Genomic DNA, 57,671 nt, shown 5'->3' with positions numbered 1-57,671 from the left:
TCCGTCAATGCAGTTTTGGAGTTTATAGAAATGGTCAAGAAGGCAGCACTCTGCTTCTTCATCGTGGCTGCTTGCAGCCCGCACGCTAACGCTGTGACGCATGCAGATGCGGCGAAGCAGATCGGGAAGACGCTGGGCATTTCGCTTACAGACGATCGTGAGCACCTATATGGACTTTTCCCTTCTATCTTTCCCGGTGGCTATGAAGGTGTCGAGGATGTCGCCTATCCTGACAAGCAAGCGACGCTTGAGGAAATCGTCGTCACGCTGGTCCGATGGACTGGATGGGATACTGTTCGATACAGCCTTCGGATGGCGGAAAAGGTAAAGCCATATGTCACTCGTAAGGGCTTCCCGTACTATGCCCCGGACCCAACACCGCGATCGATCCCCAGCGTCGTTGTGGCCCTAGAGAGGGGGCTAATTAAGGAGGCCGATTTGCCGCGCCTTCAGAAGAAGGTTTCTGCAAGCGAAATTTCCTTGTTGTGTTCATTAGCCAAACGACTGAGGACTAATGCGCCACGAATCGGTACAGTTTCGTCAGACTATCAAACAGTACCGTTTCTCACCATGCCAACCGGCGATCCGTCACTCTTGTTGCTGCAGCCAGGGTTCACCGATTACAGATCACTCAAGGGCCGACAAGCAACGGTTGTCGATCTTGCCGCACCAAATATCCGGATTTTTAATCCCGGGTCCAAACTCTCGGGAGGCAAGCAGGATTATTTCCCTCTTGGAACGCTGCATTCCACACTTTCCGTGGGGGTATACACAGACAAAAACAGTTACAGTCACCAGTCTGAAGCGATCTACGGTGTAGCCGAAAATTCGTCCCCTACGGTCAATGCTGTGGGTATTTGGGGTTCCGCAAGTTCGCTAGCGGCGAAATCCCGCGTATGGGCTGGCTTCTTCTCGGCAGAAACGTCTAAAGGAGAGGACAAAGATGCTCAGATAGTCGGCCTCGAAGTTGACGCGTTGAACTATGCGAAACCAGGCGATGCGCCTAACGCTAGCAAGTCCGGAATTCAAGTCGTTGGAATTGGGACAGCATCTCTCACCAACGCGATAGAGATCATTGGGGCAGGCGCAGGGAAATGGGTGAACGGCATCAATTTCGCACCCGACGCAATAACGCCCCAAGGCGCCTATCTTGGCGCCTCTCCAAGTAATAGTCCGATTGCCAGAGGGATCGATCTCCAGAACGTCACCTTCACAGATGGAGCTCTACTGATTGGACAAAAATCTGCCATCACTTTTGCAAATAAGACTGGTGAGAAAAGCGCTATTCTCACAGATGATTCAAACCACTTACTTCTTCGCGCAGGAGAAAATGGCATTCGTTTCATCAATTCCACAAGCGACAAGGATCTACTGACTATCAAGTCAGACGGCGATCTGGTTAGCGGTTATGGATCCATGCGCGAGATGCGCGATGATACTGCTAGGCTGAAAATTGAAGTTGCAGCCTTAAACGTGGCCGTTAGTCGTCCGGGACTGCGCCGCTACCTCATGCCCGGCGCGTTGGTATTGTCAATGCTGATAAACCTAGCTTCAGTCGTCCTTCTATGGAGAGTCTGGAGAGGAAGAAATCCGCCTAGCACTCCGAAAGCTGCCTAGCCTTCGAGGCAGCTTTTGACCCAAGAATTCCGACTGAGTCTCGTCGATGAAGCCTGCAACTGAGCGCCATGGAAGCGGTAAAAGACAATTGGCAGCCGTCTGCATGACCTTTTATCAATGAAGGCGGCAGAGCCTCGCCCGGGGCGTTGGCAAGTTTCATTGGCGAGGACTTAAAGTACCGATGCACACATCGCCTTGCGCGAGCTCAGCCCCCCATTACCCGATTACCCGATTACCCGATTACCCGATTCCCGATTCCCCATTCCCCATTCCCCATTCCCCATTCCCCATTCCCCATTCCCCATTCCCCATTCCCCGATTCCCGATTCCCCGATTCCCCGATTCCCCGATTCCCCGATTCCCCGATTCCCCGATTCCCCATTCCCCGATTCCCCATTCCCCGATTCCCCGATTCCCCGATTCCCCGATTCCCCGATTCCCCGATTCCCCGATTCGCAACCAACTATAGACTCTACAGCCCTGAAAACCATCGCCTTCCTCGCCTCAGGAATCTTGCTGCATTGTGCATAATACACAGGTGCACTACGGTGAGAGCGAGAAAACCCAGAAATAGCATATTTTCGGGAACGCCTACGCGCCAACCGAGCACTCCAATCAGGCCCAACATCGCGTTGCTCCCGACTATAAATACTACCGTCAGTCCAGGCCGCGAATTCATGCGTAGCAGGATGTGGTGCACGTGAGTCCGATCAGCCGAAAGTGGATTCCTGCCAGAGATGACCCGCCGTCCAACCACCGCTAGTAGATCGATCAACAGAAATCCGACAACCCATAGCATCACCACCGGCGGAGCCGCTTTACCGAAATTGTATTGTGGTTGTGAAAGCTGTACGGAGAACCAGACGATGGCGTAGCCCAGTGCAAGACTGCCAGCATCCCCTAGAAATACGCGAAGCCTAGAAAAAAATACCTTGTTATGGAAATTGAAAAGCAGGAAACCAAAAATGGTGCCACACAAAATCAAGCATATCCGCTGCGCCATGAGGTTACCTAAGTCACCCGCGATTACCGCAAACCACGCGAACATTGCGAAGGCCAAGCCCCCAGCCAAACCATCCAATCCATCGCTCATGTTCATGGCATTAACAATGGCGAGCACCGCAAGCAAGGTTAGCGGAATCGACCAGTCGGCCAACATGATTTCCTTGTGCCCGAGCAAGTCGCCGAGAGACGACAGGTGGACTCCGCCCCACGAAGTCATCAAAATGGCGGAAAAGAACTGCACCGCCAGTCGAATCATTGGGGAAACTCCACGCAAATCGTCCATCATACCGACCAGCACCAGTGGCAAAATGCCGCCAAGCAACGCAGCATAAATGCCAAGCGGGCGTACAAGGGCCGCCATCATCAGTGCCAGAGCAAGGGTAATACCGATTCCGCCGACTAGTGGCACTACACCTGAATGGCGTTTACGCCCCCCTGGCCTGTCCACCAGATCAGCTGCGATTGCTATGGGCCGGACCAGTAAGATTGCGATCACACTGACAGCGAAGGCAAAGGCCGGAACCCAGAAATATTCGAACATGTTCCCGAAATCAAGGAGCAGAAGCTGTACCGTGCCGCGAAAGCCCACAGAACCTGCGGTAGGATGAAGAGCAGAAAAGCTTGGCAAGACTGTGCAGATGCCACCATAAATAACGCGCGTTGCGCCGGCTGTCGCGCCGGGCTTCATGCTCCACTACGGCGTCGACAGTCCAACTCACCTGCCACCCTTTCAAATGGGCACGCAAGCAAATGTCGACATCCTCGCAATAGAGATGGAAGCGCTCGTCAAAACCACCCAGATCGCGATAGGCAGCAACATCAAACATCAGACACATACCTGCCATCCAGTCAACGCGCTGGATGCGGTCGGCCCGGTAGTCCGCAACACACGTCCCACCCAGATGCCGGCCGAGCAGACGTCGAACCGTAGGCATACGACGCGCACTATCTTCCAGACCGCCAGCTGGATTAACAACTTTCGGGCCTGCAACACCGGGGGCAATATGCAACTGCCTGAGTAGCGCAGAAAAAGGATTACCCTCCAATCGGACGTCTGGATTCATCACACAAAAAAATCGGCCCCGAGCCAGTGCGAAGGCGGCGTTGTGGTTTGCACCAAAGCCCTTTGGCTCAACATTAACGACGTAATCGATTGATAAACCACTTCCGTCAAAACGGCTGGCATGCGGTGCGCCACAGTTTTCTGTGAGCACGACATGGATAGGCAACTCCCGGGAAACGGCGGCCAATTGCTCCATTAAGGGCTGCAAAAGCGCAGCCTGACCATGACTAACGATTGAAACAGTCAGCTGCGGATCGAAATCGCGGTGCATTCAATAGGCCCCCATGCGACCGAGCAGGCCGTGCCAGATACCCCGGAGCATCATGCCGCAGCGCCGCGCCCGCGGCGGAACTGTTAGGCCAAAGAACACCAAAAACTGCAAAAGCCTGCCAAATTGCGCAAGCCTCCAGTTCCAGGTCATTGGGGATTGCCGCAGCATATATACCGTATTCCTCAGCATGTAGTAATCACGCTGTGGCGAATGCACCGACACCTCGCGCCACCGACCGAACCAGACTTTAATAACACGGTCCCCCAGGACATGATGCAAATGTGCACCGCATATACCGAAAATCTGCCACCCCGCCATGCGAGCCCGCAGACACCATTCCGTGTCGACATGGTCGATGAAGAGACCTTCGTTCATTCCGCCGAGTGCGTCTATGACCGCCAAAGGTATCAAGCAACCGGAGGCAATCAAGAAATCCACCTCCATCATCTCGTCATTGCCGGAGCATCCCACCTGGCGAACTCGCCCCCAACGCACCCGTATGAACCTCCCAAAAGTGCCGGTCCGTCGGTCCACCGAAACTGGCCCTACCGCCGCAACGCGCGCGCCGCCTGCCGCTAGTTCGCACTGAGCATCGACTAGCCGATCCACCATATCCGGGGCGGGCAGACTATCCTGGTCGAACAGCACCACATATTCAAAACCGCTTGACCCAGCACGCACGATACCAATATTCTGGGCTGCAGCAATGCCCAGATTGGCCGCAAGCGGAACCAGTTGAATGCTCCTATCCCGAGTGAGTTCCTTGAGGCATTCAGCGAATTCCGGTCCGGATCCATTGTCAACCAGGAAGACCTTTCCGACCTGAGGCAAAAGCGCAAGCAGCAACTGCTGCAATGCGTTTTTCTCAGGCCGAAAGGTCACTACCACAGCGCCGACGCGCTCAGCATGGCGGAGCCTTTCCGGCATAGTGTCTGACACGCCAGAAACCCTCTGACTGCGTTGCCCCGCGCTTTCCATAATCGAGCAGCGCGCATTCATCCCCTTACAGATAGCCGCACAGACGCTGCATCACCATGTGACCAAAGATGGCATGAACATCTTCCGCGATTTGCATGTCGTCCACGTCCGCCCACAGCACATGGTGTGCAATTTCTTTCAGCTTGCCGCCCCGATATCCGCACAGGCCGAGTGTCACAGCGTCGTTGTCATTCGCGTACTGCACCGCGCGAATCACGTTCTCCGAATTGCCGCTGCCGGAGATGGCGATCACCAAATCACCTGGTGCCATGATGTTCTTCAGCTGTTCGACGAATACGTCCTGAAAGGAAATATCATTTGCATAGGCCATAACCAAGCCCATGTTATCGACCAGCGAGCGGCCGCGGAACGGCTTGCCGCCGTGCATGAACACACTCTTGTTCCAGTCGGTGATGAAGTGCAACGCGGTCATCGAGCTACCGCCGTTACCGAGCGTAATAATCTGTTTTCCAGCCTGCCACGCGTCAGCCACAACCTGAACCGCATGATCGATCTCATCGCGATCGATCACCGAGAGCTGTTTGATGAGCTTTCCTAGATAGGACTCAGCAATGCCTTTAGATGTAGTCATAATCAACCCTTTGCTATATATCGCTGTAATCTCAATGATAGAAAATGATGCGGCTGCCGAGCGGTTCAAAGCCAATCGGGATGGATCGCAAGTCGGGCAGCGCAGCCTTGATCCGTTCGTGTTTTTCCTTTGGCGCGTACAACATCAGGAAGCCCCCTGCACCGGCGCCAAGAATCTTTCCTCCGGTCGCACCGGCCCTGCAGGCGGCATCGTACCAGTCGTCGATAAATGAGGTGCTAATGCCACTGGTGATGCTCTTCTTGAGCATCCAGTTTTCATGGAGTATCTCGCCAAAAGCATCAACGTTGTTGTTCTGTAGTTCGTCTCGCATGTCGTATGCAAGCTGCACCATGCGCACCAGCGTTCGATGCTTGGCCTCATCGTTGGCAATGTCTTCCGACTGCTGCTTCAGCAGGGCCGACGCACTGCGAGTAATGCCGGTGTAGAACAGCAAAACATTGCTCTCCAATTCCTTCACAGTGCGCGGATCACAGATAAGCGGCGACACTACGACCGAATCGTCCGGACAGAACTCGATCAAATTGAAGCCACCAAACGCGGCGGCGTATTGGTCCTGCTTACCGATCGGTTCACCGCACATCTCGATCTCAATCTTGCAACTGTCTTCACCTAGCCGTTCGCTGGAAACATAGCGCCCTTTGAAGGCATTCAGGGCGTTCAATAACCCGACAGTGAACGAACTGGATGAACCCAGCCCGGTTCCCTTAGACGGGATGTCCGCGATGGTCGTAATTTCTACACCGCCCTGCAGTTCCAGCAAGTGCATACTCGCGCGCACCAGTCGATGCTCGATCTGGTCGACGGAACCGACTTCCTCATTCTTCGAGTAGGCGATTCGGATGCCATTGTCGAACTTCTTGTTGACGTTGACATAGACGTACTTGTCAATCGCCGTACTCAACACTGCACCTTTCTGTCTGCGATAGAAGGCTGGGAGGTCGCTACCACCTCCGACGAAGCTCATGCGAAGTGGGGTTCTGCTGATAATCATGCTATTAGGCTCCGTTCAGAGAGAATGCGTCCATATCGACAAGCCTGGCAGCGGTTGCCGATTCAGCTACAAATGGTACCTCCTCGACATTGCGGGCCTGGTATATAGCCTCCGCGGTCGATTCATCCAAGCCCCGCAGCCGGTACTCCCTCACGACTCTGGCACGCCGACGGTTCTCATCCAGATCCACAAAAAGACGGTGCTGCGCTGGCTGCCGAAGTGCCAGGGCCACGACGCCCTCAATGACAACAATGTCGTCAACTAGCAACTCGATTTGCTCCACATCCTGGACCTGCCGCCGTTGACGCTTGTGATAGCCAGGTAGCGACAGCGTGACCGCCCCACTCCGTTCGCGAAGTGCCTGCACGAAGGCCTCCAAGGCGGGTAAGTCATGCCTGCCTTCGACTCCTTCGCTGCGCTGCCCGTCGCTGCGCAGCCATCTGTCCGTTGATATCACGTGACAGCGCTTTCCTGCCATTTGCAGGCCTTCTCGCAACGCACTGGCAAAGGAGCTCTTGCCACTTCGCGATTGCCCACCGACGACGACCAGCTCACCGCAATTGATTGCGTGCGCCAAGGGCGTTACCAAGGCCATCAGCTTCGGGTGAGTTTCGAGAATGAAATCGACTGCCGCAGGCAAGTCCGGAACGATGTAATCGGGCGTCACCCAGTACTTCTGATCCATACCAGCATAGCCAGTCTCGACCAAGATGGAACGCACCCCAGCGCGTCGCGCGGCAAGCAGATCGGATGTTGTATCGCCGATCATCCACGACCGTTCGCGGGAGACATTAAGTTCGCGCACAGCCGCCTCGATCATGCCGGTCTTCGGCTTGCGGCATTCGCAGTCAATCTTCAATTCTGCCACTTCTCCCGCGAAGCCCATATCGGGATGATGTGGACAGTAGTAGATTCTATCTACGAAGGCGCCTTCGCGGCCCAGCAACGTCTCAAGCTTGTTGTGGATCTGCCGCAGTGTGTCAGATGAGCATTCCCCTCTCGCCACCACAGGCTGATTGGTCACCACGCACACTCGGTGCTCGGAGCGATTGAGCCGGCGAATGGCCTGCTCAACACCCGGCAGCAACTCTAGCTGCTCGGGTGAATTCAGATGATCGACCTCGCGATTCAAGGTGCCATCGCGATCGAGGAACACCGCCATCTGCTTGGTGTCCAACGCAGCGCGGTGGATGCGTCCTGAACTGAAATCGGAACACACCTTGTCGATGCGCGTCGGCGTACCGCAGTCTTTGATGTACTCGGGGCTGTTATAGCCACGCAGTGTCAGTCCGCGCTGAATCATCGCAGGGAACAGCTCCTTGCCAAAATCCAGCATGCCCTCGTGGCCGCGCCAGGGCTCTAAGGCCGATCGGCGCAACCAGTAAAGAGCCGCATTAACCAAGTTAGGGTAATAGCGACCGGTGTCGTGTGGATAAGGGTAGAAGCCGGACACATTGCCATCCTCATCGATCTCCACCAGGTCCGAGTCCTGAGGGTGGTCGTTGGGGTGCAGGAACAGCGTGGCTGCGACGTCCCGTCCAGCTGCGTGATACCGGTGGAATCGATCCAGGTCCACTTCCAGCATGGTATCGCCATACATCAGCAGAAACTCTTCGTCGAGGCGCTCCAGGATCTGCAGCACGGCTCCGGCGGTCCCGCGAGGCTCGCCATCGTCGATGCACTCGATCTGCAGGCCCCAATTGTCCTTGCTTGCGCAGTACTCAGCGATACTTTCGGCGCGGTAGTTCACCAAGATCAGCACACGTTCGAAGCCGAATCGCTTGGCAAGCAATATCTGCCGCTCCAGCAGTGGGACGCCGCATACGTCAATCAACGGCTTGGGTAGATCGCCGAGTCGCTCGCGTAGCCGGGTGCCCTTACCACCCGCCAGAATTACGACCTGCTTCATCCCCGCGACGCCTCCTGAGCCACAATCTGGCGCACCGCTTTGCGCACGGCCTCAGACGAACCCAGCTTGGGCTTCCAACCCAGAGCCTTGAGCTTATCGACCGAGTAAACGAAGCGAGGTACGTCGCCAACCCATCCCTTATTACCCTCGCCGTAGGTAATGCTGGCACCCGGCGAGCATTCGCGCACCGTTTCCTCTGCGATGAATCGCACGGTCACACCCTCGTCGCCGGCACCGATATTGAACACCGCAACTTTCTCGGTAGCGGCCTCGCGAATAAACAGCATCGCGTCCACAAGTTCCTCAACGTGCAAGTACCCCTTCTGTTGTGTGCCGTTACCGAGTACATCGAGGTTGCCGGGTGTGACAGCCAGCTTGCGCACGAAGTCCAGCATGACGCCATGGGTAGCGGGCACGCCGATCACATTGGGGAATCGAAACATAAAGGCGCGCTGCAAATGGCTTTCCGCCGCCGCACTGATTGCGGCCTCCGAGGCCAGCTTCATCGCACCGTAATTGGAGATGGGCAGTAGCGGGCCGATTTCCTCAACTAAAGGGCGATCGCCCAAATCGCCATAGATCGCTGAGCTGGATGCGAAGGCAATCACAGGCACCTTGGCTGCCTTCATCAGTTCCAGGGTGTTGAAGGTGGTCATGAAGGTATCGCGCAGATCGACATTCGCATCATGAACGCCCGCTGGGATATCGGAGTTGGCCGCCATGTGCCAGACCTCGGTGATCGGATCGCGCGCATGAAAGGCGTTGAAGACGGCACGATAGGTTTCGAGGTCTGCCATATCAACCTCTGCAAACCCGAAGCATGGATGATCGATGACCTTGGCGAGGTTTTCGCGTGTTCCTCGGCACAGGTTGTCCACGCCGAAAACCGTATATCCTTTTCCGATCAGTTGCTCAGCCAGATTGCAGCCGACGAATCCGGCAATGCCAGTAATCAAAATACTCACGTTACCCTGCTCTGATTTGTTGGTATATCAAGCGCGTGCCGATGTCCGGCCGCGCGCCATAAATTCAGTTCACCCTCAAGCCGCAATCGATTCCCTGCCCTGACTGAGCAATTCCAATCTGGCGAGAATAAGGTCCTCGATCCGCCGCGCCATTCCCTCCTCTGATGGAAAGCTGTCGACGAAGGCTAGTCCCTTCTCGCGACGGTCCAACAGTTCGGCCGGATTGGCGATCAATTCAGCGATCTGCTCAGCCATTCGCCTTGGCTGAGGATTCGCCAGGAGCGCAATGTCGCTGCGGCCGGCATAGTTTACGGCGTTGTCGCCACGCTCCAGATCGATTACAGGCAGACCGCAAGCCATCATCTCATAGGGAATAAGGCTTGGATTCGTGGTCGAGAAGACGAGGCCAACATCGCCATCCGAATACATCTGGGCCAGATCATTCAGCGTAGGCAGTACTTCGCGGACAGTGACCGGAAAATCGTAGGATTGCTTGTTTGCGTGTTGGGAACCAAACATGACGATTTCCACGTCGGGGCGCATGCGATGGAATTCACGTAACGCCATGACACCCAGTTCGAAACAGCGGCGCGGCATCTCTGGCTTCGCGAAGAATACGACATTGCGGTTCGCTTTGCTTCGTGCCCGGGGATAGTAAATGGAACGATCGACCGGGAACTGGAAATGGTCCGCAGCGGCGTTGAAATCGCGTCGCAGCATCACCTCGGGCCATGGCCCGGAAGTAATGTGGTACAGCCCCAATCGGTAGGTATTTTCGGCTAGCACATATTCAGTACCCATCGGCGAGAAGGCAGGCTCAAAGTCCTGCACAAAGTACATGATCTCTTTGGCCGTACCACGCGCTGTCAGCGCGGCATTGACTGTTGACCAGTGTGTGGCGAACACCACGTCACAGGGGTGAATCTTGCCCTCGAACAGGTAGACCGGACAGTCTATCGGGTAGAAGTGCTCTTGGATTTGCCTCTTAATATCTGCAGGATTTTTCTCGATGCCTATGAAATACAGGCTCACCTGATGACCAAATTGGGTCAGGAAATAAGCCGCGCGCAAGATGTTACGATGGCCGCCCCCGCCAATAATCAGTCCCGGGATAACCCAAGCAATGCGCAGCCTGCCTGGGGACAACGCGGTTGATGCGACCGAAAGCATCTCGGCGTCTTCGACCGCCGAGGCCACCGGCGGCGCAAGCTGATAGATTTCGGAAGCCGCCTTGGCAACTTGCTGGATAGCAAAACGCCCCATAGCTGTGATGCGGGCTTTCTCGCCGATCAACTTGCGCAATTCCTCCGACGCAGCGAGTCTGGACAAAGCGTCCATCCACTCGTCATGCGAACGCACTATGAAACCATCAACGTCGTTCTCGATTGCTCGGGCGAAAGTATCGCTAGCGCTCGCAATCGTGGGAATGCCGAGCAGCCCCGCCTCGAAGAACTTCAACTCACTCTTGCCGTGACAAAACACACTGCTCAGATCCAGCGGTGCAATATTGATATCGCATTCACCTAGCACACGGAGCATTGTCTTGTATGGCTGAAAGCCCATGCGTTCGATCCTAGGCCCAAATACCTCCCAGCGCGACTCGAGGTCGAGGAATCCCACCACGCGTAAGACAGTCTTGGGATTGGCCTGCATCACCTCGAACAGTGCGTCCGCGCACTGTGCAAAGTCGGCCTGATGCGTGCGGCTACCACTAAAGTAGCCGATGCGGATAACATCCTTATCGATGGTGGATTTTTCGAAGAGTTCAGCAGCAATCTGCTGCTGAACCTCGTTGATCGAATTGGGGACCACAACCGCTGCCTTGCCCAAATTCTCGACGCGTGCCCGGAGATACTCTGTTGGCACGGTCACCAAATCAGCGGCCAGAAGAAGTTCTCGATAGTGATGAACACTGTCTACATAATGCGTCTGCTCTGCCTCTGGCAGCATGCGGAAACCGTCGATCTGGTCGATGATTTCGGGCTCGAATACCAGATCATCCACATCGAAGACGACCTTAATGCCGCGCACCTTCGCGTACTTCAGAAATTCTTCGATGCCGACACTCAAATCATAGGGAGCGCGGAACAGCACCACCACATTGGACTTGACGTTCTGCGTTGACAAAGAACCGATGCGCTCATAAGGCATAACGTGAATGCGATAGCCCATCGCTTCAAGGCCTTCGGCGAGGTTGTAGACGCGGTATCGCTTGGATTCGCCTTCCCAGCAACCGATGGCAAAGACTACGTCGAAGTGCTGGTTCGCGATTGCGGAATCGCCCTCGACCTGCCCAGCGCTCATCACCGATTGGACACCACTCCACCCGTCCTTACCCAATCGGCGACGAATTGCGCCTGTAAGCGCTCGCGTGCCATGCATCCGTTGGTATTCTCGCGCCTTGCGCAATATTCTTAGCGGCTGGCGCAGCTTGCCACCGACGGAGCGATAAGGCGCGGTAATGCGCCAGCTAGTCGACTCCTTCATCGCAGCGATGACATCGGCGAGATACTGGTTGTCACCGCGTTGGAGTTCGAGAGCGCGGCGCAACTCTACCGTGCTGCGCGGCACCCGCCTTTCCTCAACCAGCGAACTGTTCAGCACTGCAGCCTCGGCGCGCAAAGCATCAACCTCTCGCTGCAATTCGACCGATTTGGCCTGCAGCGCTTTGTCACTGGCTCGCAGGGCTACCACCTCGGCACGGAGGGTCTCCAGAGTGCTGGTCTTCTCGCTCAACTCTGCCCCTAGAGCGGTCAGCTGTTCTTTCAGACGGTCCTCCGCCTTGTGCAAGATATCGACATCGCGCTCAAGCAAGTTGACGTACTTATCGTCTCCGATTACCAGCACTGGGGCGATGCCCGCCGCGATCGCACGACTCGACGAAGCCGACGCCACTGCGATGAAGTAGTCTGCCTGCGCAAGCGTGTACTGGTCCTTCAGTGGCAGAATCTGGTCGATACGGCTGGGCTCGCTGTCAGTGATCAGCGAGGAGAAGTGGTTGTTTTCAAAATAAAAGCGCACCTGCGGAAAGCTGTCCAGCAGCAGCTCGCGAAACTCTTGCTCCGAGAATTCTTTAGTATGGAAATGGGTGCGTTTCTGCTCCAGCGCACGCGGCGTGGAAATAATCAACACACCGTCTTCCTTCAAGGCACGCCGAATGCACTGGATCACTTCACGTTGAGCATCCACATGCTCGATCAGCTCGAAACAGGTGACCACATCGAAGCGCTCACCAAAATCGAAGTCAGTAGCCGAGGCCACCTCAAAGGTCAGCTTCTCCTGTGCGTAGAATTGCTTGGCATGGCCAATTGCATCCGAAGATAAGTCAAAAGCGCGTACGCTTGCGGCGCCATTTTGAGCCATCCAACGCGAGCCATAACCGACGCCGCAACCCACGTCTAATACCCGCTTGCCCTGAATCCACTGCGAGGCAAAGGCGTACCGGGCAACGTGCTCCTGATACATCTTCTCTGCAAACAGCGGCTCACAATTGTCCGCCTCGGGAACGATGCGCTCCCCTGTGAATTGAATCATTTAGTGCACCTGTCCCTAATTAACGATCTGACATTCGATTCTTGCGCCCAACGCGGCAATGCCGCCATCGTCGATCAGCCGATCCGGCACGATCGTAAATTTGAGCGCTTCATAGAAGATGTCGACCAGTTTCGGCGTAGCTCGCATGTCGTACTGGCAGTCGAAGACAGCGATATAGCTGCCTGCATTGAGTGCCAGGGGAATCTCAAACGTGACCGAATAAATGTCGCCGGCTGCCGCGCTCTCGATCATCTGATCGCGGCAGAGCAAATTAGTGTGGTAGCAATCGACCCCAGTCGCAGTGGTGATCATCATGCCCATGATCACGTTCGGCGTATCCGCGTCAAAGCGGACGCGAGCGCGGAAGTGGGCGATATCCCCTTGCTCAAAGGCAAGGTTACGGTAGTCGTGTCCAACGATACCCACATCGAGGATCTGCCCTTGCGGACGCGCTTCTCCGCCGAGGTCGCGGGATCGCATAAGTTCCCCAGCGGCCGCGCCGATCTCCGACGCACCAATAGACGCGGCAGAGCCTGCCGCCTTGTCCGGCTCAACCGCAGCATTGCCGGTGTCCAGCGAGAACAGCAGCTTATTGTAGCGCTCTGAAACCGTCTTCGCGGGCCCTACCTGGACTGCACGACCGCCGTCAATGAGCACGGCTCGATCACAGATTTGGTTGATGGTGTGTGTGGAATGGGACACAAACAGAATTGTTGCACCGCTTTCCTTGATCTCCTGGATCCGGCGAATGCACTTGAGTTGGAACAACTCATCCCCTACTGCCAGCGCCTCATCCACAATTAAGATATCCGGGTCGAAATTGATCGCCACCGCAAAAGCGAGCCGCATGATCATGCCGCTCGAATAATGCTTGACCGGCTGATGGATGAACTCACCAAGGGCCGCAAAATCGATGATGACATCCATTTTTCGCGACAACTCGGCATCCGACATACCGAGCACGGCCGCGCTCATTCGGATGTTCTCAAGTCCGGTAAACTCCGGGTTCAACCCTGCACCCAATTCGAGTAGTGCAGTGATGCGACCAGTGGTTTCGATACTTCCCGAAGTGGGCGTTAGAACCCCTGAGATTAGCTGCAGCAGTGTCGACTTGCCAGCACCGTTTCGCCCAACAATTCCGAAAGTCTCACCGCGCTGGATGGTCAGGTTGACGTCCCTTAGCGCCCAGAACTCACGAAAGAACTGGCGTTTTCCCATGGCAAGCCCCTGCCACAATCGGTGACGGGGAGAGTCATAAATCTCATAGCGTTTGCTCAAGCCCGCAATGCGGATGGCAACATCCTGATCAGCTTCACTCATGCCCTACTGGCTCCAGGAAATTACATGACATCGGCGAACGCGTGACGAGTGCGGCGGAACCAGAAGAGGCCCGCTACGGCAACAAGAAGGCTGATACCAAGGTGATACGGATATAAATGCAATCCATCAAGCCGCCCCCAGATCAACAGGTCACGGGTATTCTCAATATAGAACGCAAGTGGATTTAGCTGGGCCAGCAGCCGTAGCTTCTCTGGCAGAGCATCGCTAGGATAAAACACCGGGGAAAGGAACATCAGTACTGACACAAGAATCCCCACTGCCTGCGAAACATCCCGCAGAAACACCCCAAGCGACGCCAGGAACCACGTGAGGCCCGCTGCCAGAAGCACAAGTGGCAGCAGCAAGAAGGGGAACAGCAAAACAGTCCATGGCAATATGCCACTGACCACAATACGAAACACCAGCAGCACACAAAGGCTAATGGCAGCGCCGAAAAGAGCGTTTGCCAGTGCAACCCAAGTCAACGCCTCCAGCGGAAATACCACCTTCTTGACATAGTTCGGATTATCGAGGATTAGGCGCGGCGCACGGTTAATCGTTTCCGCAAAAAAATTGAAGACAATAAGTCCTGCGAACATCAGGGTCGCGAACTCAGTCTTGCTACCAGTTCCGCCAGTCCAGCGTGATTTGAAGATAACGCTAAAGACGAGCGTGTAGACTGACAACATCAGAATCGGCGTCAGCACAGTCCAAAGGGCCCCGAGGAAGGAGCCTTTGTACTTGGCAACAATCTCACGCACCGCCATCTGGCGAACCAGGTTCTGATTGCGAGTCAGGCTAGTAAAAACACCGGTAAATATGCCGCCACGGCGAACGTGGTCGCGTACTTGGACGTCAATTGTCGCCATCAGGCAAACACCTCCGCCTCAGCAAGAGATTTTCCGGCGGCGTCTTTGGCCGCAAGTAGTGGCTGACCTTCGATCGGCCACTCGATCCCAATATCCGAGTCGTTCCACAACAAACTGCGCTCGTGCTCCGGATGCCAATAGTCCGTCGTTTTATACAGAAACTCAGCCGAATCAGAGACAACTAAGAAGCCATGGGCGAACCCTTCCGGCACCCAGAGTTGGCGCTTGTTCTCGGCGGATAGGGTAACGCCCACCCACTTCCCGAAGGTCTGCGAACTCTTGCGCAAATCGACAGCAACGTCATACACGGCGCCCGACACTACTCTCACCAGCTTGCCCTGCGGATGCTGAATTTGATAGTGCAGCCCGCGCAGTACATTACGAGCAGAGCGCGAGTGATTGTCTTGCAAAAATTCGCGCTTCAAACCCGTCGCTTCCTCGAAGCTGCGCGCATTGAAGCTTTCGAGAAAGAATCCTCGATCATCGCCAAAGACTTTTGGCTCGAGAATCAGCACATCCGGAATGGCGGTCCGCGTTACGGTTAGATTCATAGCTATCGATTCAATTCTGCTTACTTAATCGGCTCAGCCACAATGCGCTGCAGATACTTTCCATATCCGTTTTTGGCCAGCGGCGTCGCAAGCGACAGCAGTTGCTCGGCGCCGATCCACTTGCTCCGATAAGCAATTTCCTCCGGACACGCCACCATCAACCCCTGCCGATTCTGCAACGTAGCAATAAAGCTCGCAGCTTCCAGCAGCGAGTCATGTGTGCCGGTATCCAGCCACGCATAACCCCGCCCCATGATCTCAACATCGAGTTGCCCCTGGGACAGGTACCGTTTGTTGACATCAGTAATCTCGAGCTCACCGCGAGCCGACGGCTTGATATCAGCCGCGATATCGCAGACCTGGTTGTCGTAGAAGTACAGGCCCGTCACCGCATAGTTGGAACGCGGCTTGAGCGGCTTTTCCTCGAGCGACAGAGCACGGAAATTCTGGTCGAACTCGACGACGCCATATCGCTCCGGGTCGTGCACGTGATACGCAAAAACCGTTGCACCCTGGGACTGGTCTGCGGACCGCGCGAGCTGGCTGACCAGGTCGTGCCCATGGAAGATGTTGTCGCCCAGGATCAGCGTACTTGGGTCGTTACCGACAAAATCGCGTCCAATGATGAACGCCTGTGCCAATCCGTCCGGCGATGGCTGCACCGCATACTGCAGATTGAGGCCCCACTTGCTCCCGTCACCGAGCATGTCAGAAAAGCGAGGCGTATCTTCCGGCGTGGAAATAATCAGAATGTCCCGGATCCCCGCCAGCATCAGCGTGGACAGCGGGTAATAAATCATCGGCTTGTCATACACCGGCAGCAGCTGTTTGGATACAGACCGCGTGATGGGATAGAGCCGCGTGCCGGAGCCCCCGGCCAGGATGATGCCTTTGCGCATAGTGATCACTTTTACGGAAGGATCTGATCCAGCAGGAAATGCACGCCCTGCTTCCAGTCCGGTAGATGAATGCCGAAAATTTCCTGCACGCGCGTTGTGTCCAATCGCGAATTGGACGGGCGCGGCGCCGGCAGCGGATACGCCGTGGCGGGAATGGCTTCAATTTGTTCGGGATCGGCCTTGAGCTCCACACCGCGCGCTTTCGCATAGCGAAGCACCTCGGTGGCGTAGCCGTGCCAAGTCGTCTCACCGGCTGCCGCCAAGTGGTACACGCCACCAGCAAACGCCTGACGATCGCCGTCCAGCCAGTGACGAGCTACGATCTGCGCGCTGACATCTGCGATCAGCGATGCCGTGGTCGGCGCGCCAAACTGGTCAGCGATGACTCGCAGGCTATCGCGCTCCTTGCCAAGGCGCAGCATCGTTTTGGCAAAGTTGCCGCCATGCGCACCTGCTACCCAGCACGTGCGCAGCACGAGGGCCTGCGCGCCGGCCGCGGCAATGGCCTGTTCGCCAGCGAGCTTACTCCTGCCATAGACGGATTGCGGATTGACCGCATCGGTCTCGACGTAAGCGCCGTCCTTGGTACCGTCGAATACGTAATCTGTCGAATAGTGCACCAGAAGACTGCCAAGTGCTTTCGCCTCTTCCGCCAGGATACCGGCCGCAGTGCCATTGATGGCGAATGCGAGCTCAGCATCGGTTTCCGCCTTGTCGACCGCCGTATAGGCCGCCGGATTGACAATGACGTCCGGACGGTACTCGCGCACCACGCGGCGCAAATCATCAGGATTTGCCAAGTCACAGGCGGAACGATCCAGCGCCACCACATTGCCCAGCGGCACCAGGCTGCGACGCAGTTCGAATCCAACCTGGCCGTTGCAACCAGTTACGAGAAGAGTCGGCACCGTACGCTTACGCTGCATATTGCTTCGCCACCCAGTTCCGATACTCGCCCGACATCACGTCCTGCACCCACGCCTGGTTGTCGAGATACCACTGCACCGTCTTGCGCAGCCCCGTCTCGAAGGTTTCGGCCGGCTTCCAGCCGAGTTCGCGCTCCAGCTTGCGGGCGTCGATCGCGTAGCGGCGATCGTGTCCCGGGCGATCCTTCACGAAGGTGATCTGGTCACGGTAGGAGCCGGCAGCCTTGGGCTTGAGCTCGTCGAGCAGATCGCACAGCGTGTGGACGACGTCGAGATTGGTCTTCTCGTTCCAGCCGCCTACGTTGTAGGTTTCACCGAGTCGGCCGCGAGCAAGCACCTCGCGGATGGCGGAGCAGTGGTCGCCCACGTACAGCCAATCACGGACATTGAGGCCGTCGCCGTAGACAGGCAGGGGCTTTCCCGCCAGTGCGTTGGCGATGATCAGCGGGATCAGCTTCTCGGGGAAATGGTAGGGCCCGTAATTGTTCGAGCAGTTGGTCGTCAGGACCGGCAGGCCGTAGGTGTGATGGTAGGCCCGAACCAGATGGTCCGAGGCCGCCTTTGACGCCGAGTACGGGCTGTTCGGCGCGTACGGGGTAGTTTCCGAGAACTGGGGATCGTCCTCGCTCAACGAACCGAATACTTCATCGGTCGAAACGTGGAGAAAACGGAATGCGGACTTGGCCGGCTCTTCCAGCGCGCCCCAATAGGCGCGCGCGGCTTCGAGCAGCGTGAAGGTGCCGACAATATTGGTCTGGATAAACTCGCCTGGACCATGGATAGAACGGTCAACATGGCTTTCGGCGGCGAAATGCACCACCGCACGCGGCTTATAGGTAGCAAACAGCTTGTCCAGCGCGGCACGGTCGCAGATATCCGTCTGCGAGAATACGTGGCGGCTGTCATCATCCAGCGACGCCAGGGTCTTGCGATTGCCCGCGTACGTCAGCTTGTCGACGTTGACTACGCCATCGGCGGTCTTATCCCGCAGCCATGCCAGAACGAAGTTGGCACCAATGAAACCGGCACCGCCTGTGACCAAAATATGCGACAAAACTAGCTCCCTGCTCTCGATATGTTCCGATTACCCGACAAAAGCCGAGCGCCCGCCTTGTCCTCGTGGGGGACGGCGGGGCGTTAAGTACCTGCAGAAGTCGCGGTATTCTATCCGACTGTATGTCTTACCCGGCCGCTGCCCGCCTTCTTTTTGTAGCCTGTTGTAACGATCCGGCTGTTAGGCGGTCACTTCTCTACAAATAGCGACGATTTTTCCCCGCTGCTCAGCGGACACAGGCAAAAAGTGTCTTATAAATCATATTTCGCGGTTGGCGATCTCCAGGGATGCGCCGGTTCTTTTAACGAACTGCTTGGCAAACTTCCACCGGACGGTGGCCTCCGCCTTGTCGGCGACCTGATCAACCGCGGCCCCGCCTCACTCCAGACGCTCCGTACCGTCCGCGCTCTGGGCGACCGTGCAGAAACCGTGCTGGGCAACCACGACATCCACGCCCTGGCCGCGGCAGCAGGCGTGCGTAAGAACGGCAAATCCGACACCTTGCAGGACATCCTTACCGCCCCTGACCGTGACGACTTGCTAACCTGGCTGCGCCACCGCCCGCTCGCCCTCCTCGAGAACAACTTCCTGTGCATCCACGCCGGCGTCCTGCCCCAATGGTCCGCCGAGCAAGTCATCGATCTCGCCCATGCAGTCGAAGAACAACTGCAAGGCCCGAACTGGCAAGGTTTCCTGGCCGACATCTTTGGCAACGCTGCCAACCGCTGGCACGACGGCCTGCGGGGGATCGAACGTCACCGCGTGGTCATTAATGCACTCACCCGGCTGCGCTATTGCACCGCCGACGGGGTGATGGACTTCAAGACCAAGGAGGGGCTCGGCAAGGCACCGGCCGGCTTCATGCCATGGTTCGACGTGCCGGGACGCCGAACCGAGAATGTCACCGTGGTGTGCGGGCACTGGTCGACGCTCGGCCTGGTAATGCGCCCGAACCTGATGGCGCTCGATACCGGTTGCGTCTGGGGCGGCAAACTGACCGCGGCGCGCCTCGCCGCGGATCCGGCCGCGAGGACGCTGATCCAGGTCGAGTGCCCCCAATATTGTGACCCGCTCGCCTGACGATGTCGTCCCTGCCACGGCGGGGACGACAGCCCAGATCAGCTCGTGGCAGTCGGCGCCGGGGTTCCGGCGAACTCCTCGCTATCCTGATTGCGCCGGATTGCCGCAGCGGCAGCTGCCTCGTGTGCGCCCCGGGCCAGGTGAACAACCACTTCGCGTGCCGACGCCGCCAACTCGCGGCGACTATCAGACGTGGGATGCAGCATCGGTCCAATCGCGAGCCGTGCCTTGATGCGCGGCGCCTTCAGGATGGCATTCAGGCAGTCGAGCAGGCTCAGGTCATCAATGTAAGCCGGGGCCAGCGTCGGCTTGCCGGTCGCGGCATCGACATAGCTGAGGCCAAGCGGCAACACCGGCAGCCCGCCAGAAATCGGCGCCTGCATCAGGTTGGCATGGAAAGGCAGCACATCGCTGCCATCGGTGGTTGTGCCCTCAGGAAACACGCCGACGAGGTCGCCCTGGAGCATCACGTCGGTAATGTCATGCAGCACGCGATGGGCGTCGCGCTTACGTGCGCGTTCGATGAACAGCGTGCCGGTCTTTTCACAAAGCCAGCCGATCACCGGCCAGCTGCGGATCTCCGACTTGGCGACAAAACGCACCGGCCGCCAGCTGTGGATCACATAGATGTCGAGCCACGAGATGTGGTTGGAAACCACAAGGGCACCCTGGCAGCCACCATGGGGCTCCAGTTCACCGGCGACCTCAAGCTCAATCCCGCAGATCCGCAGTAGCCGGTGCGACCAGCGCCGGATGTGCCATGCCCGCGAACTCGCGCCCAGCCACGGAAACAGCACCGCACAGGTCAGCAACCCGCGCACCATATGCAGAACCAGCGCCGCCTTTCGCAGCCAGACCATGCGCGTCAGTGGTGGTTGTGATTGTTGTTGCCGTAGACAACCTGGCCACCGACCAGCGTCATACGCACCCTTCCTTCCATCTCGTAGCCGAGCCACGGCGAGTTCTTGCCCTGGCTCTTGATGGACTGGCGGTCGACCTTCCAGACTTCCTTCGGATCGAACACACAGATGTCCGCGACAGCGCCTGACGCCAGCGTACCGGCCTTCAGGCCGGCCACGCGCGCGGGTTCGGAGGTGATGCGTGCCAGAGCGGTCTTCAGCGGCACCTTATGTTCGGCGGCCCAGCGCAGCGTCAGCGGCAGTAGCAGTTCCAGGCCGATGGCGCCCGGCGTTGCTTCGGCAAACGGAAGCAGCTTCTCGTCGTCGTCGACCGGCGTGTGGTCCGAGCACAGCGCGTCGATGGTGCCGTCGGCCAGCGCGGCGACGATGGCATCGCGGTCGCGCGCACTGCGCAGCGGCGGTGAAAAACGCATCTGCGAGTTGAAGTAGCCGATATCCATGTCGGTCAGCGAGACATGGTGGATGTTGACGTCGCACGTCACAGCGAGGCCTTCACGCTTGGCCTGACGCACCAGCTCGAGACCTGCTGCCGTCGACAGCCGGCAAAGATGCACGCGCGCACCGCTGGCGCGCATCAGCTCGAAGATGGTATGCAGGCGCACCGTCTCGGCAATGACGGACACGCCCGACAACCCCAGGCGCGACGCCACGGCGCCGCTCGCGGCCACGCCGCCGCCGAGGAAAGGATCTTCCGGACGCAGCCACACGGTGAAGCCGAAGGTCTGCGCGTACTGCAGCGCACGCAGCAGCACCTGCGTGTTTCGGACCGGCGCCTCGGCCTGGCTGAAGCCCACGCAGCCGGCCTCGGTCAGCTGGTTCATCTCGGTCAGGACTTCGCCCTTCAGGCCCTGCGTCAGCGCGCCCAGCGGGTAGACGTGGGTCTGGTTCAGCGTGCGCGCGCGGAACTTCAGCATCTCGACCAGGCCGGGCTCGTCGAGCACAGGGTCCGTATCAGGCGGGCAGAGCAGACTGGTCACGCCACCCGCTGCCGCGGCGGCCACTTCGGATTCGAGCGTGGCCTTGTATTCGTAGCCGGGCTCGCGCAGGCGGGCCGACAAGTCGACGAGGCCCGGGCACACGATCAGGCCGCGGGCGTCGATGGTCTTGTTGGCGGTGAAGTCCGCCGGTGCGCTGCCCACGCCGACAATTTTGCCGGCGGCGATATAGAGGTCCTGCTGGGCGTCGAGGTTCGCGGCCGGGTCGATCAGGCGGCCGCCCTGGATGTGAATCTTCATAGCTTGGCTTGTCGTGTCGCTTGGCGTGTTCGGGATGTTCTGGCTCGAAGTGGGCATCGCGTGGTCAGTCACTGTTTCCTGCCACGATACCCATCACGGCCATGCGCACGGCGATGCCGAACGTCACCTGGTTCAGGATCACCGATTGCGGGCCGTCCGCCACCGCGGAGTCAATCTCCACGCCACGGTTCATCGGCCCCGGGTGCATCACGATCGCGTCGGGTGCGGCCAGCGCGAGGCGTTCCGGCGTCAGGCCGAAGGCCTTGAAGTACTCCTGCGCCGACGGCAGTAGCGCGCCGCTCATGCGTTCGTTCTGCAAGCGCAGCATGATCACCACATCCACGTCCTTCAGGCCCTCTTCCATGTTGTGGAAGACACGCACGCCCATCTGCTCGAGTCCCGACGGCAGAAGCGTACGCGGGCCGATGGCGCGCACTTCCGGCACGCCGAGCGTGGTCAGCGCGTGGATATCCGAACGCGCCACGCGCGAGTGCAGGATGTCGCCAACGATCGCCACGCGCAGTTGCGTGAAGTCCTTCTTGAAGTGCCGGATCGTGTACATGTCCAGCAGGCCTTGCGTCGGGTGCGCATGACGACCGTCGCCGGCGTTGATCACGTGTACGTGCGGTGCAACGTGTTCGGCGATCAGGTACGGCGCGCCCGAACTGGCGTGGCGCACCACGAACATGTCCGCCGACATGGCCGACAGGTTGTTGATCGTGTCCAGCAGCGACTCGCCCTTGCTGGTCGACGAGGCGTTGATATTCAGGTTCAGCACGTCCGCCGACAACCGCTTGGCGGCGATCTCGAAGGTGGTGCGCGTACGCGTAGAGTTCTCGAAGAACAGGTTGAACACGCTCTTGCCGCGCAGCAGCGGCACCTTCTTCACATCGCGGTCAGAGTCGGACAGCGACACGAACTGGCTGGCGGTATCGAGGATGTGCGTGATCATGTCACGCGACAATCCCTCGATCGACAGCAGGTGCTTCAGTTCGCCGTTCTTGGTCAGCTGCGGGTTGCGGAACGTCTTGGTCATGGGTGGTCAGGCGCGGGCAAAAATCGGGGGGACTAGTCTGGTCTCGGAGCCGGTGAACGAAAAATTGGCCGGATCAACCGGCCGATGATTCGGTGGTAAAGGCAAAGGTCGCCTTGGCGCCTTCACCCTGGCGCGCTAGTACGAGCGTGGCTTCGCGCGGGAGTTCAGTCTGCAGCGCGACCAGGTCCGCCGCAATCGGCAGCTCGCGGCCGCCGCGATCCACCAGCACGCCCAGCGCGACACGCGCGGGACGGCCATAGTCGAACAGTTCATTGACCGCCGCGCGGATGGTGCGGCCGGTCGCCAGCACGTCGTCGATCAGCAGGATCTTGCGGTCCTGCACGTCGAACGGCAGCGTGCTCGGCTGGGCCTGGCTGTGCAGGCCTTTTTTGGCATAGTCGTCACGGTGGAAGGCCACGTTGATGACACCGTGGTCAGGCAGTCCCAGATCCGCCGCGAGCCTATGCGCAATCCAGGCGCCGCCGGAATGGATGCCGGCCACGGACCACTGCGCACGCTCGGCTTGCGGAATCAGCGCCTGAGCCTTGTCGAGCAAGGCGCGGTAAAGCGCCTCGGCGTCGGGATTGGTGTGTCGGGTCATAGCGGAAGCTGGTCGAAATACTGTTGCAGGATGATGCGTGCGGCCTCGGCATCGAGCTCGCCGCGGCGGGCGCCGCCCATGGCGGCCATACGCGAGGAATAGCGTTCGTCCACCCACTCGACGGGCAGGCTATAGCGTCCGTTGAGCTGATTGCCGAAGCGGCGTGCGAGCCGCATGGAGGGCTGCTCGCCGCCTTCCGGGTTGACCGGCATGCCCACTACGAGCTGCACGGGCGTCCACTCGCGGATCAACTCGCCGACGGCCTGGAAGCGGCCTTCGACCGACACGTTCGGAAGGATAGTCAGGGCGGTCGCGTGACGCGTGACGAAGTTGCCGAGTGCAACGCCGATCTTCTTCTCGCCGTAGTCGAATGCCAAGACCGTGCCATCGCGGGGCAGTTCGCGCCCCACGCCGTCAGGCATGCCCGGCCTCGCCGGAAAGCATGGTGATATCGATGCCCAGCAGGCGGATAGCCGCCGAGAAGCGCTCTTCGGGTGGCACGCTGAAGATGATTTCGGGGTCGGCCTGGACAGTCAGCCAGCCATTGCGGGAAAGCTCGTCTTCGAGCTGGCCGGCGCCCCAGCCGGAGTAGCCCAGGGTCAGCAGGAAACGGTGAGGGCCGCTACCGTTCGCCACGGCCTCTAGTACGTCCTTTGAGGTCGTCATCTCCAGCCCGCCGGGTACGGCGAGTGACGACACATAGATGCCGACCGGGTCATGCAGCACAAAACCGCGTTCGGTCTGCACCGGGCCACCGAAATAGACGGGCTGATGCGCCACAGGCTGGATTTCCAGCTTGAGATCGATCTTGTCGAACAGCGTGGCCATGTCGATGTCGATCGGACGGTTGATCACCAGCCCGAGCGCGCCACGCTCATTGTGTTCGCAAAGGTAGACGACAGAGCCCGAAAACGTCGGATCAGCCATGCCGGGCATGGCAATCAGGAACTGATTGGTCAGATTGATGGGAGCTTCGGACTTGGCCATACGTGGCATTTTACCAAATCACTGGGAGGCGACCCGAAAAGAATTGGCCGCGCTGCGGCGCAGCAAACGGTGGCTCAGTCCTTGCTGGTCAAGGCCGCCAGATCCTCGGCCGTCAGCCAGCGCCACTCACCTTCTGGCAGCGCCGCTGGATCCAGCCTCAAGCCGCCGACCGCACTGCGATGCAAGGCATTCACGTGATTGCCGGCAGCGGCCACCATGCGCTTGACCTGGTGGTACTTGCCTTGCAGCAGCGTCAGGCGCAGGCTGCATTCGCCAGTGATTTCGCACCCTTCTGCGGCGATCGGCACCGGTTCATCGTCGAGTTTCACGCCAGTGCGCAGGGCGTCCACCTGTTCTTGCGTGACCGGCTCGGCCGTCGTCACCTCGTAGACCTTCGGCACCTTGCGCTTTGGCGAAGTCTGGGCGTGGATGAACTGCCCATCGTCCGTCAGCAACAGCAAGCCCGTGGTGTCGTGGTCGAGCCGGCCGACGGCCTGCACCTCGCGCTGGCGCAGCGGCACCGGGAGCAGGTTGTACACGCTCGGGTGGTGGCGCGGGCGCTGCGAGCACTCGTAGCCGGCCGGCTTGTTCAGCATCAGGTAGGCCTTGGTGCAGGCCAACCATTCCTCACCATCGACAGTCAGGCGCAGTCCGTCAACCTCGAACTGCGCACGTGGGTCTTCGCAGAGCTCGCCATTGACCTCCACCAGCCCCGCAGCGATCAAGTCGCCACAGTAGCGGCGTGTGCCAAAGCCTTGGGATTGGAGGATGCGGTCGAGGGTCATGGGAAATTGAATCGTCAGTGAAAATGTTTCGGAGGGCTGGGCCATCCGTATCGCTATGTTAGGGTATCGCCCGGCTAACCTTCACCAAGGCACCATGCAAGGCGCAGACACACCAGCCCACGCTCGCCCACCCTACCGCATCGACCACCAGTTCGACCGCGGCCTCGTGTGGTTCCGGCGCGACCTGAGGTCAACCGACCACGCGGCGCTGCATTATGCCCTCAAGCACTGCCGCGAGGTTTGGTGCGTATTCGTGTTCGACCGCGACATCCTGGACCCACTGCTAGCCCGCGGCCTGAAAGGGGACCGGCGCGTCGATTTCATCCGCGCGTCGCTGATCGAACTCGATGCCACCTTGCGCGCCGCCGGCGGCGGTCTGATCGTCATGAACGATTCGGCTGCAAGCGCGATTCCCGCCCTGGCCCGTGAATTGGGCGTGCAGGCCGTATTCGCCAACCATGACTATGAACCGGACGCCGTTGCCCGTGATGCTGCGGTCCGTGACTCGCTGGCCGGGGACGCGCGCGTGCTGTTCACGTTCAAGGATCAGGTCATCTTCGAGCGCGACGAGATCCTGACGAGCCAGGGCAAGCCGTTTGCCGTGTTCACGCCTTACAAGAACGCCTGGCTCAAGACAATCCAGCCATTTGACCTTCGGCCCTACCCGATCGAGCCATACCTGCATGCGCTGGCACCGCTTCCCTCGAAGCGGCTAGTTCCACTGCCCTCACTGGAGGATCTGGGATTTGCTCCGAGCAATCTCGCAGAGGTCGCCATGCCAACGGGCAGTTCAGGTGGCCAGGCATTGTTCGAGGAATTCACATCACGCATGGGCGACTACGGCCGCCGGCGTGACTACCCTGCCCTGCGCGGACCGAGCTATCTGTCCGTGCACCTGCGATTCGGCACGGTGTCGATCCGCACCCTGGCCCGCGCCGCACATGGGGCAGTGCTGCGCGGCGGCGCGGACAGCGCTGGCGCCGCGACCTGGTTGTCGGAACTGGTCTGGCGGGACTTCTACTTCATGATCCTGCACCACCATCCGCGTGTGGCGGCTGGCGAGGCTTTCCATCCGGCCTACGACATCATCCGGTGGCGCGACGGTGAAACCGGCGATCGCTATTTCGAGTCATGGCGCGATGCTGCTACCGGGTATCCGCTCGTCGATGCCGCGATGCTGCAGATCCGTCAAAGCGGTTATATGCACAACCGGCTTCGGATGGTGACGGCCAGCTTCCTGGTCAAAGACCTGGGCGTGGACTGGCGCCGTGGCGAGCATTACTTTGCCGACCAACTCAACGACTTCGATTTCGCGGCCAACAACGGCGGCTGGCAATGGGCCGCCTCAACCGGATGCGATGCGCAGCCTTGGTTCCGCATTTTCAACCCGGTCACGCAATCGGAAAAATTCGACCCGCAGGGCCGCTTTATCCGGAAGTACCTGCCACAACTCGCAGCATTGCCGGACAAGTACGTGCATGCACCGTGGACCGCACCGCAGGACGTGCTGCTCGCTGCAGGCGTTCGGCTGGGTGAGAACTATCCGCGCCCGCTCGTGCAGCACGACGTCGCGCGCAAGGAAACACTGGAGCGCTATGCGGTGGTGAAGGAATGGCGGCGGCCGGAAGGCTGACTGCCGCGCGGGACGGATACGCGTGCGGGCTTCAGGCAGCCAGCATCGCGCTTTCGCGGTAGTGGCGCTGCGCCTCTTCGGGCCGCTCGGTCTCTTCGAACAGGCGAGCCAGTGCCAGGTGAGTGCGCACGCGCAGACGGGTCTGCTGATGGCGATCCGCATACTTCAAGGCGCGCTCGAAGCTGGACTGGGCCTTGCCCCACAGCTGCTCGCCAAGGCAAAGCACGCCGAGCGTGAAGTAAAGGTCGGGGTCAGCGGGATGTTCGTTGATCCATTTCTCTGCCTGCTGGATCAGCGGCAGGGCGTGGCCGGCTCTGGCACAGTCGGCATAGCGCAGCACCAGGCGGCTGTCCCAGTGGACCTTGAGTGCATCCTCGATGATGCGCCGCGCCTCGTCCTGCCGGCCAAGTGCGGCAAAGTAGCGGGCCGCCGGCTCGGCGATCCGCGCGGCGCGCCGTTCGTCGGCCGACAGCGTGCGCCAAAACGAGGACAGGGCCTCGGCGTCGTGGCGGCGCTCGTCCAGCATGGCCTCGCAGGCCATCTGCTTGAGCCGCAGCGCGAGCACCGGATGCAGGGCGTTGCGCTTTTCCAGCGACCGCGCGAGGCGCAGCACTTCGGACCAGTTCTTCAGGTGCTGGTGCGCACGCAACGCGATGCGCTGCACGTGGATCTGGCGCGCGCCTTGGGCTTGCAATTGAGCAATGGTCTCGAGCGCGCCATCGGCATCGCGCGCATCCATCAGCAATTCGGCCATGGAGACCAGCCGTGCCTGCTCGCGCTCCGGATCGGTGACCTGCGCCATCCAGGCGTCGCGGCGATCGGTCTCCTGCATGCGGTGCGCGGCGCGGGCGCCGACCAGCGCGGCGGTCTGCACCTGCGCATCCCAGGACTGCGCCTCACGCGCTGCGCGTTCGGCGCGCGCGAAACGGCCCGCGAACAGGTTTTCAATCGATTCGCGCAGCGCCGCCTGGGCCTTGTTCATGCGGCTGCGTTCACGATACGCGGCTGCCCTGCGCGGCATCTCGGAAAGATGACGCGCCGTGGACAAGACAGTCCACACTACGAAGAACACCAGCAGCAGCAGCGCCAGCGCCAGGTTCAGCGACAGCTCGACACGGTACGGCGGATAGAACAGCACCACATTGCTGTGGTTGAACTGCGTGAACAGCGCCAGCCCGACCGCACCGCCGAACAGGATCGCGACCCAGAAAAGCAGGCGCATGGTTACTCCTTCTTCAGCGCGTGCAGCGCGCCGAGGCTTTCCGCCATGGTCGGCAACTGCACCGTCACCGCGCCAGCCTGCGCCTGCTTGAGCAGCGTGAGCACGGTTTGCACGCGCCTTGACCTCGTGTCGAAATAACGGCCGATCATGGCTTGCGCCGCGGCAAGGTCATTGCGGAAGACCGGCTCATTGCGCGACAGCAGCGCCAGGCGTGCATTGAGCATGCGCAGCTTGACGTTCTCGCGCAGGAACCAGCCCTGGTCCCCCGACAGCAACAGCGCTTCAGTGTCATCGACCTTGCGGATGCGGATAACCTGCGCCATTTCATCGCGCATGTAATTCCACAGCCGGGCGAACCAGTTGCCTACGCCGCCCGATGCCGGGGCAGAGGCCTCGCGTGCACCCTTGGCAGCAGCGCCACGGCCGGCATCCTTGCGGTCTTCGGCCTCGGTACGCTCGAGCATGCGTTCGCTGGACAACAGCGGCAGCGCGTCGATCTGGTTGATGGCTTCATCAAGCTTGATGGCAGCGCCGGTCAGGTCGGTATCGGGCACCGCCTTCATGCGCGCGATATCGCGCGCCAGTGCGCGCCGCAGCAGGTTGTACTGCGGCTTGTCGGTGCGGGCCAGACGTGCGTCGGCACTCTGCAGCGCGGCCAGTGCGACCTGGACGTTGCCGGTGAGCTGGAGCTGCTGGCCGGCATTGGTCAGCAACTGCTGGATCTCGGCGATTTCCCAATCATCGCGGTTGCGCATCAGGTCCTGGTAGACCTGTTCGAGCGCGACCTGCTTGTCGCGGGTCTCGCCGACCTGGCCGTCCAGCGCGCCGACCTTGGCCTGCAGCTCCTTGACGGTGTCCTGCGCGTTGCGCGACAGCACGCGCGTTTCCTGCACCAAGGCGTCGTTGCTCTGCTGGCGTCGTGCCAGCTCCTCGGTCAGGTGGTCGACCCGCTGCTGCAGCCACCAGAAGCCGCCGGCAGTTGCCAGCACCAGCACCGCCACCAGCGCCCACAATGCGGCATTGCGGCGCGGCGCGGCGAACGAGGCCGATGGCGAAGCCGAAGCCGTGGCACCGGGGGGAATGGTGGTTGAGGAGGACGTAGTTTCTTGCGTCACGCGTTCGACCCTGTTTGTCATGGCAGGCGGCGGCACGGGCAGCGGCTCCGGCCGCGGTGCCGGAGCCACCGCAGGAACCGGTGTACTTGCGGCTATCGGGCCCGCATAGGCATCCGCCCACTGTTTGCATGCCGCGAGCAGGCCGGCATCGCCTGGCGCTGCACGCAGGATGCGCGTGAAGCCGAGCGCCTGCGCCTGTTCGGCGATTCTCGCATGCGGCGCGATGCACTGCACCTGTTTCAGGGTGGCCAGTTCCTGCGGCGACAGGTTATGTCGCGCCAGTGTCTCGAGGTTGCGCACGGCTTCGGAGCTGGTCAGCAGCCAGGCTTGCGGGGCGGCGCCAGGGCTCAGGCCGTCGCGCACGGCCTGCCATTGCATGGCAGTGGGCTCGGGCAGCGTGCGCTGGTACGCCTCGACGGCCGTGACGTCCGCGCCCGCTTCGCGCAATCGGTCGCCAAGCCAGTCGCGGCCACCGTTGCCGCGGACGATGAGCACGGAGCGTCCTTGCAGTGCGGCCGGTTCGAGCTGAGCCCAGAGCGCTTCGGAGTCAAAACGGGCTTCTTCGCCGTTGGCGCCGCCGTTCGTGCCGTTGCCGTCGGCACCCGCCGGCGCGATCACGCGATAGTCGGGCGCGACAATGCCACGTTCGGCCAGCGCCATGACGCTGGCGGGTCCGACCACGGCCACCGGGACGCCGGGCGGCCACTGCGCCGCGGCAATGCCCTGCACCACAGCGAGCGCATCGACCGCGTACTGGATGGCGTTGGGGCTGACAAAAATCACCAGCGCGAATTGGTCCAAGCGCGCCAGTGCCGCGCGCAGCGGCGCGTCATCGGCGGCGGGGCCAATCGAGAGCAGCGGAAAGCCGAGGACATCGAGCCCTGCGGCCTGGAGCGCTTCTGTCAGTTGCCGGGACTGCCCGGCGGGTCGTGTGACAACGACAGTCGGGCGGGGCATGGGCCGGCCTCAGGCTGGATCTTGGGGAGCCGGTGTGTCGGCCAGCGCGGCGAGAATCTCGGCGGCGCCCTGCGAGAGCAGATCCCGCGCGGCCGACGCGCCAAGTGCCTCAGCCGCCGCAGCATCGACCACCAGACCGGCGGCCGATGCACGCGTCTGCCGCGAGCCATCGGGCATGGCCACGAAGGCATCGAGCCGCAATTGGTCGCCAACCCAGCGCGCATGCGCGGCCAGCGGCACCTGGCACGAGCCGCCAAGCATGCGCGACACCGCCCGTTCTGCCGTGACCGCGAGCGCGGTCGGCTGGTGGTTCAGTGGAGATAGCCACGCGGCGACATCGGGACGCGTCGACAGGATTTCGATACCAAGCGCGCCCTGTCCCGCTGCAGGCAGCGAAGCCTCCGGCGCGATCAGTGCGCGGATGCGATCGCCAAGGCCCAGCCGCTTCAGACCGGCCGCGGCCAGGATGATCGCGCCGTATTCGCCGCGATCGAGCTTGCCCAGGCGGGTATCGAGATTGCCGCGCAGTGGCTTGATGACCAGATGCGGATAACGCGCGCGCAGCGCGGCCTCGCGACGCAGGCTCGAGGTGCCGACCACGGTCCCGGCCGGCATCTCGTCGAGCGATGCAAACGTCGATGAAACCAGCGCATCGCGCGGATCCTCGCGCTCCATCACCGCGGTCAGCGCGAAGCCGTCGGGCAACTCCATCGGTACATCCTTCAGCGAATGCACCGCGAGATCGGCCCGGCCTTCGGCCATCGCGAATTCCAGCTCTTTGACAAACAAACCCTTTCCGCCGACTTTCGACAAAGTCCGGTCTAGAATCTGGTCTCCGCGCGTGGTCATGCCCAGAATGGACACATCGCACGCGGGATAGTATTGTTGCAGCGCAGCACGCACATATTCAGCCTGCCACATGGCCAGACGGCTCTCGCGGGAGGCGATGACAAGCTTGTGCGGAAGGCTGCTGGACACGGCGGTAGAAGAAGTCGGGAAGGCGGATGCATGCATTCGTCAATGTTAGCACGCGACCCAATCGCCGCTCCGCACCATCGGACAGAAGTAAAGCAAGAGGAGATTGCATGACGCAGCATGCTGCGCGCCCCGGCCGACGCTCGGCCAATCGAGAAGCCCCCTCCCAGGCCTCAGGCCAGAGTGACGCGAACGGCGCATCAACCCGCAAGACCGCTTCCAAGACCCCTGGCATCAAACCGATTTCGAAGGCCAATCTGATGGTCGTGCCCGCAAATGGCGCCCTGAACGCCAGCCCGGCACGCCGCTCGGCGACCGACAAGGACGTGCCGCTGCGCGAGGACATCCGCTTCCTGGGCCGCCTGCTGGGCGAATGCCTGCGCGAGCAGGAAGGTGATGCCACCTTCGAGGTGGTCGAGACCATCCGCCAGACCGCCGTGCGATTCCGACGCGAGAACGACCGTGCCGCCGGTGCCGAACTGGACCGCCTGCTCAAGCGCCTGTCGCGAGACCAGACCAATCAGGTCGTGCGCGCGTTCAGCTATTTCTCGCATCTGGCCAATATCGCCGAGGACCAGCACCACAACCGCCGCCGCCGCATCCACGCGCTGGCCGGTTCGCCGCCGCAAGACGGCAGCCTGCAGCACGCGCTCGAGAAGATCGACGCCGCCGGTGTCACGGGCAAGCAGCTGCGCAAGTTCCTGGACGAGGCACTGATCGTTCCGGTGCTGACGGCGCACCCGACCGAAGTCCAGCGCAAGAGCATCCTGGACGCCGAGCGCGAGATCGCGCGCCTGCTGGCGGAGCGCGACCTGCCGATGACCGCGCGCGAGCGCGACCGCAACACCGCTCAGCTTCGCGCCAAAGTCACCACGCTGTGGCAGACCCGCATGCTGCGTGACTCGCGGCTGACGGTGGCCGACGAAATCGACAACGCACTGTCGTACTACCGCACCACCTTCCTGCACGGCATCCCGCAACTGATGAGCGAACTGGAAGAGGACATCGCCGCGATCTTCCCGGCCTCACGCAAGACCAAGGGCGCCGCTGCCGAAGCCGCGCCGCTGGCGCCGTTTATGCAAATGGGTTCGTGGATCGGCGGCGACCGCGACGGCAATCCGAACGTGACGGCCGAAACGCTCGACCACGCCGCCACCCAGCAGTCGCGGATGATCCTGGGCTGGTACCTCGACGAGGTGCATGCGCTGGGCGCCGAGCTGTCGATGTCGACGCTGATGGTCGACGCGAGCCCCGAACTGCTCGCACTGGCCGAGGCATCGCCCGACCACTCCGCCCACCGCGCCGACGAGCCGTACCGCCGCGCGCTGATCGGCATCTATGCGCGCCTTGCCGCGACCAGCAAGATGCTGACCGGTCAGGGCGCGCCGCGCCATCCGGTGGCGGACGCCGAACCGTACAGCAGCGCCGAAGCTTTCGCGGCCGACGTACAGATCGTGATCGACTCGCTGCGCGCCCACCACGGCCGCGCGCTGACCAGCACGCGCATCGACGCACTGGTGCGTGCCATTGCCGTGTTCGGCTTCCATCTGGCATCGGTCGATATGCGCCAGGTGTCCGACGTGCACGAAGCCGTCGTCGCCGAGCTGTTTGCCGCCGCCGGCGTCGAGAAGGACTACGCCGCGCTGCCGGAATCCCGCAAGCTCGAACTACTGCTCGCCGAACTACGCCAGCCGCGCCTGCTGACGCTGCCGTATCACGAGTATTCGGAGCAGACCCGCAACGAGCTGGCCATCCTGGCAACCGCGCGCGAACTGCGCGCGCGCTACGGCCAGCGCGTCGCGCGCAACTACATCATCTCGCACACGGAAACGCTGTCCGACCTGGTGGAAGTCATGCTGTTGCAGAAGGAAGCCGGCATGCTCAAGGGCACGCTGGGCAGCAAGACCGATCCGGCACGCATGGAGCTGATGGTCATTCCGCTGTTCGAAACCATCGAAGACTTGCAGAACGCAGCAGGGATCATGCAGTCGCTGCTGGACCTGCCGGGCTTCGATTCGGTGATCGAGCACCACGGTGTCGAGCAGGAAGTGATGCTCGGCTATTCCGATTCCAACAAGGACGGCGGCTTCCTGACTTCCAACTGGGAGCTGTACAAGGCCGAACTCGCACTGGTCCAGCTGTTCGAGCAACGCAAGGTCAAGCTGCGCCTGTTCCACGGCCGCGGCGGCACCGTCGGCCGCGGCGGCGGCCCGACCTACCAGGCCATCCTGTCGCAGCCGCCGGGCACGGTGAACGGGCAGATCCGCCTGACCGAGCAGGGCGAGATCATCAACAGCAAGTTCGCCAATGCCGAGATCGGCCGGCGCAACCTGGAAACGGTGATCGCCGCGACGCTGGAAGCCTCGCTGCTGCCGCAGCAGAACGCGCCGAAGGAACTGAGCACGTTCGAAGGCATCATGCAGCAGCTTTCCGACCGTGCGTTCGGCGCCTACCGCAACCTGGTATATGAGACCCCGGGCTTCAAGGACTATTTCTTCGCCACCACGCCGATCACCGAGATCGCCGACCTGAACCTCGGTTCGCGTCCGGCCTCGCGCAAGCTGATGGACAAGAAGAACCGCCGCATCGAAGACCTGCGCGCGATTCCGTGGGGCTTCTCGTGGGGCCAGTGCCGACTGCTGCTGCCGGGCTGGTACGGCTTCGGCAGCGCGGTCAAGTCGCTGCTCGACACCGCGCCGGACGAAAAGGCACGTAAAGCCGCCGTGGCGACGCTGCGCAAGATGGTCAAGACCTGGCCGTTCTTCTCCACGCTGCTGTCCAACATGGACATGGTGCTGGCCAAGACGGACCTGGCCGTGGCCTCGCGCTATGCCCAGCTCTGTGACGACGCCGCGCTGCGCAAGAACGTGTTCGCGCGCATCAGCAAGGAATGGCACCTGACCTGCGAGATGCTGGCGCTGGTCACCGGGCATCAGGAACGGCTGGCCGACAACCCGCTGCTCGCGCGTTCGATCAAGAACCGCTTTGCGTACCTTGATCCGCTCAACCACTTGCAGGTGGAACTGCTCAAGCGCTACCGCTCGGGCAAGGATGGGGACGATATCCGGGTACGGCGCGGTATCCATCTGACCATCAACGGGGTGGCTGCGGGGTTGCGCAATACGGGTTGAGTATCTTCCGCTAGCGTCGCCTCGCCGGCGGCGTACTCCCCTCTCCCGCACGCGGAAGAGGGGAGGAACCGCGCAACAAGCAATAGGCGCCGGCACTCAGCCGACAAACGCCCCCGGCACCGGATCATCCCCCAGCGCATGCAGCAGCACCGCCCAGTGCATTGCTTCATCGCCCAGAATGCTGCCCGCCGCCTTGGTCAGATCCCGGTTATAGAAATTCGGCAGCACGCCGAGATACGCCGCGGTAGCGCCCTTCTCCAGTCCCGCCGCAAAACGCAGCACATCCGCCTGAGTCTTGAGCTGTCCCGTCGGGAACGAATATTCCGACGGTTTCTTCGCCATGACCGGCGACCCGCCCAGCTTCGATACCGTGCCCGCCAGCACTTGCGCGTGCGCCTTGTGGTGGTTCTGAAACTTCACCGCCGTGTCGAGCACCGGTTTCTGCAGCAGCCCGCTTTCCGCCCCGACCTGGTAGGCCGCGATGGCCTGATACTCGAGGCCGAGCGCCACGTTCAGGATATTGATGTCGTCTTTCGTGCTGCCTGACTGCGTCTGTGCCCAAGCTGGCATCGACTCGCCAAGGCTCAGCACGGCCAGCGAACCGAGCGCGAACAGGCCCGGCACCTTGAGCAGGCCGCGCCGGCGTTCGTCGGGCAAGGCGATGGAAACTTTCTCGGACTGAACCAGCCGGTGCGCCGACGTCGTGGACATGCGTTCCATGGTGTGCTCCTGTGAGAGATCGAGGGACAGCGTCCGCAGCGCGGATCGCATGCTGCTTTTACGCAGGCACCGGGCAATTGGATGCAGCGACGCTGCCTATAATCCGTCAGAGCCCTCCGCCAGGAACCTCCACGTGCCGGCTGCCCCCGAACCATCCTTTGCCCCATCGGCCGACAACGACCGGCTGGCGGCGTGGCTGCAGGCGGTGGCGCTCGGCGACCGGCAGGCGCTGCGCGCGCTCTACGACCACACCGCGACGAAACTGTTCGGCCTTGCGCTGCGTATCACTGGAAGGCGCGACTGGGCGGAGGACGCCGTGCAGGAAAGCTTTGTCAGCATCTGGCACCACGCCGGCGACTACCGGCCGCACCTGGCCGCGCCGATGACGTGGATGACCACCATCGTTCGCAATCGCGCGCTCGACTGCCTGCGCCGCGCGGCAGCCGCGCGCGTGCCGCAGACCGTGGAACTCGATGAAGAACTCGGCGAATGGCTGGCCGACGATGCTGCCGGCCCGGCTGAACTGGCGTTGGCCAGCCAGCAGGCGCGCGCACTGAACCGCTGCCTGCAACGGCTGGAGCCGCTGCAGCGGCAAGCCATCGTACTGGCCTACTTGCGCGACCTGAGCCATGCCGAACTGTCCGAGCGGCTGCGATTGCCGCTTGGCACCGTGAAGTCGTGGATCCGTCGGGGTCTCGAACGCCTGCGCGCGTGCATGGAGAGTGCGCCATGAGGCTGACCCGGCACCCCGACCTGCTCGACCGCATGGCAGCGCAATATGCGCTCGGCGTGCTCCGTGGCGGCGCACGGCGCCGGATGGAGCAGCTTGCGCGCGAGGAACCGGCCGTGCGTGCCGCGATTGGCCACTGGCAGGTCAGGCTGGCCGGCATGGCCGAGTTGCAACCGTCCGTGGAAACTGTAGAGGCGGTGTGGTGCGGCGTCGAACAGCGGCTCGGCTGGAAGCCGGTGCCGTCGACCGAGGCAGCGGTGACGCCGTGGTGGGAAAAGCTGTGGATGGCACCAGTGTTCTGGCGCGGTGCAGCGGCGGCAATGACCGTTATTGCGGTGCTCGCCGTCGGCATCGGGTGGCAAATGACACAACGGCAGCCGGGCGATGCGGCGGTAGTCGCTGTGCTGAACAATGCACAATCCAAACCCGCCCTGCTTGTGTCATGGGATGCGGCGGCACGCCAGTTGGTGGTGCAAAGGCTCGACGACACGGTCTTGTCCGGACAGCAGGTACTGCAGTTGTGGGCGCTGCCTGAAGGTGGCAAGCCGCAATCGCTCGGCGTGATCGGCCGCGAGCGAGCTGCACGGCTAGCGCTGACCCGGTTCCCCGCCGCCGTACCGGCCCTAGCGGTCAGCGTCGAACCGCCTGGCGGATCGACGAACCCGGACGGCCCGAGCGGCCCGGTTGTCTTCAAGGGACCATTGATCCACTCGCCGCTCTGAAGCACGCTTGCCCGTCCCCGACGAGCGATATAATCCACGTTTCTCCGAAATCCGCTCGCGCCCGCCCCGCATGGTCATGCACCGGCCGCACGCCGCGCGAGCCATAGAGCCACATAGCCCTGACGTCCATGACGACCTCCCAACTTGCCAAGAAAGGCGAAGCCTGGTCCGCCCGCTTCTCCGAACCGATGTCCGACCTGGTGAAGCGCTACACCGCTTCGGTGTTCTTCGACAAGCGCCTGGCCCTGTTCGACATCCAGGGCTCGCTGGCGCATGCGGCCATGCTGGCCAAGCAAGGCATCATCGCCGAGGCCGACCGCGCCGAGATCGAGCGCGGCATGGCACAGATCAAGGGCGAGATCGAAGCCGGCGGCTTCGAATGGAAGCTGGATCTCGAAGACGTCCACCTGAACATCGAAGCGCGCCTGACCGCGCTGGTCGGCGATGCCGGCAAGCGCCTGCATACGGGCCGCTCGCGCAACGACCAGGTCGCGACCGACATCCGCCTGTGGCTGCGCAGCGAGATCGACAACATCATCGCCCTGCTCGGCGCGCTGCGCGGGTCGCTGCTGGACCTGGCCGACCAGAACGCTGACACGATCCTGCCGGGCTTCACGCACCTGCAGGTCGCGCAGCCCGTGACTTTCGGCCACCACCTGCTGGCCTACGTGGAAATGTTCACGCGCGATGCCGAGCGCATGGCCGACTGCCGCAAGCGCGTCAACCGCCTGCCGCTGGGCGCCGCCGCGCTCGCCGGCACGAGCTACCCGATCGACCGCGAATTCGTCGCGCAGCAGCTCGGCTTCGACGGCGTGTGCCGCAATTCGCTGGATGCGGTGTCGGACCGCGACTTCGCGATCGAATTCTGCGCAGCCGCCGCGCTGGTGATGACCCACGTGTCGCGCTTCTCGGAAGAACTGGTGCTGTGGATGAGCCCGCGCGTCGGCTTCATCGACATCGCCGACCGCTTCTGCACCGGCAGCTCGATCATGCCGCAGAAGAAGAACCCCGACGTGCCGGAACTGGCCCGCGGCAAGACCGGCCGCGTCAACGGCCACCTGATCGGCCTGCTGACGCTGATGAAGGGCCAGCCGCTCGCATACAACAAGGACAACCAGGAAGACAAGGAACCGCTGTTCGATACGGTCGATACCGTCGTGGACACGCTGCGCATCTTCGCTGACATGGTGCCTGGCATCACCGTCAAGCCCGAAGCCATGCGCGCCGCCGCGCTGCAGGGCTACGCCACGGCCACCGACCTGGCCGACTACCTCGTCAAGAAGGGCCTGCCGTTCCGCGACGCGCACGAAGCCGTGGCCCACGCCGTGCGCGCGTGCGACAGCCGCAACTGCGACCTGGCCGACCTTACCGTGGCCGAACTGCGTGAAGTCTCGGGCCTCGGCGACAAGTCCGCACTGATCGGCGATGACGTGCACACCGTCCTGACGCTCGAAGGTTCGGTCGCTGCGCGTAACCACATCGGCGGCACCGCACCGGACCAGGTGCGCGCGGCGATCGCCGCCGCACGCGCAGCGCTCTGAGTTGACGCTGTAAGTTCCGCGTAAGTTTCAAGCAAGAAAAAGCCACGATGGGCCGGCCATCGTGGCTTTTTTCATTTACAAGACGGATTTTTGCGCAATGTGATAGGTATTAGCCCCAAGCGCCGACGCATTTTGTTACAGATAAACTAATCGCCGCAAAAACCGGGGAGACAACCCATGAACTACTTGCTTGGTCTGTCACGACAGATCGACAGGTTGAATCAGCACACGGGCAGGCTTGCAAACATCATGATCCTGCTGTCGTGCCTGATCAGCGCCGGCAACGCCCTCCTGCGCTATGGCTTCAACTTGAGCGACAACTGGCCACTCGAACTGCAGTGGTACATGTTTGCGATCGCCGTGATGTTCGGCGCCTCGTATACCTTCCAGCGTAACGAACACGTCCGCGTCGACCTGTTCTACGGCAACGTCTCGGAGCGCGCCCAGCACTGGATCGATATCTTCGGCATCGTCGTATTCCTGCTGCCGTCGTGCATCCTGTTCACGTGGCTGTCCTGGGATTCGCTGTTCCTGCCCTCGTGGCGCATCCTCGAGCAATCGGGCAACTCCGGCGGCCTGCCGCGTTACCCGATCAAGCTGGTGGTGCCCGTCGGCTTCGCCCTGCTCGCCCTGCAGGGGGTGTCTGAACTGATCAAGCGCTTTGCCGCCCTCAAAGGCCTGGTGCGTATCGAATCGAAATACGAGAGGCCGGTGCAATGATTCCATTGGAATATATGCCGCCGATGATGTTCGGCGGCCTGGTGCTGTTCATGCTGATCGGGTTCCCGGTCGCATTTTCGCTGTCCGCCGTCGGCCTGGCGTTCGGCTTCGTGGCCATTCACTGGGGCTACTTCCCCCTGAGCTTCCTGCAGGCGGTGCCGAGCCGCGTGTTCGGAAGCGTGCTCGCCAACGAGTTGCTGCTGGCCATTCCGTTCTTCACCTTCATGGGCGCGATCCTGGAGAAATGCGGGCTGGCCGAGGACATGCTCGACTCCATGGGCCAGCTGTTCGGCCCCGTGCGCGGCGGCCTCGGCTACTCGGTGATCATCGTCGGCTTCATCCTTGGCGCGATCACGGGCACCGTGGCCGCGCAGGTGATCGCCATGGCGATGATTTCGCTGCCGGTGATGATGCGCTACCGCTACAACATGAAGTACGCCACCGGCGTGCTCGCAGCATCGGGCACCATCACGCAGCTCGTGCCGCCGTCGCTCGTGCTGGTGGTGCTGGCCGACCAGCTCAAGACGCCGGCCGGCAGCGCCGACGTGGGCAGCATGTACCTGGGCGCGTGGGGCCCGTCGGTGGTGCAGATCGCGCTGTTCGCGCTGTACACCTTCTTCCTGACCCGCGTCAAACCTGACTGGCTGCCGCCGGTTCCGGCCGAAGCGCGCACGCTGCGCGGCTGGCCGCTTTGGGCCAAGTGCCTGCGCGGCATCATCCCGTGTGCGGTGCTGATCTTCCTCGTGCTCGGCACGATCATGCTGGGCATCGCCACACCGACCGAATCGGGCGCCATGGGTGCCGTCGGCGCGCTGGTGCTCGCGGTGATCCGCGACAAGGCATTCACCAGCACCGATCGCATCGTCTACCGCATCGGCATTGCCGCGACGGTGATCGCCGCGGCCGTGGGTGTGTTCGCCTTTGGCTCGCATGTGTTCCGGATCCCGCTGGCGGTGTTGTACCTGGTCATCCTGTGGCTGGTCATCCGCGCGGGTCAGATGACCGACCTGCGTCTGCTGATCGTCGATGCTTACCAGTCCACCGCGCGCATCACGGCGATGGTGGTGTTCATCCTGATCGGCTCCACCTGCTTCTCGGTGGTGTTCCAGGGCGTGGACGGCGGCGCATGGGTCGAGCACCTGTTCACCTCGCTGCCGGGCGGCTGGATCGGCTTCCTGATCGTGGTGAACCTGTTCATCTTCTTCCTGGCGTTCTTCCTGGACTTCTTCGAGATCGCGTTCATCGTGGTGCCGATGCTGGCGCCGGTGGCGGTGAAGGTGCTGGCCCCGGTCGTGGCCGATTCGATGGGCGGCAACCCCGAAGCCGCGGCCACTGCGGCGCTCGTGTGGTTCGGCGTGATGCTGTGCGTGAACATGCAGACCTCGTTCATGCACCCGCCGTTCGGCTTCGCACTGTTCTACCTGCGCGGCATTGCGCCGAAGGAAGTGAAGAGCTCAGACATCTACTGGGGTGCGCTGCCCTGGGTCGGCCTGCAGCTGGTGATGGTGCTGGCCGTGATGTTCTGGCCGGGCATGGTGACGGCATTCCTCGACAAGGGATCGCTCCACCATAACACCGGGGCGGAGGTCAGCATTCCGCTTGGCGGTGAGCCAGAGAAACCGGCATCTTCGCCAGGGACACTGGAGTTGCCGGGAGCAGCCGCTCCGGCCGAACCGGCGGCGCCGCAGTTCGAGTTTGAGAAGAAATAACGGCCTGAGCGCCAAGACAGAGCCCCGCAATCGCGGGGCTCTTTGTTTTTCCGGGGCCTGATCCGTCGTATCTCGAACTGTCCCCTTGTAAGCCGCAGCCTGGCACTGCTCGAAGCCAAGGCCGTGCTGTCGATGGTCTGCCAACAGTTCCATGTCAGCCAGGCGCCCGCCTCCGGGCCGGTCAGCGAAGCCTTTGCTTTCACGATGATGCCGACGGAGTTGTGCGTGGTGCCCGAACGCCGGACCACCGCACATTCGGCCTAGTTCGTCGTTGTCACGAGCACATCGCCGCGCCGCTCCACCACGTTCACCACCACACTGCTGCCGGCGCGACGCAGCATCAGGTCGACCGATGCGTCGGCAATGGTCAGCCCTTGCAGCGCCACGTCTTCCATGAAGGACGGCAGGGCCGGATAGCGAAAGCTCACCTGGCGCGCGGCGACGTCAAAATCGAGGTTCAAGCACGACTGCAGCAGCGACAGCGGCGCGGCCGCCGCCCACGCCTGCGGAATGCACGCGACCGGATAGAGCGTCGGACCGCGGTTGCCCTGGCGCACGAAGCCGCAGAACAACTCCGGCAGACGGCGCAGGTCGATGTGCGTCGAGGCAGAGAAAAGCCCGTCGAAGATGCGCAGCGCCGCGTCGCGCAAGCCATAGCGCACCAGCCCTGCGGCGATCAGGGCATTGTCGTGCGGCCATACCGAGCCGTTGTGGTAGCTCATGGGGTTGTAGCGGAACTCGCTCGAGGCAAGTGTCCGCACGCCCCAGCCCGAGAACGAGGCGCTTGCCATCAGCGCAGACGCTACCTGTTCCGCTCGCTGTGGCTGCGCAATGCCAGTGAAGAGCGCATGCCCCGCATTGGATGAGCGCACGCGGCATGGCCGCTTGTTCCCGTCCAGCGCCAGCACGTAGGTGCCCAGCGCCTCGTCGAAGAAGACTTCATCAAAGCGCTGGCGCAGTTGTGTTGCCTTGGCTTCGAGTCCGTCGGCGCGTTCGGTCTTTCCAAGGCCGCGTGCGATGCGCGCGGCAGCCATCCACGCGCCGTAGACATAGGCCTGCACCTCCACCAGCGCAATGGGCCCTTCAGCGAGCGTGCCGTCAGCATGGGAGATGGAATCCCGGCTGTCCTTCCAGCCCTGGTTCAGCAGCCCTTCGGCGGTGCGCCGGCCGTACTCGACAAAGCCATCGCCATCGCGGTCACCGTACTCGTCGATCCAACGCAGTGCCGCCTCGACGTAGGGCCACAGCCAGCGCGCCGTGGCAACGTCATGGGTGCGGTCCAGGTAGGCCCCGGCCAGCATGACGAACAGCGGCGTGGAATCGATGCTGCCGTAGTAGCGGCGGAACGGCACCTCGCCGAGGTTGGCCATTTCGCCCTTGCGGCTTTCATGGAGGATCTTGCCCGGTTCGGCATCGGCTGCGGGATCGACCGTGGTGGCCTGGTTGGCCGCCAGGTAGCAAAGCACGCCGCGCGCGATACCCGGGTCGAGCCACAGGGTTTCGAGCGCGGTGATCAGCGCGTCGCGGCCGAAGAAAGTGCTGAACCACGGAATGCCCGCATAGGGATACGGCCCGTATGGCGTCTGCGTGGTCAGCATGTAGAGATCGGACATGCTTCGCGACACCGCTTCGTTGAAAATCTCGTTCGACGTGGTCACGCTTGCGGCGCGCGCGGACAAGCCACGCAGCGCGCGCCGCGCGGCGCGCAGGGCCGAAGGAACAGCCACGCGCGGCGCGCGCCCGTCCGGGCGCGCATTGCAGCAACATACCTCGACATACAGCAGTGTGGTCTTGTGCGGCGTGAGATCCAGTTCGAACACGGCCTGTTCGCCGGTCAGACGCGACGGCAACGGATCGAAAGACAGATGCGTCGTGCGCTCGCAGTCATCAAGGCCGGTATAGGCTAGCCTGACGCCGCTTTGGCAAAGCACGGGCGCATGGTACTGCCCGCGATCTATGCGATGGGCGCCGCGCACCTCGAACAAGTCCGCGAAATCCGCGGCAAAGGCCAGTTCCAGCGCGATGCGCCGCGGCACCTCGTCGAAGTTGCGTACCGCCAGCCGTTCATAGCATGTCCCCTGCCACAGGAAGCGGGAACGGCGCACATGGATCAGGTCATGGACCATCGCGAGCCGGTCCTGCTCGTCGAACAGGTCGGGATTGGTCAGGTCGCAGGTCAGCGCCACGTTATCGTCGCGCAGCACGGAACTCAGCAGCACCGGTCGCCAGCCGTTGATCGTGAGATGAAAGTGCGACAGGTGGCGGGTATCACAGTAGTACAGACCCTCCGATCCGCCAGAGCCGGCAATGGCGTCGCCATGCTCGTCGAATACGGCGAAAGTATCGCCTTGCTTGAGCGTACGTGGCTGGGTCTGGCGCAGCGAACGCGAGGCCGCGATGACAATGGGAGCCGCCGGCGTGGCTTCCGGCGCGAGTCCGCGCCGGCCTTCGGGAGCGTCAAGCATCGTTTCCCCCTTGCAGGTTCAGGGTGCGATCGGGGTGCGATCATGGGGTCAGGGCGCGATATGCAGGTCCGCGGCCTCATGGCCTGCCGGCTCCGCATGCGTGTGCCCGTTGACCGACAGCGGTTCGCACAGCCGGCGATACAACGCTACGTAGTCGCTGGCCATGCGCGCGGCACTGAAGCGCGCACTGAACGCGCGCCGCACGTCAAGGCGGTCGATGTCTCCCAGACGCCCTACCGCTGCCACGGCTTCGTCCACACTGTCCACGATAAAGCCAGTGACGCCATCATCGAGCACTTCAGGAACCGACCCCGAAGAAAAGGCAATCACCGGCGTACCGCAGGCCATGGATTCGATCATCACAAGGCCGAACGGCTCGGGCCAGTCGATCGGAAACAGCAGCGCACGCGCGTTGCCAAGAAAACGCGGTTTTTCGCGATCGCCAATTTCGCCAAGATACTCCACATTCGGGTGGCGCCGGACCAGTGGCGCGATTTCCGCATCCCAGTACGCCTGGTCGGCGCGGTCGATCTTGGCTGCGATCTTCAGCGGCATGCCGCTGCGCACGGCGATCTCGATCGCGCGGTCGGGGCGCTTCTCGCGCGCAATGCGGCCGAGGAATGCCAGATAGCCCCCGCGCGGCACGGCATGAAAGGACAGCAGGGATTCCGGCAAGCCATGGTAGACATTGCCGAGCCAGTTGACCGGCGGCATGGGACGCCGTTGCTCCAGGGATATCGACACCAGGGGCATATCCGGAAACGTCGCATAGAACGGGCGCAGATCTGGCAGATCGAGCCGGCCATGCAGCGTAGTCACGGTGCGGCTGGCAAGGCTGCGGACCAGCGGGAAATGCAGCATATCCGTGTGGAAATGCAGCACATCGAAATCATCGGCCTGCCGGCGCACATCCTCCAGCATCATGACGTGGTACGGCAGCCAGTCGTGCACAGATGGGTCGGTGCGCAATGCGCGCGGCACGCAACTCACCAGCCGGGCGGCCGTCCATGAATCGCCGCTCGCAAAGAGCGTCACATCATGCCCCTGGCGCACCAGCTCGTTTGCGAGGTACGCCACGACGCGTTCGGTACCGCCGTACTGCCTTGGCGGGCAGCTTTCCTGGAGCGGGGCAATTTGGGCGATTTTCATCGGCAGAATCTCCGTGCGGCTGACAACTTTGACAATCGGATGCCGGGCCGCCTTTGACCCTGCGCCCGGAATGCGGTCCGTGTCGCGCTGCACCGCAAAAAAAGGAGCGCCTCCCTCTTCCGCGCTTGCCAGCTCGATTACCGGTGGGCGCCGCCGATATTTGTGCTGCAGAGCGGCATGCCCCGGCCGCCACCCGGCGCGGTGCGAGAGGAGCCGGGGGCCCATCGACCGGCGTCGCGCGTGGTGCCTTTGTCGCAAGTGCCATGCCCGCAAGCTGTGCGTCTTGCTATGCTGGGTATCGTCCACATCCGATTCACGACGTACGGCCAGGGGAGCAACCACGTGCCCGACCAACCCTATCGTCCATCAGCCGGAGAGGCATCGGAGGCCAGGCCCGCAAAGGGCTGGCTGCGCTGGCTGCCCGGCGTGCAGACGCTGCGACAGTACGAGGCAGCATGGCTGCCTCGTGACGTGGCGGCCGGCCTCGTACTGACTACCATGCTGGTGCCGGTCGGCATTGCCTATGCGGAGGCATCCGGCGTCCCTGGCATCTACGGCTTGTACGCCACCATCATTCCGCTGCTGGCCTACGCGCTGTTCGGTCCCAGCCGGATACTGGTGCTGGGACCGGACTCGGCACTGGCCGCGCCGATCCTTGCCGTGGTGATCCAGCTGTCGGCTGGCGATCCGGCCCGCGCGATCGCCGTGGCAAGCATGATGGCGGTGGTATCGGGCGCGGTCTGTATCCTGGCCGGGCTGCTGCGCCTGGGGTTCGTTACCGAACTGCTGTCCAAGCCGATCCGATACGGCTACATGAATGGCATTGCATTGACCGTCCTGATCAGCCAGCTTCCAAAGTTGTTTGGCATCTCCATCGAGGACGCCGGACCCCTGCGGGAATTGTGGGACCTGATCCAAGCGCTGGGAGACGGCAAGGCCAACTGGTACAGCGCGGCGGTCGGAGGCAGCGCGCTGGCCCTGATCCTGCTGCTAAAGCGCTTCGAACGCGTGCCGGGCATTCTGATCGCCGTGATCCTGGCGACACTGGCTGTCGCCTGGTTCGGCCTGCAGGACCACGGTGTCAAAGTGCTGGGCAAGATGCCGCAGGGGCTGCCCGTCTTCCACTTGCCATGGCTGAGCGGCGTGGATATCGCCAAGGTGGTAGCCGGCGGCTTCGCCGTCGCGATGGTGGCATTCGCCGACACCAGCGTGCTGTCGCGAACCTATGCGGCGCGAATGAAGCGACCGGTCGATCCCAATCAGGAAATGGTCGGGCTTGGCGCCGCCAATCTCGCAGCGGGGCTGTTCCAGGGCTTTCCGATCAGCAGCAGCTCATCACGCACGCCGGTTGCGGAAGCGGCGGGCGCCAAAACCCAGCTCACGGGCGTGATCGGCGCGCTGGCCGTAGCCGCCCTGCTGCTGTTCGCGCCGAACCTGATGCGCTATCTGCCGAACAGCGCGCTGGCGGCGGTGGTCATCGCCTCGGCGCTCGGGCTGTTCGAGTTCGCGGACCTGAGGCGGATCTTCCGCATCCAGCAATGGGAGTTCTGGCTTTCGATGGCGTGCTTTGCCGGCGTCGCCGTGTTCGGTGCGATTCCGGGCATCGGCCTGGCCGTGGCCCTGGCCGTGATTGAATTCCTGTGGGACGGCTGGCGCCCGCACTACGCCATTCTCGGGCGTGCTGACGGCGTGCGTGGCTATCACGACGTGGAGCGCTATCCGAACGCGCGACGCGTGCCCGGCCTGGTGCTGTTCCGCTGGGATGCGCCGCTGTTCTTTGCGAACGCGGAGCTGTTCCAGACATGTGTCATGCAAGCCGTCGAAGGTTCACCCACCGAGGTGCGACGCGTGGTAGTGGCAGCCGAGCCGGTGACCAGCGTCGATGTGACCTCGGCGGATATGCTGCGCGAACTCGACAAAACGCTGGACGAACGCGGCATCGAATTGCACTTCGCCGAGATGAAGGACCCGGTCAAGGACAAGCTCAAGCGCTTCGAACTGTTTGACCACCTCGGGCAGGATGTCTTCCACCCGACGGTTGGCGCGGCGGTGGATGACTACCTGAGCGATCACAATGTGGACTGGAAGGCGTGATGACGAAGCAGCGGCCGCATGCGTAAAAAACGCCGGCCTGCCATCTGGCAGGCCGGCGCATCGCTACGTCGGCAGTGGTCGCGTGGTCGTGAATTTAGCTGCCCTGCTTTACGCAATCCACGAAGTACGCCTTGCGGCCATCGACCTCTTCCTCGACCAGCCCGTGCACATCGGTCTCGAAGCCCGGGAACAGCTTGTTGAACTCGCGCGCGAACTTCAGGTACTGGACGATGGTGCGGTTGAAGCGCTCGCCCGGGATCAGCAGCGGGATGCCCGGCGGGTACGGCGTCAGCAGGATGGCGGTGACTCGGCCCTCCAGGTCGTCCACCGGCACGCGCTCGATCTCGCGGTGCGCCATCATCGACCACGCGTCTGACGGCTTCATCGCCGGTTCCATGTCCGACAGGTACATCTCTGTCGTCACGCGCGCCACGTCGTTGGCCTTGTAGACGCTGTGCACGGCATCGCACAGGTCACGCAGGCCCATGCGTTCGTACTGTGGATGCTTGCCAACGAACTCGGGCAGCACGCGCCACAGCGGCTGGTTCTGGTCGTAGTCGTCCTTGAACTGCTGCAACTCGGTCACCAGCGAATTCCAGCGGCCCTTGGTAATGCCGATGGTGAACATGATGAAGAACGAGTAGAGGCCCGTCTTCTCGATGATGATGCCGTGCTCGGCCAGGTACTTGGTGACGATGGCCGCCGGAATGCCGCGATCGCTGAACTCGCCGTCCACGTCCAGGCCCGGGGTGATGATCGTCGCCTTGATCGGGTCGAGCAGGTTGAAGCCGTCGGCCAGGTCGCCGAAGCCGTGCCAGCGCTCGTTGGCCTTGAGCATCCACTGCTCGCGTTCGGGCATGCCTTCGTCGTTCAGCGTATCCGGGCCCCAGACCTTGAACCACCAGTCGCCATTGTTGCCGGCTTCGAAGTCGCCTTCGACCTTGCGCATGGCGCGGCGGAAGTCCAGTGCTTCCTGGATGCTTTCTTCCACCAGCGCGGGGCCGCCCGGCGCTTCCATCATGGCCGCGGCGACATCGCACGAGGCGATGATCGCGTACTGCGGACTGGTCGAGGTGTGCATCAGGTACGCCTCGTTGAAGCGATAGCGGTCCAGCTTGCGCGTTTCGGAATCCTGCACGAGGATCTGCGACGCCTGCGACAGGCCCGCCAGCAGCTTGTGCGTGGACTGCGTGGCAAACACCAGCGCGTCCTTGCTGCGCGGGCGGTCGCGGCCGATCGCGTGCATGTTGTGATAGAACTCGTGGAACGCCGCGTGCGGCAGCCACGCTTCATCGAAATGCAGCGTGTCGATTTCCGACGCGAGCATCTCCTTGATCTGCTCGGCGTTGTACAGCACGCCGTCGTAGGTACCCTGCGTGATCGTCAGGATGCGCGGCTTTTGGTTCTTGGCCTTGCTCGCGAACGGGTGGTTGGCGATCTTCCTGCGGATGGTCTCCGGGTCGAACTCGCTCTTGGGGATCGGGCCGATGATGCCGTAGTGGTTGCGCGTCGGCATCAGGAACACGGGGATCGCGCCGGTCATCATGATCGCGTGCAGGATCGACTTGTGGCAGTTGCGGTCCACCACGACGATGTCGCCGGGCGCCACGTTGGCGTGCCACACCATCTTGTTCGACGTCGACGTGCCGTTGGTCACGAAGAACATGTGGTCCGAGTTGAAGATACGCGCGGCGTTGCGCTCGGACGCGGCCACCGGGCCGGTGTGGTCCAGCAGCTGGCCGAGTTCATCCACCGCGTTGCAGACATCGGCACGCAGCATGTTTTCGCCGAAGAACTGGTGGAACACCTGGCCCACCGGGCTCTTCAGGAACGCCACGCCGCCCGAGTGTCCCGGGCAGTGCCACGAGTACGACGAATCCTGCGCGTAGTCAATCAGCGCCTTGAAGAACGGCGGCGCGAGCGTGTCGAGGTAGACCTTGGCTTCGCGGATGATGTGGCGCGCCACGAACTCCGGCGTGTCCTCGAACATGTGGATGAAGCCGTGCAGCTCGCGCAGGATATCGTTCGGGATATGGCGCGAGGTGCGGGTCTCGCCGTACAGGAAGATCGGCAGGTCGGTGTTGCGGCGGCGCACTTCATTGACGAATGCGCGCAGCTTCTCGATGGCGGCCGCTTCGGGCTGGTCATCGGCGGTCACGAACTCGTCGTCGTCGATCGACACGATGAAGGTGGACGCACGGCTGGACTGCTGCGCGAACGAGGTCAGGTCGCCGTAGCTGGTCAGGCCCATGACCTCCATCCCCTCTTTCTCGATCGCCTCGGCCAGCGCGCGGATACCCGAGCCGGAGATGTTCTCGGAGCGGAAGTCTTCGTCAATGATGATGACGGGGAAGCGGAATTTCATCGGGCATCCTTGATGGAAAGCAGGACATAAAGGACTGAGCCACATGGCCGGCAGGGGTTCCCCTGCTGCGGCGACATGTGGCTCTCACGTCAGGTCTTGGCGCCCGCGCGTCTATCGCGAGCCGGCCGTTCCGGCAAACGCCGGCATTGTAATGCGCTCAGGCCTTCGGCAGTGTGACACCGTGCTGGCCCTGGTACTTGCCGCCGCGGTCGGCGTACGACGTCTCGCAGACCTCGTCGCTTTCGAAGAACAGCACCTGCGCGCAGCCTTCGCCGGCGTAGATCTTGGCGGGCAGCGGCGTGGTGTTGGAGAACTCCAGCGTCACATAGCCTTCCCACTCGGGTTCGAACGGCGTCACGTTGACGATGATGCCGCAGCGCGCGTAAGTGCTCTTGCCCAGGCAGATGGTCAGCACGCTGCGCGGGATGCGGAAATATTCCATCGTGCGCGCAAGCGCGAACGAGTTCGGGGGAATGATGCAGACGTCACCCTTGAAATCGACGAACGACTTCTCGTCGAAGTTCTTGGGGTCGACAATGGTGCTGTTGATATTGGTGAATATCTTGAATTCGTCGGCGCAGCGGATGTCGTAGCCGTAGCTCGACGTGCCGTACGACACGATCTTGCGCCCGTCGGCCTCCCGCACCTGGCCGGGTTCGAACGGTTCGATCATGCCGTGCTGTTCCGCCATGCGGCGGATCCACTTGTCGGATTTGATGCTCATAGGGTCGGGAGGGGTAAACGCTTAGCCAGAGTGCGCCGAATTGTACAACCAATCCGGACCCCCACCGGCACTCAATTAAGTGCCGCTCAGGCCACAACTTCCTCAGGCAGTCGATGGTGAAAGCGCTCCTTGCCCGTATAGAGCAGGAAGTGCTTGCCCGTACACCTCGCAAACAGCGTCATATTGACCCGTTGCGCCATCTGGTAGCCCATCTGCGTGACGCCCGAGCGCGATAGCAGGAACGGAATCCCCATCTGCGCGCCCTTGATCACCATTTCGGAGGTAAGCCGGCCGGTGGTGTAGAAGACCTTGTCGTCGCCGCGCATGTCTTCCAGCCACATGCGTCCAGCAATCGCGTCCACCGCGTTGTGGCGGCCCACGTCTTCGACAAACATCAGAAGTTCGCTGCCGCGGAACAGTGCGCAGCCATGCACCGAGCCAGCCTGCTTGTACACCGACTGCTGCAGGCGGATGGTGTCGACGATGCCGTACAGCGTGTCCTGATCGAGCGTGGCACCGGCGGGCAGCTGGATATTGTCGATCTCGTCCAGCAAGGAGCCAAACACCGTGCCCTGCCCGCAGCCCGTCGTCACCACGCGCCGCGCGGTGCGCTCCTCGATGCGGTCGACGCCGGTCCGGGTGGTCACGGCGGCGGATTCCGTTTCCCAGTCCACCTGCACGGCGGCGATGTCCTCGATCGATTCCACCAGCCGCTGGTTGCGCAGGTAGCCGAGCACGAGGTGCTCGGGCGCGCCGCCGAGGGTCATCAGCGTGACCAGTTCGCGCTTGTCGAGATAGACCGTCAGCGGGCGCTCGCCGGGCAGGTAGGCCGGACGCGCGCGTCCCAGCTCGTCGACGACTTCGACCTCTTCGATCAGGGGAACAGCTGCGTGAGTCAGTTCGGGACGCAGTGGCATGGATGGCGGAGTCGGGGCTGCTCAGGTTTGCCCCACCACGCCGGCCTGGCAAGCGATGGGGCGCAGGTTAAGGCGCCTTTGCGGTCGATTGTACTGCTGCGGCGGCGGCCGGGGTGGCTGGCGCCGCGGGCGGCACGAAGGGCCCTGGGTCGGCACAGGCAGCTGTCTGCACTGGCTCATGCGTGCCCTTGCCGCTGGTCTTCATGTCGCCGTAGTACCGTGCCGCAACCTTGTCCTGGGCCTTGCAGAGCTGGAACGCGGCCACCTTGTCGGCCCACGCCGTACGCGCTTTCGTTTCCTCCGCCTTGGCCTTCTGGGCATCGGTCGGCGAGGGCAGCTTGGCCAGCGCGGCTTGCGTGCCGGCGAGACCAGCGGTGCCTGCGGCCAGGGCAATCAGCATCAGTATGCGTTTCATGGTCGTGATCCGTGAAGGCGGGTCTGCAGCAATGTCTCAGGCCTCGCCCGGGGTACGCCGGCCAGCGGTGCCTGGTTCCGGCGTCGTCGAGCGCTGCGCCGGGATCTTGCCGGACTTGATGTCGTCGTACCAGAGTTCGTGGTGCTCCCTGGCCCAGGCTTCGTCGACCCAGCCGTCGCGCATCGCACGGTAGGCGCCTTCCATGCCGATGGTGCCCATGTAGATATGGCCCAGCGACATCGCGATCATCAGCACGGCCGCGATGCCATGGATCACGTTGGCGATCTGCATGGTGGCGCGGTAGTAGTCGAGCCCCGGCACGATCATGTCGAGCACCCAGCCCGACGCGGACAGGATCAGACCGAAGATCACCAGCCCGCCCCAGAACCACATCTTCTCGCCGAAATTGAACCGGCCGCTCGGCACATGCTTGCCGCTGGCCAGCCCGCCGAGGCTAGTCACCCAACGGACGTCGTCGCGGCTGGGCAGGTTGTCGCGCACGAAAATCACGAAGGCGACGATGATCGACAACGTGAACACTGGCCCCGCCAGGTTGTGGATGTTCTTCAGCAGGTAGCTCAGCCAGCCGAACAGCGTGTGTCCCATGATCGGCAGCAGGAAATGCTTGCCGAACAGCATCACGATGCCCGACACGCCGAGCAGTACGAATGAGATCGCCATGGTCCAGTGCACGATGCGCTCGATCGGCGTGAAGCGCTCGATCATGCGCCCGGTGCGCGGCTCGCGCAGCGGGATGGTCCCGCGCCAGGCGAAGAAACCGAGGATCGCGAGCGGCACGATCACCAGCAGCCAGCCGCCCCATACGGTGATCACGCCATTGCGGAACAGCCGCCACTTCTGGCCGGTCCGCTGGATCAGCACGCCGGCTTCCTTGGCCGGCAGGCTGCTGTAGTGAGCCTGGTCGGAATTGACCTCGCGCCATACCGGCGCGTTGTTGCCCGGCTGCGTCACCGTGCGTTCCTGCTGCGACCTGGCCTCGCCGGCGATATCGCGGCGAGGCACGTTGAAGATGTTCTCCGAGGCTATACCCGCCAGCGGCTGCGCAGGATGCGTGGCCGGGTCGTTCGCGTCCGCCGGTTGTGCGGCGATAGCGGCGGCAGAAGCCGGCGGCGCCGAAGCCGGTGCCTGCGCCAGCGCGGCGCTGCCCGCGAGTGCCAGCCAGGCCAGTGCGCTGGCAGCGAGCCAGCGGCAAGGGTTCTGCGTGGGCCTCATACGCGCTCCTTCGGATCGCCCCGCCCTGCCTGCTGCGCAGTCACGGCGTACGGTTGTATTCGTTCTGCAGCTGATTGCGCTGGCGGATCTGGTTCTGCCAGCTCGTCTTGTCGCCCGCGGTCCAGCCTTTGACGACGAAAGGATCATCGGGCGCGCCCTGCCAGGCGGCGGCATCGGTCTTCTTGTGCGAGGCGGTCGTGGTCTGTGCCTTTTCGCCACAGGCTGCGAGCAGCACGCCGGCCGCGGCCAGCACGGCCATCATTGCGATGCGCGTCATGATGGTTGCCCCCCATTCGCGGTTGCGCTCCCGGTTGCGCTCCCGTTCGCGCTTCCGCTCGCATTACCCGGTGCGGGAGCGGCAGGTGCAGCGGGCGCGGCCGGCGCCTGTTGCGCACCGCCCTTCGTGCCGTATGCGGTACCCCAGCCGAACACATCGCCCCCTTTGCCGCGCTTGATCACTCGATTGCGCAGGATGTCGGCAATCACGTCGCCATCGCCGCCGAGCAGCGCCTTGGTCGAGCACATTTCCGCGCACAGCGGCAGCTTGCCTTCGGCCAGGCGGTTGCGGCCGTACTTCTCGAACTCGGCCTCCGAGCCGTTCTTCTCGGGCCCACCCGCGCAGAATGTGCATTTATCCATCTTGCCGCGCACGCCGAAGGTGCCCGTGGACGGGAACTGCGGCGCACCGAACGGGCATGCGTACGAGCAGTAGCCGCAGCCGATGCACACATCCTTGTCGTGCAGCACCACGCCGTCTTCGGTGCGGTAGAAGCAGTCGACCGGGCAGACCGCCATGCACGGCGCGTCCGAACAGTGCATGCAGGCGACCGAGATCGATTTCTCGGCGCCGACCACGCCGTCGTTGACAGTGACCACGCGGCGCCGGTTCACGCCCCATGGCACCTCATGCTCGTTCTTGCAGGCGGTGACGCAGCTGTTGCATTCGATGCAGCGCTCGGCGTCACAGATAAATTTCATGCGGGCCATGGTGTCATCCTGCGATCAATGTCATGCATTCAGGCAAAGCGTTCGATCTGGCAGATCGTGGTCTTGGTTTCCTGCATCATCGTCACCGAGTCATAGCCGTACGTGGTGGCCGTATTGACCGCTTCCCCGCGCACGATCGGCATCGCGCCGTCCGGGTAGTAGTCCTTCAGGTCCTTGCCCTGCCACCAGCCCGAGAAATGGAACGGGATGAAGGCGGTGTCCGGCCCCACGCGCTCGGTCACCAGCGCGCGCACCTTGATGCGCGCACCGGTCGGTGTCTTCACCCAGCAGAAGTCGCCGTTGCGGATGCCGCGGTCGGACGCCGCGCGCGGGTTGATCTCGACGAAGTTCTCCTGCTGCAGTTCGGCCAGCCACGGGTTGGAGCGCGTTTCCTCGCCACCGCCCTCGTATTCGACAAGGCGGCCCGAGGTCAGGATGATCGGGAACTTCTCATAGACCTTGTTCTCGATGTTGCGCTGCTGCACGGTCTTGTACAGCGTCGGCAGCCGCCAGAACGCCATCTTGTCGTCGTGGGTCGGGTACTTGGCGACCATGTCGGGCCGCGTGGAATACAGCGGCTCGCGGTGCTGCGGAATCGGATCGGGGAAGTTCCACACCACGGCGCGCGCCTTGGCATTGCCGAACGGATGGCAGCCATGCACCTTGAGCACCACGCGCTGGATGCCGCCCGACAGATCCGTCTTCCAGTTCTTGCCTTCGGCGGCCTTTTTCTCGTCGTCGGTGAGGTCATCCCACCAGCCGAGCTTCTTGAGCAGCACGTGATCGAACTCCGGATAGCCGGTAGTGATCTCGGCCCCCTTCGAGCAGGAACCGTCCTCGGCCAGCAGGTTGACGCCATCGCGTTCCACGCCGAAGTTAGCGCGGAAATTGCCGCCGCCATCCATCACGTGCTTGCTGGTGTCGTACAGGTTCGCCGAGCCCGGATGCTTGAGTTCCGGATTGCCGTAGCAAGGCCATGGCAGGCCGAAGTAATCGCCGGTCAGGTCATAGCCAGTCGCGGCGTCCTTGCCGCCACTGCAGCGCAACGTCTTCACGTCGAACATCTGCATATTGCGCATATGGGCCTTGAGGCGTTCCGGCGACTGGCCGGTGTAGCCGATGGTCCAGTTGCTGCGGTTGATCTCGCGCAGGATCGACTCGATCTCCGGCTCCATCCACGTGCGGCCGGCGCGCTTCACCTCGATCATCTTGTAGTTCTTCGACAGCTCCTTGCCAAAGCCCAGCTTGTCGGCGAACGCCTGCATGATGGTGTGGTCGGGCATCGATTCGAACAACGGCTCGATAACCTTTTCGCGCCATTGCAGCGAGCGGTTGGAAGCCGTGCAGGATCCCGATGTCTCGAACTGCGTGCACGCCGGCAGCAGGTAGACCGCGCGGTTCGGATTGACCTTGTCGCCCTCCGCCGGCGGCATGTTGGCCATGGCGGCGGTCGCGGACGGATACGGGTCGATCACGACCAGCAGGTCCAGCTTGTCCATCGCCTTCTTCATTTCCAGGCCGCGCGTCTGCGAGTTCGGCGCATGCCCCCAGAAGAACACGCTGCGGACGTTGTTGTCCTGGTCGATCAGTTCGTTCTTCTCGGTGACGATGTCGATCCATCGCGACACGGTCGTGCCGGACTTCTCCATCATCGTCTGCGAGGCGAACTGCTTCTTGATCCATTCATAGTCCACGCCCCACACCGCCGCGTAGTGCTTCCACGCGCCGGTAGCCAGGCCGTAGTAGCCCGGCAGTGAATCAGGATTGGGGCCGACGTCGGTGGCGCCCTGCACATTGTCGTGACCGCGGAAGATGTTGGCGCCGCCGCCCGACACGCCGATGTTGCCGAGCGCAAGCTGCACGATGCACGACGCGCGCACGATGGCGTTGCCGATCGTGTGCTGCGTCTGGCCCATGCACCAGACCAGCGTGCTGGGCCGGTTCTTCGCCATGGTCTCAGCGACCATCTTTACCTGCGCCTCGGGCACGCCGCAGACTTCCTCGACCTTGTCAGGCGTCCACTTGGCCAGCACTTCCGCCTTGACCTTGTCCATGCCGTAGACGCGGTCTTGCAGGTATTTCGGGTCTTCCCAGCCGTTCTGGAAGATGTGGTAAAGCACCCCGAACAGGAAAGCGATGTCGGTGCCCGAGCGGATGCGCACGTAGTGGTCAGCCTTGGCGGCCGTGCGCGTAAAGCGCGGATCCACCACGATCACCTTGCAGCCGTTCTCCTTCGCATGCAGCAGGTGCAACATCGACACCGGGTGCGCCTCGGCCGCGTTGGAGCCGATATACAGAGCCGCCTTCGCGTTCTGCATATCGTTGTACGAGTTGGTCATCGCCCCGTAGCCCCAGGTGTTCGCCACGCCCGCCACGGTGGTGGAGTGGCAGATGCGCGCCTGGTGGTCGGTGTTGTTGGTGCCGAAGAACGACACCCACTTGCGCAACAGGTAGGACTGCTCGTTGCTGTGCTTGGACGAGCCGACGAAGAACAGGGAATCGGGACCGGTCTGCTGGCGCATCTCCTTCATCTTCGCGGTGATCTCGTCGAGCGCCTGGTCCCAGCTGATGCGCTGATACTTGCCGTTGATCAGCTTCATCGGGTACTTCAGCCGGTACTCGCCGTGGCCATGCTCGCGCAGCGCGGCGCCCTTCGCACAGTGAGCGCCCATATTGATCGGCGAATCGAACACCGGTTCCTGCCGCACCCACACGCCGTTCTGCACCACCGCATCCACCGCGCATCCGACCGAGCAGTGGCCGCACACGGTACGCTTCACCACGATGCCGCCCTTGCCTTCGGCGGCTGCGACGGTCTTGTCGTCGGCGGCATCGGCCTTGCGCAGCAGCGTCAGTTGCGACGCGGCCAACCCCACCCCGACACCGATGCCGGAACGCTTGAGGAAGCTGCGCCGGTCCATGGTCGGCATGGCGCCGGCCAGGCCTGCGGCAAGCCGCGTCGCAAGCCTGCCGCTACCGGATGTCGTGGATGTCGTGCTGGCCTGTGCCAGGCCATCAGCGAGTCGGGTCGATGCGCCCTGCGCCGCGCGTTTGCGGGTCAAGATCATGTCTCACCTCAGCAGAGGAAAGCAGCTGTTCAGCCCATGCGGATTGGCGGCGCCGCGTTGCCGGCGCGCCGGCATGCTTACACGAGTGTGGTGCGGTAGTACTTGCGAATGTGTTCGGAAACGCGATAGCCCTTGTTCTCCGACGGTGCGTCGGAAGGCTCGGGAATCGCGGCGATCCCGGCTGGCGCGGCCGGACCCCGCGCCGTCAGCGACGCTGCGCCTGCGGCGGCAGCGACAACACCAGCGCCCGCCAGAAACGTGCGGCGCGCGACCCTGGGTTGCGTCTCTTTCATGTGGGGCACTCCTCGGTTCGGCACTCCACTGCCGATGATTCAGCCGTTATGCGTTGTTATGCATATTCTAGGTGCAAGACAGCTGAAAGACCATGCCGTTACCGGGTTAATCCCTATTTCGGAGAGGGATGCCCCCCATTCGATTCAATGCATTTCGAGCTGCACAGCTTCGACGTCTGCAAAGGCCTGCATCAGTCCCGCAACGCTGCGATAGAACCGCGCTTTCGGATGCCCGCTTAGTGCATCGCACAATTTCCCGATCCATGGCTGCATGTGCTGCGCATAGAAACGCTGCTGCTCGCCAAGGTTGGAGACGCCCACATCATCGCCAGCGACCAGGAACCGCATTACCTCGCACAGCGTCGCCACATGGTCTTCGGTCTCGCTGACATTCTCGTGCCGAACCAGCCCGTAGCGCGCCAGGTCGTCGCGCAGCGCAACCAGCGGGCGCTCGTTCAGGAAACCGGTGAGGTAGAACGAGCCATACAGAAAGACTTCCTGGCGGCCGACGCCCTGAAACAGGTCCTGGTACTCCTCTTGCGCCTCCAGCTCGCTCGTGGTCGATGCCGCATCGCACAACATATTCCACGCGCGGCCCAGTACCGTGTCCGCATCCTCGCCGTGCGCGCGATTGGCCGCGATATGATGGAGCAGCGCGGAATCCGGCGCGCGGTAGAACAGTGTGGCCAGCAGGCCGTACAGGTCCGCGCGGGCAATGTCCTCGGCGTCGCCGACGGGCGCCGCAGCCGTGAGCTGGATGGGCTGAAAATCTGTCATGTCGTGATGAAATTTTTGGTGAGGCTCCAAACGCTTATCGAAGCGTGGCGCCGCTAATGGCGCCGGGATCGCGCTCCATCATGTCGACGACGCGGCAGTCCGGGCACATCTTGAGGCGCTCGGCGGCCGCGCCGGCAAAGGCGGGATGGCCGGCCAGCCGGACCAGCATCGATTCCACCATCTGCGCCGTGCCGAACGGCTTGGCGCAGCGCACACAGTGGAATGGCTGCGACTCGTTGAGCGTGACGTTGCGCCGCGCGGCCTCGCCGGTCAGCAGGCGGGGCACGAGCGTGATCGCGTGTTCCGGGCAGGTCTTCTCGCACAGGCCGCACTGGACGCAGTTGCGCTCCAGGAACCCCAGCACCGGGCGTTCCGGGTTGTCGCGCAGCGCCTGGGTCGGGCAAGCGCCCACGCAGGCCATGCACAGCGTGCAGCTTGCGGTATCCACGACTACCGCGCCGATCGGGGCGGCGGATGGCAGCGGAACGATATCGGCCGGTACGGGCGCATGCCGCATGAGATGGTCGAGCGCGAAGTCGAACATTTCGCGCTTGGCGGCCACGGCACCGAAGGGCGCCGGGGGCAAGGCGTGGCGGGCGGGCCGCAGCGCGGCAAGCCCGGCATCCAGCGATGAAGCATCGGCTGCCTCGACCAGCGACACCGCGCCGGCCTTGTAGCCAAGTCCCCCCAGCAGCGCCCGCGCCACATCGATCTGCTCCTGCAGGGCGGTACGGTACTGCGGCGCCTCGTCACCGGTCAGGAGTATCGCCACATGCGCCGCGCCCCAGCACAGCGCCGCC

48 protein-coding genes (1 of these 48 cut by a window edge) are annotated in these 57,671 nt (G+C 62.2%); 10 read left to right on the top strand and 38 right to left on the bottom strand.

Annotation, left to right across the window (positions count from 1 at the left end):
- Positions 1 to 30: 30 nt before the first annotated feature.
- Positions 31 to 1,617, top strand: coding sequence for a hypothetical protein (locus ACIGJG_RS03665; protein ID WP_483672776.1), 1,587 nt, complete (start codon positions 31 to 33; stop codon positions 1,615 to 1,617).
- Positions 1,618 to 2,089: 472 nt separating this feature from the next.
- On the opposite strand, the gene ACIGJG_RS03660 is transcribed toward ACIGJG_RS03665, so the two are convergent.
- The 14 genes from ACIGJG_RS03660 to rfbB all read right to left on the bottom strand — a co-directional run bounded on the left by ACIGJG_RS03660 (position 2,090) and on the right by rfbB (position 18,565).
- Positions 2,090 to 3,163 carry an MraY family glycosyltransferase gene (locus ACIGJG_RS03660; RefSeq protein ID WP_483672775.1) on the bottom strand — a complete coding sequence of 358 codons (1,074 nt, stop codon included), beginning with the start codon at positions 3,161 to 3,163 and terminating at the stop codon, positions 2,090 to 2,092.
- Positions 3,164 to 3,173: 10 nt separating this feature from the next.
- Positions 3,174 to 3,956, bottom strand: a complete 783-nt coding sequence (locus ACIGJG_RS03655; RefSeq protein ID WP_483672774.1) for a glycosyltransferase — start codon at positions 3,954 to 3,956, stop codon at positions 3,174 to 3,176.
- Complete coding sequence (locus ACIGJG_RS03650) at positions 3,957 to 4,811, bottom strand: glycosyltransferase family 2 protein (protein ID WP_483672772.1); 855 nt, start codon at positions 4,809 to 4,811, stop codon at positions 3,957 to 3,959.
- A gap of 148 nt (positions 4,812 to 4,959) precedes the next feature.
- Positions 4,960 to 5,526 carry an SIS domain-containing protein gene (locus ACIGJG_RS03645; RefSeq protein WP_483672771.1) on the bottom strand — a complete coding sequence of 189 codons (567 nt, stop codon included), beginning with the start codon at positions 5,524 to 5,526 and terminating at the stop codon, positions 4,960 to 4,962.
- A 31-nt stretch (positions 5,527 to 5,557) separates the two neighbouring features.
- Complete coding sequence (locus tag ACIGJG_RS03640) at positions 5,558 to 6,538, bottom strand: GHMP family kinase ATP-binding protein (protein WP_483672769.1); 981 nt, start codon at positions 6,536 to 6,538, stop codon at positions 5,558 to 5,560.
- A gap of 4 nt (positions 6,539 to 6,542) precedes the next feature.
- Entirely contained in the window at positions 6,543 to 8,447 is a 1,905-nt protein-coding gene (locus ACIGJG_RS03635) for an HAD-IIIA family hydrolase (protein ID WP_483672768.1), read from the bottom strand.
- Positions 8,444 to 9,412, bottom strand: a complete 969-nt coding sequence (locus tag ACIGJG_RS03630) for an NAD-dependent epimerase/dehydratase family protein (protein WP_483672767.1) — start codon at positions 9,410 to 9,412, stop codon at positions 8,444 to 8,446. The genes ACIGJG_RS03635 and ACIGJG_RS03630 overlap by 4 nt, the downstream gene beginning before the upstream one ends.
- 75 nt (positions 9,413 to 9,487) lie before the next feature.
- Positions 9,488 to 12,946: a rhamnosyltransferase WsaF family glycosyltransferase gene (locus ACIGJG_RS03625; protein ID WP_483672766.1), complete on the bottom strand. Its 3,459-nt coding sequence runs from the start codon at positions 12,944 to 12,946 to the stop codon at positions 9,488 to 9,490.
- 15 nt (positions 12,947 to 12,961) lie between these two features.
- Positions 12,962 to 14,266, bottom strand: a complete 1,305-nt coding sequence (locus tag ACIGJG_RS03620) for an ABC transporter ATP-binding protein (protein ID WP_483672765.1) — start codon at positions 14,264 to 14,266, stop codon at positions 12,962 to 12,964.
- Positions 14,267 to 14,286: 20 nt separating this feature from the next.
- A complete protein-coding gene (locus tag ACIGJG_RS03615) occupies positions 14,287 to 15,135 on the bottom strand; it encodes an ABC transporter permease (RefSeq protein ID WP_483672764.1) in 849 nt (282 codons plus the stop codon).
- Positions 15,135 to 15,686: a dTDP-4-dehydrorhamnose 3,5-epimerase gene (rfbC, locus tag ACIGJG_RS03610; RefSeq protein WP_483672763.1), complete on the bottom strand. Its 552-nt coding sequence runs from the start codon at positions 15,684 to 15,686 to the stop codon at positions 15,135 to 15,137. Before rfbC ends, ACIGJG_RS03615 begins: the two co-directional genes overlap by 1 nt.
- A 20-nt stretch (positions 15,687 to 15,706) precedes the next feature.
- Positions 15,707 to 16,585: a glucose-1-phosphate thymidylyltransferase RfbA gene (gene rfbA / locus ACIGJG_RS03605; RefSeq protein WP_483672762.1), complete on the bottom strand. Its 879-nt coding sequence runs from the start codon at positions 16,583 to 16,585 to the stop codon at positions 15,707 to 15,709.
- An 11-nt stretch (positions 16,586 to 16,596) separates the two neighbouring features.
- Entirely contained in the window at positions 16,597 to 17,511 is a 915-nt protein-coding gene (rfbD, locus tag ACIGJG_RS03600) for a dTDP-4-dehydrorhamnose reductase (RefSeq protein WP_483672761.1), read from the bottom strand.
- Positions 17,501 to 18,565 (bottom strand): dTDP-glucose 4,6-dehydratase, encoded by a 1,065-nt coding sequence (gene rfbB, locus ACIGJG_RS03595; RefSeq protein WP_483672760.1) that lies wholly within the window; start codon positions 18,563 to 18,565, stop codon positions 17,501 to 17,503. Before rfbB ends, rfbD begins: the two co-directional genes overlap by 11 nt.
- A gap of 246 nt (positions 18,566 to 18,811) precedes the next feature.
- On the opposite strand from rfbB, the gene ACIGJG_RS03590 reads away from it, so the two are divergent.
- Positions 18,812 to 19,645 (top strand): symmetrical bis(5'-nucleosyl)-tetraphosphatase, encoded by an 834-nt coding sequence (locus tag ACIGJG_RS03590; RefSeq protein WP_220631349.1) that lies wholly within the window; start codon positions 18,812 to 18,814, stop codon positions 19,643 to 19,645.
- Between the two features lie 38 nt (positions 19,646 to 19,683).
- Here ACIGJG_RS03590 and ACIGJG_RS03585 read toward each other — a convergent pair whose 3' ends face one another.
- The 7 genes from ACIGJG_RS03585 to ACIGJG_RS03555 form a co-directional block, all read right to left on the bottom strand.
- On the bottom strand, positions 19,684 to 20,505 hold the full coding sequence (locus tag ACIGJG_RS03585; protein WP_220631348.1) for a lysophospholipid acyltransferase family protein: 822 nt from the start codon (positions 20,503 to 20,505) through the stop codon (positions 19,684 to 19,686).
- Between the two features lie 5 nt (positions 20,506 to 20,510).
- Positions 20,511 to 21,800 carry a dihydroorotase gene (locus tag ACIGJG_RS03580; RefSeq protein ID WP_041679494.1) on the bottom strand — a complete coding sequence of 430 codons (1,290 nt, stop codon included), beginning with the start codon at positions 21,798 to 21,800 and terminating at the stop codon, positions 20,511 to 20,513.
- A gap of 64 nt (positions 21,801 to 21,864) precedes the next feature.
- Positions 21,865 to 22,836: an aspartate carbamoyltransferase catalytic subunit gene (locus ACIGJG_RS03575; protein WP_011296895.1), complete on the bottom strand. Its 972-nt coding sequence runs from the start codon at positions 22,834 to 22,836 to the stop codon at positions 21,865 to 21,867.
- Between the two features lie 73 nt (positions 22,837 to 22,909).
- On the bottom strand, positions 22,910 to 23,437 hold the full coding sequence (gene pyrR, locus ACIGJG_RS03570; RefSeq protein WP_011296894.1) for a bifunctional pyr operon transcriptional regulator/uracil phosphoribosyltransferase PyrR: 528 nt from the start codon (positions 23,435 to 23,437) through the stop codon (positions 22,910 to 22,912).
- Entirely contained in the window at positions 23,434 to 23,859 is a 426-nt protein-coding gene (gene ruvX / locus ACIGJG_RS03565) for a Holliday junction resolvase RuvX (protein ID WP_011296893.1), read from the bottom strand. Before ruvX ends, pyrR begins: the two co-directional genes overlap by 4 nt.
- Positions 23,852 to 24,424 carry a YqgE/AlgH family protein gene (locus ACIGJG_RS03560; protein ID WP_041679493.1) on the bottom strand — a complete coding sequence of 191 codons (573 nt, stop codon included), beginning with the start codon at positions 24,422 to 24,424 and terminating at the stop codon, positions 23,852 to 23,854. The genes ruvX and ACIGJG_RS03560 overlap by 8 nt, the downstream gene beginning before the upstream one ends.
- A 74-nt stretch (positions 24,425 to 24,498) precedes the next feature.
- Complete coding sequence (locus ACIGJG_RS03555) at positions 24,499 to 25,209, bottom strand: pseudouridine synthase (RefSeq protein WP_041679492.1); 711 nt, start codon at positions 25,207 to 25,209, stop codon at positions 24,499 to 24,501.
- 94 nt (positions 25,210 to 25,303) lie between these two features.
- Between ACIGJG_RS03555 and ACIGJG_RS03550 the strand changes: the two genes are divergently transcribed.
- Positions 25,304 to 26,842: a cryptochrome/photolyase family protein gene (locus ACIGJG_RS03550; protein WP_041679491.1), complete on the top strand. Its 1,539-nt coding sequence runs from the start codon at positions 25,304 to 25,306 to the stop codon at positions 26,840 to 26,842.
- A 31-nt stretch (positions 26,843 to 26,873) separates the two neighbouring features.
- Here ACIGJG_RS03550 and ACIGJG_RS03545 read toward each other — a convergent pair whose 3' ends face one another.
- From ACIGJG_RS03545 to hemC, 3 genes are read right to left on the bottom strand one after another with little or no spacing between them, the layout of a single operon-like run.
- Positions 26,874 to 28,064, bottom strand: a complete 1,191-nt coding sequence (locus ACIGJG_RS03545) for a heme biosynthesis protein HemY (protein ID WP_011296889.1) — start codon at positions 28,062 to 28,064, stop codon at positions 26,874 to 26,876.
- A gap of 2 nt (positions 28,065 to 28,066) precedes the next feature.
- A complete protein-coding gene (hemDX, locus tag ACIGJG_RS03540; protein ID WP_220631346.1) occupies positions 28,067 to 30,136 on the bottom strand; it encodes a fused uroporphyrinogen-III synthase HemD/membrane protein HemX in 2,070 nt (689 codons plus the stop codon).
- A gap of 9 nt (positions 30,137 to 30,145) precedes the next feature.
- Complete coding sequence (hemC, locus tag ACIGJG_RS03535) at positions 30,146 to 31,150, bottom strand: hydroxymethylbilane synthase (RefSeq protein ID WP_483672759.1); 1,005 nt, start codon at positions 31,148 to 31,150, stop codon at positions 30,146 to 30,148.
- A 71-nt stretch (positions 31,151 to 31,221) separates the two neighbouring features.
- On the opposite strand from hemC, the gene ppc reads away from it, so the two are divergent.
- Positions 31,222 to 34,242 carry a phosphoenolpyruvate carboxylase gene (gene ppc / locus ACIGJG_RS03530; RefSeq protein WP_483672758.1) on the top strand — a complete coding sequence of 1,007 codons (3,021 nt, stop codon included), beginning with the start codon at positions 31,222 to 31,224 and terminating at the stop codon, positions 34,240 to 34,242.
- A gap of 96 nt (positions 34,243 to 34,338) precedes the next feature.
- Here ppc and ACIGJG_RS03525 read toward each other — a convergent pair whose 3' ends face one another.
- Positions 34,339 to 34,953: a ferritin-like domain-containing protein gene (locus tag ACIGJG_RS03525; protein ID WP_483673046.1), complete on the bottom strand. Its 615-nt coding sequence runs from the start codon at positions 34,951 to 34,953 to the stop codon at positions 34,339 to 34,341.
- Positions 34,954 to 35,095: 142 nt separating this feature from the next.
- Here ACIGJG_RS03525 and ACIGJG_RS03520 point away from each other — a divergent pair, with 142 nt between their 5' ends.
- The 5 genes from ACIGJG_RS03520 to ACIGJG_RS03500 all read left to right on the top strand — a co-directional run bounded on the left by ACIGJG_RS03520 (position 35,096) and on the right by ACIGJG_RS03500 (position 40,384).
- Positions 35,096 to 35,695 carry a sigma-70 family RNA polymerase sigma factor gene (locus ACIGJG_RS03520; RefSeq protein ID WP_483672757.1) on the top strand — a complete coding sequence of 200 codons (600 nt, stop codon included), beginning with the start codon at positions 35,096 to 35,098 and terminating at the stop codon, positions 35,693 to 35,695.
- A complete protein-coding gene (locus ACIGJG_RS03515) occupies positions 35,692 to 36,414 on the top strand; it encodes an anti-sigma factor (RefSeq protein WP_483672756.1) in 723 nt (240 codons plus the stop codon). The genes ACIGJG_RS03520 and ACIGJG_RS03515 overlap by 4 nt, the downstream gene beginning before the upstream one ends.
- A gap of 128 nt (positions 36,415 to 36,542) precedes the next feature.
- Positions 36,543 to 37,955, top strand: a complete 1,413-nt coding sequence (gene argH / locus ACIGJG_RS03510; protein WP_011296882.1) for an argininosuccinate lyase — start codon at positions 36,543 to 36,545, stop codon at positions 37,953 to 37,955.
- A gap of 177 nt (positions 37,956 to 38,132) precedes the next feature.
- Positions 38,133 to 38,675 carry a TRAP transporter small permease subunit gene (locus tag ACIGJG_RS03505; RefSeq protein WP_011296881.1) on the top strand — a complete coding sequence of 181 codons (543 nt, stop codon included), beginning with the start codon at positions 38,133 to 38,135 and terminating at the stop codon, positions 38,673 to 38,675.
- The gene (locus ACIGJG_RS03500; RefSeq protein ID WP_483672755.1) at positions 38,672 to 40,384 is read left to right on the top strand and encodes a TRAP transporter large permease; all 1,713 of its coding nucleotides are present in this window, start codon (positions 38,672 to 38,674) and stop codon (positions 40,382 to 40,384) included. The genes ACIGJG_RS03505 and ACIGJG_RS03500 overlap by 4 nt, the downstream gene beginning before the upstream one ends.
- 260 nt (positions 40,385 to 40,644) lie before the next feature.
- Here ACIGJG_RS03500 and ACIGJG_RS03495 read toward each other — a convergent pair whose 3' ends face one another.
- Positions 40,645 to 42,849 (bottom strand): amylo-alpha-1,6-glucosidase, encoded by a 2,205-nt coding sequence (locus ACIGJG_RS03495; RefSeq protein ID WP_011296879.1) that lies wholly within the window; start codon positions 42,847 to 42,849, stop codon positions 40,645 to 40,647.
- Between the two features lie 48 nt (positions 42,850 to 42,897).
- Complete coding sequence (locus ACIGJG_RS03490) at positions 42,898 to 43,998, bottom strand: glycosyltransferase family 4 protein (protein ID WP_011296878.1); 1,101 nt, start codon at positions 43,996 to 43,998, stop codon at positions 42,898 to 42,900.
- A 342-nt stretch (positions 43,999 to 44,340) separates the two neighbouring features.
- Between ACIGJG_RS03490 and ACIGJG_RS03485 the strand changes: the two genes are divergently transcribed.
- Entirely contained in the window at positions 44,341 to 46,092 is a 1,752-nt protein-coding gene (locus tag ACIGJG_RS03485) for a SulP family inorganic anion transporter (protein ID WP_011296877.1), read from the top strand.
- A gap of 94 nt (positions 46,093 to 46,186) precedes the next feature.
- Here the strand turns inward: ACIGJG_RS03485 and ACIGJG_RS03480 are convergent, their stop codons facing one another.
- From ACIGJG_RS03480 to ACIGJG_RS03430, 11 genes are all read right to left on the bottom strand, one after another.
- On the bottom strand, positions 46,187 to 48,457 hold the full coding sequence (locus ACIGJG_RS03480) for an arginine/lysine/ornithine decarboxylase (RefSeq protein WP_011296876.1): 2,271 nt from the start codon (positions 48,455 to 48,457) through the stop codon (positions 46,187 to 46,189).
- A 157-nt stretch (positions 48,458 to 48,614) separates the two neighbouring features.
- On the bottom strand, positions 48,615 to 49,181 hold the full coding sequence (dcd, locus tag ACIGJG_RS03475; protein ID WP_011296875.1) for a dCTP deaminase: 567 nt from the start codon (positions 49,179 to 49,181) through the stop codon (positions 48,615 to 48,617).
- An 86-nt stretch (positions 49,182 to 49,267) separates the two neighbouring features.
- Positions 49,268 to 50,098: a formate dehydrogenase accessory sulfurtransferase FdhD gene (locus ACIGJG_RS03470; RefSeq protein WP_011296874.1), complete on the bottom strand. Its 831-nt coding sequence runs from the start codon at positions 50,096 to 50,098 to the stop codon at positions 49,268 to 49,270.
- A gap of 67 nt (positions 50,099 to 50,165) precedes the next feature.
- A complete protein-coding gene (locus ACIGJG_RS03465; protein WP_140950935.1) occupies positions 50,166 to 50,513 on the bottom strand; it encodes a hypothetical protein in 348 nt (115 codons plus the stop codon).
- A gap of 36 nt (positions 50,514 to 50,549) precedes the next feature.
- Entirely contained in the window at positions 50,550 to 51,746 is a 1,197-nt protein-coding gene (locus ACIGJG_RS03460; RefSeq protein WP_011296872.1) for a formate dehydrogenase subunit gamma, read from the bottom strand.
- A 40-nt stretch (positions 51,747 to 51,786) separates the two neighbouring features.
- Positions 51,787 to 52,023, bottom strand: a complete 237-nt coding sequence (locus ACIGJG_RS03455) for a hypothetical protein (protein ID WP_011296871.1) — start codon at positions 52,021 to 52,023, stop codon at positions 51,787 to 51,789.
- Positions 52,020 to 52,733, bottom strand: a complete 714-nt coding sequence (gene fdh3B, locus ACIGJG_RS03450; protein WP_011296870.1) for a formate dehydrogenase FDH3 subunit beta — start codon at positions 52,731 to 52,733, stop codon at positions 52,020 to 52,022. The genes ACIGJG_RS03455 and fdh3B overlap by 4 nt, the downstream gene beginning before the upstream one ends.
- Positions 52,734 to 52,762: 29 nt before the next feature.
- On the bottom strand, positions 52,763 to 55,801 hold the full coding sequence (locus tag ACIGJG_RS03445) for a molybdopterin-dependent oxidoreductase (RefSeq protein ID WP_140950937.1): 3,039 nt from the start codon (positions 55,799 to 55,801) through the stop codon (positions 52,763 to 52,765).
- A 77-nt stretch (positions 55,802 to 55,878) separates the two neighbouring features.
- Positions 55,879 to 56,094, bottom strand: coding sequence for a formate dehydrogenase (locus ACIGJG_RS03440; RefSeq protein WP_041679490.1), 216 nt, complete (start codon positions 56,092 to 56,094; stop codon positions 55,879 to 55,881).
- 144 nt (positions 56,095 to 56,238) lie between these two features.
- A complete protein-coding gene (locus ACIGJG_RS03435; protein ID WP_140950938.1) occupies positions 56,239 to 56,871 on the bottom strand; it encodes a TorD/DmsD family molecular chaperone in 633 nt (210 codons plus the stop codon).
- Between the two features lie 34 nt (positions 56,872 to 56,905).
- Positions 56,906 to 57,671 carry the end of a 4Fe-4S dicluster domain-containing protein gene (locus ACIGJG_RS03430; protein ID WP_483672754.1) on the bottom strand. It continues 1,388 nt past the right edge of the window, so the window shows 766 of its 2,154 coding nt (coding positions 1,389–2,154); the start codon falls outside the window, past its right edge; it ends in the stop codon at positions 56,906 to 56,908.

This window comes from Cupriavidus sp. C1SS-2L, assembly GCF_057073735.1.
Note: the sequence above shows the minus strand (reverse complement) of the source record. Positions and strands in the feature narration are given on the sequence as shown.

What these genes read in the sequence shown, in the direction of transcription:
- ACIGJG_RS03550 (WP_041679491.1), top strand. Translation starts at nt 25,304, where the DNA reads ATGCAAGGCGCAGACACACCAGCCCACGCTCGCCCACCCTACCGCATC.
- ACIGJG_RS03480 (WP_011296876.1), bottom strand. Translation starts at nt 48,457, where the DNA reads ATGAAATTCCGCTTCCCCGTCATCATCATTGACGAAGACTTCCGCTCC.
- ACIGJG_RS03515 (WP_483672756.1), top strand. Translation starts at nt 35,692, where the DNA reads ATGAGGCTGACCCGGCACCCCGACCTGCTCGACCGCATGGCAGCGCAA.
- ACIGJG_RS03445 (WP_140950937.1), bottom strand. Translation starts at nt 55,801, where the DNA reads ATGATCTTGACCCGCAAACGCGCGGCGCAGGGCGCATCGACCCGACTC.
- ACIGJG_RS03660 (WP_483672775.1), bottom strand. Translation starts at nt 3,163, where the DNA reads ATGTTCGAATATTTCTGGGTTCCGGCCTTTGCCTTCGCTGTCAGTGTG.
- ACIGJG_RS03500 (WP_483672755.1), top strand. Translation starts at nt 38,672, where the DNA reads ATGATTCCATTGGAATATATGCCGCCGATGATGTTCGGCGGCCTGGTG.
- rfbD (WP_483672761.1), bottom strand. Translation starts at nt 17,511, where the DNA reads ATGCAGCGTAAGCGTACGGTGCCGACTCTTCTCGTAACTGGTTGCAAC.
- rfbA (WP_483672762.1), bottom strand. Translation starts at nt 16,585, where the DNA reads ATGCGCAAAGGCATCATCCTGGCCGGGGGCTCCGGCACGCGGCTCTAT.
- ACIGJG_RS03575 (WP_011296895.1), bottom strand. Translation starts at nt 22,836, where the DNA reads ATGACCAAGACGTTCCGCAACCCGCAGCTGACCAAGAACGGCGAACTG.
- ACIGJG_RS03645 (WP_483672771.1), bottom strand. Translation starts at nt 5,526, where the DNA reads ATGACTACATCTAAAGGCATTGCTGAGTCCTATCTAGGAAAGCTCATC.
- dcd (WP_011296875.1), bottom strand. Translation starts at nt 49,181, where the DNA reads ATGAGCATCAAATCCGACAAGTGGATCCGCCGCATGGCGGAACAGCAC.
- ACIGJG_RS03560 (WP_041679493.1), bottom strand. Translation starts at nt 24,424, where the DNA reads ATGGCCAAGTCCGAAGCTCCCATCAATCTGACCAATCAGTTCCTGATT.
- ACIGJG_RS03555 (WP_041679492.1), bottom strand. Translation starts at nt 25,209, where the DNA reads ATGACCCTCGACCGCATCCTCCAATCCCAAGGCTTTGGCACACGCCGC.
- ACIGJG_RS03625 (WP_483672766.1), bottom strand. Translation starts at nt 12,946, where the DNA reads ATGATTCAATTCACAGGGGAGCGCATCGTTCCCGAGGCGGACAATTGT.
- ruvX (WP_011296893.1), bottom strand. Translation starts at nt 23,859, where the DNA reads ATGCCTGACGGCGTGGGGCGCGAACTGCCCCGCGATGGCACGGTCTTG.
- ACIGJG_RS03620 (WP_483672765.1), bottom strand. Translation starts at nt 14,266, where the DNA reads ATGAGTGAAGCTGATCAGGATGTTGCCATCCGCATTGCGGGCTTGAGC.
- ACIGJG_RS03545 (WP_011296889.1), bottom strand. Translation starts at nt 28,064, where the DNA reads ATGCGCCTGCTTTTCTGGGTCGCGATCCTGTTCGGCGGTGCGGTCGGG.
- ACIGJG_RS03460 (WP_011296872.1), bottom strand. Translation starts at nt 51,746, where the DNA reads ATGAGGCCCACGCAGAACCCTTGCCGCTGGCTCGCTGCCAGCGCACTG.
- ACIGJG_RS03495 (WP_011296879.1), bottom strand. Translation starts at nt 42,849, where the DNA reads ATGCTTGACGCTCCCGAAGGCCGGCGCGGACTCGCGCCGGAAGCCACG.
- fdh3B (WP_011296870.1), bottom strand. Translation starts at nt 52,733, where the DNA reads ATGGCCCGCATGAAATTTATCTGTGACGCCGAGCGCTGCATCGAATGC.
- hemDX (WP_220631346.1), bottom strand. Translation starts at nt 30,136, where the DNA reads ATGCCCCGCCCGACTGTCGTTGTCACACGACCCGCCGGGCAGTCCCGG.
- ACIGJG_RS03640 (WP_483672769.1), bottom strand. Translation starts at nt 6,538, where the DNA reads ATGATTATCAGCAGAACCCCACTTCGCATGAGCTTCGTCGGAGGTGGT.
- ACIGJG_RS03465 (WP_140950935.1), bottom strand. Translation starts at nt 50,513, where the DNA reads ATGAAACGCATACTGATGCTGATTGCCCTGGCCGCAGGCACCGCTGGT.
- ACIGJG_RS03490 (WP_011296878.1), bottom strand. Translation starts at nt 43,998, where the DNA reads ATGAAAATCGCCCAAATTGCCCCGCTCCAGGAAAGCTGCCCGCCAAGG.
- ACIGJG_RS03655 (WP_483672774.1), bottom strand. Translation starts at nt 3,956, where the DNA reads ATGCACCGCGATTTCGATCCGCAGCTGACTGTTTCAATCGTTAGTCAT.
- ACIGJG_RS03665 (WP_483672776.1), top strand. Translation starts at nt 31, where the DNA reads ATGGTCAAGAAGGCAGCACTCTGCTTCTTCATCGTGGCTGCTTGCAGC.
- ACIGJG_RS03525 (WP_483673046.1), bottom strand. Translation starts at nt 34,953, where the DNA reads ATGTCCACGACGTCGGCGCACCGGCTGGTTCAGTCCGAGAAAGTTTCC.
- ACIGJG_RS03635 (WP_483672768.1), bottom strand. Translation starts at nt 8,447, where the DNA reads ATGAAGCAGGTCGTAATTCTGGCGGGTGGTAAGGGCACCCGGCTACGC.
- ppc (WP_483672758.1), top strand. Translation starts at nt 31,222, where the DNA reads ATGACGCAGCATGCTGCGCGCCCCGGCCGACGCTCGGCCAATCGAGAA.
- ACIGJG_RS03615 (WP_483672764.1), bottom strand. Translation starts at nt 15,135, where the DNA reads ATGGCGACAATTGACGTCCAAGTACGCGACCACGTTCGCCGTGGCGGC.
- ACIGJG_RS03440 (WP_041679490.1), bottom strand. Translation starts at nt 56,094, where the DNA reads ATGAAAGAGACGCAACCCAGGGTCGCGCGCCGCACGTTTCTGGCGGGC.
- ACIGJG_RS03435 (WP_140950938.1), bottom strand. Translation starts at nt 56,871, where the DNA reads ATGACAGATTTTCAGCCCATCCAGCTCACGGCTGCGGCGCCCGTCGGC.
- argH (WP_011296882.1), top strand. Translation starts at nt 36,543, where the DNA reads ATGACGACCTCCCAACTTGCCAAGAAAGGCGAAGCCTGGTCCGCCCGC.
- hemC (WP_483672759.1), bottom strand. Translation starts at nt 31,150, where the DNA reads ATGCATGCATCCGCCTTCCCGACTTCTTCTACCGCCGTGTCCAGCAGC.
- rfbC (WP_483672763.1), bottom strand. Translation starts at nt 15,686, where the DNA reads ATGAATCTAACCGTAACGCGGACCGCCATTCCGGATGTGCTGATTCTC.
- ACIGJG_RS03470 (WP_011296874.1), bottom strand. Translation starts at nt 50,098, where the DNA reads ATGCCACTGCGTCCCGAACTGACTCACGCAGCTGTTCCCCTGATCGAA.
- ACIGJG_RS03580 (WP_041679494.1), bottom strand. Translation starts at nt 21,800, where the DNA reads ATGAAGATTCACATCCAGGGCGGCCGCCTGATCGACCCGGCCGCGAAC.
- ACIGJG_RS03455 (WP_011296871.1), bottom strand. Translation starts at nt 52,023, where the DNA reads ATGACGCGCATCGCAATGATGGCCGTGCTGGCCGCGGCCGGCGTGCTG.
- pyrR (WP_011296894.1), bottom strand. Translation starts at nt 23,437, where the DNA reads ATGACCCGACACACCAATCCCGACGCCGAGGCGCTTTACCGCGCCTTG.
- ACIGJG_RS03585 (WP_220631348.1), bottom strand. Translation starts at nt 20,505, where the DNA reads ATGGTCTGGCTGCGAAAGGCGGCGCTGGTTCTGCATATGGTGCGCGGG.
- ACIGJG_RS03505 (WP_011296881.1), top strand. Translation starts at nt 38,133, where the DNA reads ATGAACTACTTGCTTGGTCTGTCACGACAGATCGACAGGTTGAATCAG.